The 43,731-nt window shown below is 63.8% G+C and carries 44 protein-coding genes; 35 read left to right on the plus strand and 9 right to left on the minus strand.

Features of this window, described 5'->3' with window-relative positions; translation table 11 throughout:
* From AAC023_RS02870 to leuB, 6 genes are all read left to right on the plus strand, one after another.
* Positions 1–204: ACT domain-containing protein (locus AAC023_RS02870; RefSeq protein WP_339737931.1), on the plus strand; the 204-nt coding region annotated here is incomplete at its 5' end.
* Entirely contained in the window at positions 186–1,772 is a 1,587-nt protein-coding gene (locus tag AAC023_RS02875; RefSeq protein WP_339737933.1) for a 2-isopropylmalate synthase, read from the plus strand. The genes AAC023_RS02870 and AAC023_RS02875, both read left to right, overlap by 19 nt.
* Before the next feature lie 14 nt (positions 1,773–1,786).
* Entirely contained in the window at positions 1,787–2,743 is a 957-nt protein-coding gene (locus tag AAC023_RS02880; protein WP_339737935.1) for a branched-chain amino acid transaminase, read from the plus strand.
* The gene (leuC, locus tag AAC023_RS02885; RefSeq protein ID WP_339737937.1) at positions 2,733–4,160 is read left to right on the plus strand and encodes a 3-isopropylmalate dehydratase large subunit; all 1,428 of its coding nucleotides are present in this window, start codon (positions 2,733–2,735) and stop codon (positions 4,158–4,160) included. The genes AAC023_RS02880 and leuC overlap by 11 nt, the downstream gene beginning before the upstream one ends.
* Complete coding sequence (gene leuD, locus AAC023_RS02890; RefSeq protein ID WP_339737939.1) at positions 4,153–4,740, plus strand: 3-isopropylmalate dehydratase small subunit; 588 nt, start codon at positions 4,153–4,155, stop codon at positions 4,738–4,740. The genes leuC and leuD overlap by 8 nt, the downstream gene beginning before the upstream one ends.
* The gene (gene leuB / locus AAC023_RS02895) at positions 4,737–5,807 is read left to right on the plus strand and encodes a 3-isopropylmalate dehydrogenase (RefSeq protein WP_339737941.1); all 1,071 of its coding nucleotides are present in this window, start codon (positions 4,737–4,739) and stop codon (positions 5,805–5,807) included. The genes leuD and leuB overlap by 4 nt, the downstream gene beginning before the upstream one ends.
* Here the strand turns inward: leuB and AAC023_RS02900 are convergent.
* A complete protein-coding gene (locus AAC023_RS02900) occupies positions 5,804–7,831 on the minus strand; it encodes a tetratricopeptide repeat protein (RefSeq protein ID WP_339737943.1) in 2,028 nt (675 codons plus the stop codon). The two genes, leuB and AAC023_RS02900, sit on opposite strands and share 4 nt — an antisense overlap.
* A 164-nt stretch (positions 7,832–7,995) precedes the next feature.
* Between AAC023_RS02900 and AAC023_RS02905 the strand changes: the two genes are divergently transcribed.
* Genes AAC023_RS02905 through AAC023_RS02925 form a run of 5 tightly spaced genes read left to right on the plus strand, consistent with a single transcriptional unit; the run spans position 7,996 to position 13,410 of the window.
* Positions 7,996–9,207: a class I SAM-dependent methyltransferase gene (locus tag AAC023_RS02905; RefSeq protein ID WP_339737945.1), complete on the plus strand. Its 1,212-nt coding sequence runs from the start codon at positions 7,996–7,998 to the stop codon at positions 9,205–9,207.
* Positions 9,208–9,248: 41 nt separating this feature from the next.
* A complete protein-coding gene (locus tag AAC023_RS02910; protein WP_339737947.1) occupies positions 9,249–10,319 on the plus strand; it encodes a glycosyltransferase family A protein in 1,071 nt (356 codons plus the stop codon).
* Positions 10,320–10,374: 55 nt separating this feature from the next.
* Positions 10,375–11,109 (plus strand): sugar phosphate nucleotidyltransferase, encoded by a 735-nt coding sequence (locus AAC023_RS02915; protein WP_339737949.1) that lies wholly within the window; start codon positions 10,375–10,377, stop codon positions 11,107–11,109.
* Positions 11,103–12,179 (plus strand): SDR family oxidoreductase, encoded by a 1,077-nt coding sequence (locus AAC023_RS02920; RefSeq protein WP_339737951.1) that lies wholly within the window; start codon positions 11,103–11,105, stop codon positions 12,177–12,179. Before AAC023_RS02915 ends, AAC023_RS02920 begins: the two co-directional genes overlap by 7 nt.
* Positions 12,172–13,410, plus strand: coding sequence for a class I SAM-dependent methyltransferase (locus tag AAC023_RS02925; protein WP_339737953.1), 1,239 nt, complete (start codon positions 12,172–12,174; stop codon positions 13,408–13,410). Before AAC023_RS02920 ends, AAC023_RS02925 begins: the two co-directional genes overlap by 8 nt.
* A gap of 229 nt (positions 13,411–13,639) precedes the next feature.
* On the opposite strand, the gene AAC023_RS02930 is transcribed toward AAC023_RS02925, so the two are convergent.
* Complete coding sequence (locus tag AAC023_RS02930) at positions 13,640–14,446, minus strand: undecaprenyl-diphosphate phosphatase (protein ID WP_339737955.1); 807 nt, start codon at positions 14,444–14,446, stop codon at positions 13,640–13,642.
* A gap of 99 nt (positions 14,447–14,545) precedes the next feature.
* On the opposite strand from AAC023_RS02930, the gene AAC023_RS02935 reads away from it, so the two are divergent.
* From AAC023_RS02935 to queG, 6 genes are all read left to right on the plus strand, one after another.
* Entirely contained in the window at positions 14,546–15,487 is a 942-nt protein-coding gene (locus AAC023_RS02935; protein ID WP_339737957.1) for a nucleoside hydrolase, read from the plus strand.
* 46 nt (positions 15,488–15,533) lie between these two features.
* Complete coding sequence (locus AAC023_RS02940) at positions 15,534–16,511, plus strand: cation diffusion facilitator family transporter (RefSeq protein WP_339737959.1); 978 nt, start codon at positions 15,534–15,536, stop codon at positions 16,509–16,511.
* Between the two features lie 31 nt (positions 16,512–16,542).
* Positions 16,543–17,220, plus strand: a complete 678-nt coding sequence (locus tag AAC023_RS02945) for a glutathione S-transferase family protein (protein ID WP_339737961.1) — start codon at positions 16,543–16,545, stop codon at positions 17,218–17,220.
* Positions 17,221–17,294: 74 nt separating this feature from the next.
* Positions 17,295–17,549, plus strand: a complete 255-nt coding sequence (locus AAC023_RS02950; protein ID WP_339737964.1) for an antitoxin — start codon at positions 17,295–17,297, stop codon at positions 17,547–17,549.
* Complete coding sequence (locus tag AAC023_RS02955) at positions 17,546–17,866, plus strand: type II toxin-antitoxin system RelE/ParE family toxin (protein WP_339737966.1); 321 nt, start codon at positions 17,546–17,548, stop codon at positions 17,864–17,866. Before AAC023_RS02950 ends, AAC023_RS02955 begins: the two co-directional genes overlap by 4 nt.
* 70 nt (positions 17,867–17,936) lie before the next feature.
* Positions 17,937–19,061, plus strand: a complete 1,125-nt coding sequence (gene queG, locus AAC023_RS02960; RefSeq protein ID WP_339737968.1) for a tRNA epoxyqueuosine(34) reductase QueG — start codon at positions 17,937–17,939, stop codon at positions 19,059–19,061.
* 6 nt (positions 19,062–19,067) lie between these two features.
* On the opposite strand, the gene AAC023_RS02965 is transcribed toward queG, so the two are convergent.
* Both AAC023_RS02965 and AAC023_RS02970 read right to left on the minus strand, forming a co-directional pair.
* A complete protein-coding gene (locus tag AAC023_RS02965; RefSeq protein ID WP_339737970.1) occupies positions 19,068–19,736 on the minus strand; it encodes a hypothetical protein in 669 nt (222 codons plus the stop codon).
* Positions 19,737–19,775: 39 nt separating this feature from the next.
* Complete coding sequence (locus AAC023_RS02970) at positions 19,776–20,291, minus strand: GNAT family N-acetyltransferase (protein ID WP_339737972.1); 516 nt, start codon at positions 20,289–20,291, stop codon at positions 19,776–19,778.
* Positions 20,292–20,507: 216 nt separating this feature from the next.
* Here AAC023_RS02970 and AAC023_RS02975 point away from each other — a divergent pair, with 216 nt between their 5' ends.
* From AAC023_RS02975 to AAC023_RS03040, 14 genes are all read left to right on the plus strand, one after another.
* Positions 20,508–21,653, plus strand: coding sequence for a glycosyltransferase family 4 protein (locus AAC023_RS02975; protein WP_339737974.1), 1,146 nt, complete (start codon positions 20,508–20,510; stop codon positions 21,651–21,653).
* A complete protein-coding gene (locus AAC023_RS02980) occupies positions 21,650–22,633 on the plus strand; it encodes a glycosyltransferase family 9 protein (RefSeq protein ID WP_339737976.1) in 984 nt (327 codons plus the stop codon). Before AAC023_RS02975 ends, AAC023_RS02980 begins: the two co-directional genes overlap by 4 nt.
* 123 nt (positions 22,634–22,756) lie before the next feature.
* Positions 22,757–23,326 (plus strand): translation initiation factor IF-3, encoded by a 570-nt coding sequence (gene infC, locus AAC023_RS02985; RefSeq protein ID WP_339737978.1) that lies wholly within the window; start codon positions 22,757–22,759, stop codon positions 23,324–23,326.
* Positions 23,327–23,529: 203 nt separating this feature from the next.
* Positions 23,530–23,964, plus strand: a complete 435-nt coding sequence (locus AAC023_RS02990; RefSeq protein ID WP_339737980.1) for a peptidase S1 — start codon at positions 23,530–23,532, stop codon at positions 23,962–23,964.
* A 22-nt stretch (positions 23,965–23,986) separates the two neighbouring features.
* A complete protein-coding gene (locus tag AAC023_RS02995) occupies positions 23,987–25,741 on the plus strand; it encodes a hypothetical protein (protein WP_339737982.1) in 1,755 nt (584 codons plus the stop codon).
* Between the two features lie 161 nt (positions 25,742–25,902).
* Positions 25,903–26,361 (plus strand): MerC domain-containing protein, encoded by a 459-nt coding sequence (locus AAC023_RS03000; protein ID WP_339737984.1) that lies wholly within the window; start codon positions 25,903–25,905, stop codon positions 26,359–26,361.
* Positions 26,362–26,506: 145 nt separating this feature from the next.
* Entirely contained in the window at positions 26,507–26,707 is a 201-nt protein-coding gene (gene rpmI, locus AAC023_RS03005) for a 50S ribosomal protein L35 (protein WP_091769909.1), read from the plus strand.
* A gap of 27 nt (positions 26,708–26,734) precedes the next feature.
* A complete protein-coding gene (rplT, locus tag AAC023_RS03010; protein ID WP_091769911.1) occupies positions 26,735–27,091 on the plus strand; it encodes a 50S ribosomal protein L20 in 357 nt (118 codons plus the stop codon).
* Positions 27,092–27,429: 338 nt separating this feature from the next.
* Positions 27,430–28,512, plus strand: a complete 1,083-nt coding sequence (gene pheS / locus AAC023_RS03015; protein ID WP_339737989.1) for a phenylalanine--tRNA ligase subunit alpha — start codon at positions 27,430–27,432, stop codon at positions 28,510–28,512.
* Between the two features lie 2 nt (positions 28,513–28,514).
* A complete protein-coding gene (locus AAC023_RS03020; protein WP_339737991.1) occupies positions 28,515–29,111 on the plus strand; it encodes a hypothetical protein in 597 nt (198 codons plus the stop codon).
* The gene (gene pheT / locus AAC023_RS03025) at positions 29,111–31,510 is read left to right on the plus strand and encodes a phenylalanine--tRNA ligase subunit beta (RefSeq protein WP_339737993.1); all 2,400 of its coding nucleotides are present in this window, start codon (positions 29,111–29,113) and stop codon (positions 31,508–31,510) included. The genes AAC023_RS03020 and pheT overlap by 1 nt, the downstream gene beginning before the upstream one ends.
* Positions 31,510–32,124, plus strand: a complete 615-nt coding sequence (locus AAC023_RS03030; protein ID WP_339737995.1) for a nucleotidyltransferase family protein — start codon at positions 31,510–31,512, stop codon at positions 32,122–32,124. Before pheT ends, AAC023_RS03030 begins: the two co-directional genes overlap by 1 nt.
* Before the next feature lie 184 nt (positions 32,125–32,308).
* Positions 32,309–33,778, plus strand: a complete 1,470-nt coding sequence (locus tag AAC023_RS03035; protein ID WP_339737997.1) for a peptidoglycan-binding protein — start codon at positions 32,309–32,311, stop codon at positions 33,776–33,778.
* A 5-nt stretch (positions 33,779–33,783) separates the two neighbouring features.
* Complete coding sequence (locus tag AAC023_RS03040) at positions 33,784–34,377, plus strand: hypothetical protein (protein WP_339737999.1); 594 nt, start codon at positions 33,784–33,786, stop codon at positions 34,375–34,377.
* Here AAC023_RS03040 and AAC023_RS03045 read toward each other — a convergent pair.
* Positions 34,374–34,961: a cation transporter gene (locus AAC023_RS03045; protein WP_339738001.1), complete on the minus strand. Its 588-nt coding sequence runs from the start codon at positions 34,959–34,961 to the stop codon at positions 34,374–34,376. The two genes, AAC023_RS03040 and AAC023_RS03045, sit on opposite strands and share 4 nt — an antisense overlap.
* A 108-nt stretch (positions 34,962–35,069) precedes the next feature.
* On the opposite strand from AAC023_RS03045, the gene AAC023_RS03050 reads away from it, so the two are divergent.
* Positions 35,070–35,501 (plus strand): helix-turn-helix domain-containing protein, encoded by a 432-nt coding sequence (locus AAC023_RS03050; protein ID WP_339738002.1) that lies wholly within the window; start codon positions 35,070–35,072, stop codon positions 35,499–35,501.
* Between the two features lie 9 nt (positions 35,502–35,510).
* Here AAC023_RS03050 and AAC023_RS03055 read toward each other — a convergent pair whose 3' ends face one another.
* Complete coding sequence (locus AAC023_RS03055) at positions 35,511–36,842, minus strand: hypothetical protein (protein ID WP_339738003.1); 1,332 nt, start codon at positions 36,840–36,842, stop codon at positions 35,511–35,513.
* A 202-nt stretch (positions 36,843–37,044) separates the two neighbouring features.
* Between AAC023_RS03055 and AAC023_RS03060 the strand changes: the two genes are divergently transcribed.
* Entirely contained in the window at positions 37,045–37,515 is a 471-nt protein-coding gene (locus AAC023_RS03060) for a nuclear transport factor 2 family protein (RefSeq protein WP_339738005.1), read from the plus strand.
* Positions 37,516–37,517: 2 nt separating this feature from the next.
* Here the strand turns inward: AAC023_RS03060 and AAC023_RS03065 are convergent, their stop codons facing one another.
* Together AAC023_RS03065 and AAC023_RS03070 are read right to left on the minus strand one after the other, a co-directional pair.
* Positions 37,518–38,036, minus strand: a complete 519-nt coding sequence (locus AAC023_RS03065) for an N-acetyltransferase (RefSeq protein WP_339738007.1) — start codon at positions 38,034–38,036, stop codon at positions 37,518–37,520.
* Positions 38,036–38,626 (minus strand): DUF1134 domain-containing protein, encoded by a 591-nt coding sequence (locus AAC023_RS03070; protein ID WP_339738009.1) that lies wholly within the window; start codon positions 38,624–38,626, stop codon positions 38,036–38,038. The genes AAC023_RS03065 and AAC023_RS03070 overlap by 1 nt, the downstream gene beginning before the upstream one ends.
* 157 nt (positions 38,627–38,783) lie before the next feature.
* Here AAC023_RS03070 and AAC023_RS03075 point away from each other — a divergent pair, with 157 nt between their 5' ends.
* Positions 38,784–40,145, plus strand: coding sequence for an FAD-dependent oxidoreductase (locus tag AAC023_RS03075; RefSeq protein WP_339738011.1), 1,362 nt, complete (start codon positions 38,784–38,786; stop codon positions 40,143–40,145).
* 10 nt (positions 40,146–40,155) lie between these two features.
* Here the strand turns inward: AAC023_RS03075 and AAC023_RS03080 are convergent, their stop codons facing one another.
* Positions 40,156–41,289, minus strand: a complete 1,134-nt coding sequence (locus AAC023_RS03080) for a nitrilase-related carbon-nitrogen hydrolase (RefSeq protein ID WP_339738013.1) — start codon at positions 41,287–41,289, stop codon at positions 40,156–40,158.
* Between the two features lie 169 nt (positions 41,290–41,458).
* Here AAC023_RS03080 and AAC023_RS03085 point away from each other — a divergent pair, with 169 nt between their 5' ends.
* Entirely contained in the window at positions 41,459–43,624 is a 2,166-nt protein-coding gene (locus AAC023_RS03085; protein WP_339738015.1) for a M3 family metallopeptidase, read from the plus strand.
* The last annotated feature ends 107 nt before the right edge of the window (positions 43,625–43,731 follow it).

Here is a 43,731-nt window from a genome sequence, read left to right on the forward strand (position 1 = left end):
CCGAGCAATGGCAGCGCCCGGGTCACGGTCGATGTCGCCGCCCGCGGCGGTGCGCGCCAGATCGACGTGCTGACGCGCCAGATCGAACGCCTGTTCGACGTTCATGCGGTAATCGCCGCCCCCGTGGGGGCGCTGGACTTCACCGCGGGCATGGCCCCCGCCAATGCAAATGAATGGAGGGCTGAATGTCCAAGCCAACCGTAATGCGCGCCCCGCAAACCGATGAACGCGTCTACATCTTCGACACCACACTGCGCGATGGCGAGCAGGCCCCCGGCTTCTCGATGTCGCCGTCGGACAAGCTGGCGATTGCGCGCATGCTGGAGCGTGTCCGCGTCGACACGATCGAGGCCGGCTTTGCCGCCGCTTCACCTGGCGATAGCGAAGCGATCCGGCAGATCGCCTCGGAGATCACCGGCCCGACCATCTGCTCACTGGCGCGGGCCAGCGAGGCTGATGTCGACGCGGCTGCGCGGGCGCTGGAGCCGGCACGGCGCAAACGCCTGCATGTCTTCCTCGCCACCAGCCCGATCCACCGCGAAGCCAAGCTGAAAATGTCCCGTCTGGAAGTCTTGCGGGCGATCGAGAAGGCGCTGTTGCATGCGCGCGGACGCTTCGACGAAATCGAGTTTTCAGCCGAGGATGCGCTGCGCACCGAGCCTGAATTTCTGATCGAGGCCATGAGCTGCGCCGCCAGCTTCGGCGCGGATGTTCTCAATGTGCCCGACACGGTCGGTGTCAGCGAACCGGGCGAAATTCGGGCCCTGTTTGCCAGTCTGACTGAAAAGGTGGAGCGGCCGGAACACGTGATCTTCTCGGCCCATTGCCATGATGATCTCGGCCTGGCCGTCGCCAACAGCCTGGCCGCCGTCCAGGGCGGCGCCCGCCAGATCGAGTGCTCGATCAATGGCATCGGCGAGCGCGCCGGCAATTGCTCGCTCGAGGAAGTCGTGATGGCCCTGCGGGTGCGCGCCGACATCTATGGTGTCGACACCCATCTGGACACGACCGGTCTGTGGCCGGCGAGCCAGAAGCTGACCCGGGTTACCGGGGCGGCGCTGTCACCGAACAAGGCGATTGTCGGCAAGAATGCCTTCTCGCATGAGGCCGGCATTCACCAGCACGGCATGCTGTCGGACCGGCGCACCTATGAAATCATGACACCGGAAAGCGTCGGCTCGCCGGGCAGCGCACTGGTACTCGGCAAGCATTCGGGCAAGCACGCCCTGGCCCAACGCCTGTCCCAGCTGGGCTATCAGCCCGATCCGGACACGCTCCACACCACCTTCATCGCCTTCAAGGCCTATGCCGATGAGCATGGCGAAGCGACCGATGCCGATCTGGTGGCGCTGATGGAGCACCGCTCTCAAAGCGGTTGCCAATGGACGGTGTTGCGTACCGAATTGCGCACGACAACCGGGCCGAGACCGCAACAATTCGCCCGCGTCGAGCTGGAACACCCCGAACGCGGCCGCGTCTCCGACATCGCCTCAGGCGACGGGCCGATGGCCTCGGCCTTCGCCGCAGTGCAGCGCATTACCGGCACCACGGCCACAGTGATCGGTCTGGAGACCCGGCTCGTCAATTCGCCGGCCGGCCGCGATTTCGTCGCCGAGATCCGGCTCGATCTCAACGGCACACACGTCTCTGGCCGCGCCCGCGGCCCGGATGTCGTCACCGCCGCGATCGACGCCTTCTTGTTTACCCTCGACCGGGGTCAAGCCTTTGACACGACCGGCGAAGCCCACCCCCAACCGGCAATCGCCGTCTGACCAGGAGAAATATCATGGCAATTCAGGAAACCGATTTCATCTGGCGCAATGGCGAGCTGGTCGACTGGCACGATGCCCAGACGCATGTGCTCAGCCACGCGCTGCATTACGGGACCTCGGTGTTCGAGGGCATCCGCTGCTACGACACGCCGAACGGCCCGCAAATCTTCCGGTTGAAGGAACATGTCCGGCGTCTGTTCGACTCGGCGCGCGTCTATCACATGCCACTGCCCTATACCGAGGCCGAGCTCGAGGAGGCCTGCAAACAAGTGATCCGCTGCAACCGCCTCAAGGACGCCTATATCCGCCCCGTGGCCTTTTTCGGCTATGGGGGGATCGGCGTCCTGCCGGGCAAGGACACCAAGATCGAAGTCTGTATCGCCGCCTTCCCCTGGGGTGCCTATCTCGGCGAGGAGGCCCTGACCCAGGGCGTTAATTGCTGCATCTCGAGCTGGAACCGTCCGGCCCCGAACACCATCCCGACGGGGGCCAAGGCCGGCGGCAATTATCTCTCCTCGGTGCTGATCAGCCATGAGGCGCATTCGCGCGGCTTTGACGAGGGCATTGGCCTGGACGTCAATGGCCTGGTCTCCGAAGGTGCGGGCGAGAATATCTTCGTCGTCTCCGATGGCATTATCCGCACGCCACCGACCTCGGCCTCCATCCTGTCCGGCCTGACCCGCGATGCGGTGATCAAGCTGGCCGAGGCCGAAGGCTATGATGTGCGCGAACAGACCCTGTCGCGCGAAAGCCTCTACGTCGCCGACGAGATCTTCTTCACAGGCACGGCTGCGGAAATCACCCCGGTGCGCTCGGTCGATGGTCATGTCGTGCGCTGCGAGGGTCGCGGCCCGATTGCCGAGCTGATGCAGAAACGCTTCTTCGGCCTGTTCTCGGGCGAGACCCCGGATCGTCATGGCTGGCTGCACCCGGCCCATGGCAATGGCATGGAGGTCCAGCATGTCGCCTGACGACGGCACGCCGCGTTCCCTGTTCGAAAAAGTCTGGGACAGCCACCAGGTCTCGGCGGAAACCGCCGGGACGCCTGGCGTGCTCTATATCGACCTGCATCTGATCCATGAAGTGACCTCGCCGCAGGCCTTCTCGGCCCTGGCCGCGCGCGGTCTGAAAGTGCGCCGTCCGGACCGCACCCTGGCGACGATCGATCATTCGACGCCGACGCTGGACTTCAGCGCCGGCGAGACGCCGCCCTATGCCACCGAGGCGGCGCAGCTCCAGGTCGAGATGCTCGAAGCGAATGCCGCCGCCCATGCCATCCCGCTGCATGGCTGGGGCAGCGATTATCGCGGTGTCGTGCATGTGATGGGCCCGGAACTGGGCGCGACCCAGCCGGGGATGACGGTTGTCTGTGGCGACAGCCATACCGCCACCCATGGCGCCTTCGGGGCGCTCGCCTTCGGCATTGGCACCACGGAAGTGGGCCATGTGCTCGCCAGCCAGTGCCTGTTGCAGCGCAAGCCGAAATCCCTGCGTGTCACCGTCAATGGCCGCACCGGACCAGGTGTGTCGGCCAAGGATATCGTGCTGGCGATCATTGCCCGGCTCGGCATTGATGGCGGCACGGGCAGCGTGATCGAATATGCCGGCGAGGCGATCGAGGCGCTCGACATGGAAGGCCGGATGACGGTCTGCAATATGTCGATCGAGGCCGGCGCCCGCGCCGGCATGATCGCGCCCGACGCCACCACCTTTGCCTGGCTGAAAGGCCGCAAGCTCGTCCCCCAGGGTGCCGCCTGGGACGAAGCCGTTGAGCGCTGGTCGCAGTTGGCCAGCGATCCCGGCGCAAGTTTTGATCGCGAGATCGAAATGGACGCTGCCGAGATCACCCCCATGGTCACCTGGGGCACGGCGCCGGATACCGGGATTGCCATTGGCGACCATGTGCCCGAGGCTCGCTCCGCGTCGCACCAGAAATCGCTCGATTACATGCAGTTCGAAGCCGGCCAGCCGATCGCCGGCACCCGGGTCAACCAGGTCTTCATCGGCTCGTGCACCAATTCGCGCATCACCGATCTGCGCGAGGCGGCGGAAATCATGCGCGGCCGCCAGGTGGCACCGGGTGTGCGGGCGCTGATCGTGCCCGGCTCGGTGCAGGTGCGCCAGCAGGCGGAAGCGGAAGGGCTCGACCGGATCTTCATCGGTTCCGGCGCCCAGTGGCGCCAGCCGGGCTGTTCGATGTGTATCGCCATGAATGGTGATCGCGGCGAGGCCGGCGAGCTGGTGGTCTCGACCTCCAACCGCAATTTCGAGGGCCGCCAGGGTCCCGGCGCGCGCACCGTGCTGGCCAGCCCGGCGACGGCCGCTGCGGCCGCCGTGACCGGGCGCATCACCGACCCGCGCAGCCTGATGGAGAGCGCCCATGTCTGACAATCCGGCCGGACTGGCGCACCTGCACAGCCGCACCTTCCTGTTGCCACAGGAGGATATCGATACCGACCAGATCATCCCGGCGCGTTTCCTGACCACGACAACGCGCGAGGGCCTTGGCAAGCTGGCCTTTCATGACTGGCGCTATGACAAGGACGGCCAGGAACGCAGCGATTGCGCCCTCAACACGCTCGACACGGGCGAATTCGCCATCCTCGTGGCCGGACGCAATTTCGGCTGCGGCTCCTCGCGCGAGCATGCGCCCTGGGCGCTGCACGAGTTCGGCGTCCGTGCCGTGATCTCCAGCGAGATCGCCGATATCTTCCGCTCCAATGCGGCGAAGAACAATATCCTGCCCATCGTCGCGCCGCCGCAATCCCATGCCTGGCTACTGGCGCATGAGGGCGTGGAAGTGAAGATCGATCTGGAGCGGCAATATGTCGATCTGGGCAATGGTCCGGGCTTTCATTTCGAGATCGAATCCTTCGCCAAGCATTGCCTGATCGAGGGCACCGACCCGCTCGGCTTCCTGCTCTCGCACGGCGATGACATCACAGCTTACGAGGCCCGCAGCGCATGAAAACCTATTCAATCGTCCTCTTGCCCGGCGACGGGATCGGCCCGGAAGTCACCGCCGTCGCCCGCGCGGCGATGGAATGCGTCGCCGCGATGTCCGGCTTCCGCCTGACATTCTCCGAACACGCCTTTGGCGGCGCCTCGATCGACCGGTTCGGCGAGCCGCTGACCGCTGACACGCTGAAAGCCTGCCAGGCCAGCGATGCGATTTTCCTTGGTGCCGTCGGCGGGCCGAAATGGGACCAGGCGCCGTCGCGGCCGGAGGCCGGCCTGCTCGGTCTGCGCAAGGCGCTGCAGGTCTATGCCAATCTTCGCCCTGTCAGCGTGCATCCGGCCCTGGCCGGCAAATCGCCCCTGCGCGCCGAACTGGTCGCCGGCGTCGACATGCTGATCGTGCGCGAGCTGACCGGCGGCATTTATTTCGGCGCCCGCCAGAAGCGCCAGGACTATGCCAGCGATGAGTGCGCCTACAGCCGCGCCGAGATTGAGCGCGTCGCCCATATCGCCTTCCGGCAGGCGCGTCTGCGCCGCGGCAGACTGATGTCGGTCGACAAGGCCAATGTGCTGGAAACCAGCCGTCTGTGGCGTTCCGTCGTCAGCGAGATGGGGGCCAAAACCTATCCCGATATCGAGCTCGACCACATGTATGTCGATGCCGCCGCCATGCACTTGCTGCGCGACCCGGCCTCATTCGATGTCGTGCTGACGGAGAATATGTTCGGCGACATTCTCAGCGACGAGGCCTCCATGCTGCCCGGCTCGATCGGCCTGCTCGGCTCGGCCTCGCTCGGCGACCAGCGTCCCGGCCTGTTCGAACCCATCCACGGCTCAGCTCCCGATATCGCCGGCCAGGACAAGGCCAACCCCTTCGGCGCGATCGAAAGCGTGGCGCAATTATTCGAGGCCGGTCTCGGCGAGACCGAGGCGGCGGCGCGGCTGCGCACCGCTGTCGGCGCCATGCACGAAGCCGGCGAATGGACCGGCGATCTCGGCGGTTCGCTTACCTGCTCGCAAGCCGGCATTCGGCTGATCACACATCTTGAGCGCCAGCCGGCGATGGCGGCGGGCTAGCGGCGGGCGGCCAGATCCAGCAGCGCAGTTTGCAGGTTCTGGCCAAAGGCGACGGCATCACATAGCGGAGACACCGCTACCTCATGGCGCAGCGAACGGCGAATCTCGTCCAGGGCGGGCAAGTTGCGAGCCAACGCTACGGCCTTGGCAATATAATCATCTCGCGAATTTGCGATCCATTCCGTGCGCCCGATATTGGTGAGATGGCTGGTTGAGTGCCGCCCGGCGAAGGTCGGTCCGGGCAGCGTCACCACCGGATTTCCCATCCACAGCGCCTCGCACGTGGTGAGCCCGCCGGAATATGGCCAGGTATCGAGCGCGATATCGGACCGGTTATAGGTGTCGAGCAGCTCGCGGTGCGGGACGGCTGGCTCCATGAGAATGCGGTGCCGCTCTATCCCGTGGCTCTCGAACCAGCCATGGACCAGCCGCCGCGCCGCCAGCGAGGTGAAACCGCTGCCCTTCAGGATCAGCCGGCTATCCGGCAGCTGATTGAATATGCTGGCCCAGACGCCGACGATTTCCGCGTTGATCTTGGCCGGATTGTTGAAGCTGCAAAACGTCACATGCTGATTGGCGAGACCGGGCGCTTCGCCGACCTCGGGCGCATAGTCAGGTGGGTCATAGACGACATAACCATCAGGCAAGCGGTAGATGTTTTCTGAATAGAGATATTCATCGGCCTCCGGGAGCTGGGCCGCATCGGCCAGGAGCCAGTCGATACACGTCATGCCGGTCGTATTGTAGAGACCACCCACCCATTTGATCTGCACCGGCGCGGGCTTGCGAGCCATGACACCGGGGCGCCCCTGGTTCGAGCCCGCCATATCGATCAGGATATCGAGTCCGTCCGCGCGCATCCTTTCGGCGACGGCGTCATCGGAAGCCGAACGGATATCACGCCAGGCCGAACACGCGCCTTGCAAGCGCCCGGTGAAATCATCACGCCGCCCGCCATTGGCATAGGCGAACAGCTCGATGACCTCCCGGTCCATCGCTTCCAGGCCAGACAGGGACAAATAGAGTGCAGGATGTCGATGGAAACTGCCCGACAGAAGCCCGACCCTGAGCGGCTTGCCGGGTTTGCGCGCCGGAGACGGAACGGGCGCGGTCACGCCCTGCATTGCGGCCCGGGCGTAGTGATCGATTTCGGTCCGGATCCGGTCCGGCGGGATTCCCGCGATATAATGCATCGACATGGCGGCATTGCCGAGAGGAATCGGATTGGAAGGTTCGCGCTCCACCGCGTTTCTGAATGCTTCCAATGCAGCGCTTGGCCGGCAGGTTTCCTGCAGGATCAAGCCGAGGCTATTGTAGGTTCGCCAGCAGCCTTTGCCCAGTTGCAGGGCCTGTTCCATACATTGTTCGGCCTCTTGATAGCAACCGCAGTCGCGATGGGCGACCGCGAGCAGTGACCATGTGCCGCCATCGCCAGGAGCCAACTCCCTCGCCTTCTGCAAAAGCTGCAAGGCCGGCGTCGGCTGTCCGGCTATGAGGCAGGCTGTGGCCGCGGTCAGGAGCGCGATATGGGGCGCATCTGACACCCCGGACAGTCTGAGAACTTCGGCATAGAGCTTCACGTTCCGGGCACCGCTCGGCCAGGCCTGCACCAGGCGCTCACCATACTTCGCCGCTGCGGCGAAATCGCGCGACCGAAGACAGGATAGGCACAGGACGGAATAATCCGTCTCCTTTTCGCGACCCAACCCGATCGCCCGCTCCAGCGCCTGCCTCGCACGGCCATAATCGCGCACGGCGAAGTGCAGGAAGCCCAGGTGGGCATGACGATTGGGGTTCTGAGGGTCCAGGGCGGCGGCGCGCTTGCAGTTTTCACGCGCCTCTTGCCACCGCCCCGCCTCGGCCTGGCTGGCGGCCAGCGCGGTGAGAAGCTCGGGATATCCGGCGCCGCTCCCGGTGCGCGAGGACACGTAGGCTTCGGCCCGGTCGAAACTGTTTTCGCGCGCAAAGGACAGGATGGTTGCGACATCAGGATTATCGGTCGCAAGGGAGAAGGCAAATTTCATGGGTGACGCACTCACTCAGGGGCAGGTTAAATCCAGGGTCAGCCGACCCCCACAGCAGGAAGACGATTCGGTCTTGCCGTTTCGGGTCGCCCCCCGATTGCAGTGGATTGCCTGCCGAATTTAAGTATAAACCGTCCATTCCGTCCAGAAGCTGGAACAATGGCATGACAGAACAATCAGCGAAACGCCCTTTCTCGCCCAATGACTTGTCGGCCTGCCCAGCCTGTTCCGGCGTGTCATTTCCGCTCGACTACCGGGTCGACAAAATCCCGACCAATAGCGTGCGTATCCTGCGCTCGAAAACGGCAGCGGCAGACGTGGCCACCGCGGATATGGAGCTGCTGGCCTGCACCGCATGCGGCTTTGTCTGGAATGCGAAATTCGATCCCGCTCAAGTCGACTACTCGAGTGATTACGAAGCGACCCAGGCTTTCTCCGGGACCTATAGCCGTTTCCTCCAGGCCCAGGCGCGCGAATTTGCGCAAGCCCATGGCTTGCAGCGCAAGACAATCATTGAAATCGGATGCGGCCATGGCGAATTTCTCGCAGCCCTGTGCGAGGCCGGCGAAAATACGGGAATCGGGTTTGACCCGGCCTTTTCTGCGGATCGGGCTCCCGCGATCAGCCGCGGCAGCTATGAAGTCCGGACCCGGATGTTCAACGAACGCACCCGCTTGCCGGACGCTGATTTCATTTGTTGCCGCAATACGCTTGAACACATCCAGGATGTTGGCGATTTCCTCAGGGCTCTGCGCGCAGCGATCGGAAGTCAGGGGGACCCGATCGTATTTTTCCAAGTTCCATCCTGGGAGAGGATCGCGAAAGAAGGCGCGTTTTGGGACGTCTATTACGAGCACTGCTCCTATTTCACGGCAAAATCCCTGCGCGCTCTATTCGAGATGAATGGCTTCGAAGTCTCCACTTGTGAGCTGAGCTATGGCGACCAGTATCTCACCCTTCTGGCGCGCCCGGCACTGAACGGGCCAAGCCCTTCGCCGAGGGCGGGTTGTGACCGGCTCGCGCACCAGCAGAGCGGCAACCGCTTGAATGCCCAAGTCGAAACATGGTCGAAACAGTTGAGCGCCGCGGCGTCAGATAGTAAACGGACAGTGCTCTGGGGAGGTGGATCAAAGGCCGTTGCACTGCTGACCACTTGCGGTGACCGCATTGCGGTAGACGGCGTAGTCGACATCAACCCGCACAAGAACGGCACCTTCCTTCCGCTCTCGGCTCACCGCGTCATGGCACCCGAGGAACTTCCAGCCCTGCGTCCGGATCGCATCATTATTTTGAATCCAATCTATTCTCGTGAGATACGGGCCCAATTGGCCGAGTTAGACATACACACCGAGGTCCTGGAGTTGGGGGCCGCGTAGATAGGGTCCAAACCCGGCCCAACATGTTTCAGGTAAAAGTAATGACCGCAAAAATTGAAGTCTGCATACCGGTGCGCAATGAGGCGAAACACATTGGCGCTACGATCAACGCTCTGAACAACCAAACGTTTCGAAACTTCTCAATAAACGTGTTCGACAACAACTCCGATGACAACACGCTCGACATCTGCAAGGCCCAGCAAAAAGATATTGAAATAAGAACTCATCGTCGCAGTTTTAATGTCGGGCAAACTTCTAACATCAATGAGTCATTTATCAACGCAGAGGCGGAATTCGTTGCCCTTCTGAGCGGAAATGACCTTGTTTCCGAAAATTATCTCGAAGTATTGCTCGGCGAGCTGGAGCGAGATGCGCAACTGGGCACGGCCTATGGTCACGCCGCGTATGTCGATGACAATGGTACCCCTTTCGCCAGTCAGCCGACGAATTGGGATTTCTACGCATTGCTGGACGATGACCCGCTGGTGCGAGCGTCTGACGCCATTGCAAAATACTGCCAGGCCTCCAGCTTCTTCGCTCTGTACCGCAAAACCGTGCTTGACCGGATGCAGCCGCAACCCTTCTGCTATGGCGGCGACCATATTTTCGCCTGTGAAGCCGCGATCTACGGAAAGGTCGCGTTCAACGACCAGGCGCGCGTCGGCCGCAGCCTGCCACCCGGCGCCAGCTCGCCCGGGAGGCGCGTGGAGCATCTGGTCAATCTGTTCTCGCTCGACCAGCAGCGCGGGCTGCCGAATAATTCGAGGATGAATGCATTCGAGAGGATTACGCCGATCGTCGACATGTTTCACGGCTATCTGAACATGTTCCGTCTGGCCGACCTTCCCCATGATGACCGCGCCAGACTGGTCAGCACCGGATCCCGTGCCTTCCTGGCGCGCTATGGCAACGCGCTCGAAGGCGATATCCGGCGCTTTGCACCAATCGCCAAACGTGTCGTGGAAGCCGCAGCATCGAAGGATATTGTGACGCGGATGATGGTCAATCAGGCGCTTCGCAAAATTGATCAATGCCTCTTCCTGAAATCCGATTCAGAGATGATCAGCATTCGTCGGGAATTGTCCGACGCCTATTGCGGAACGACAGCTTGATCCCCCGCGGACCGGCTCCCCATCGACAGCCGCCACCGGCCAACAGGTGCACGCCGTGAAGGTCGTGATCCTGGCGGGTGGCCAGGGCTCGCGGCTGGGTGAAGCCGGGAAGGACAAGCCGAAGGCTCTGGTCGAACTCGCGGGCATACCCGTCATTGAGCGCGTCATGGCGATCTATGCCGGATATGGACATAGCGACTTCCTGGTCGCCACGGGTTTCAAGGCAGACCAGGTGGCGGCGCATTTCGAGCGCCGCCTTGCCGTACAGGCGAACCAGCCGGCCTGGCGCTCGGGATGGTCCGTCGACTGCGTCGAGACCGGCGCAGAAACGGGAACGGGTGGCCGCATCAAACGCCTCGAACACCATCTCGCGAATGACACCTTCATGCTCACCTGGACTGATGGCCTCGCCGATCTCGACATTGAACGGCTGCTTCGCTTCCATCGCCAGCACGGCAGGCTGGCAAGTGTCACCGCCGTTCGCCCGCCACCAAGGTTTGGCCATCTGACGCTCGAGGCTGATCGCGTCGAGGCCTTTGAGGAAAAACCTTCCGCGCGGGAAGGCTGGATCAATGGTGCCTTCTTCGTTCTCGAGCCTGGCGTGCTGGACTATATCAACGGCGATGAGGCGCAATTTGAGCGGGGCCCGCTGCAGGCACTGGCCCGGGACGGAGAGCTCATGGCGTACCGGCATGAAGGCTTCTGGAACTGCATGGATACACCGGCCGACATCGAGAAACTGGAAGTGATGGCGCGAGACGGACACCTGCCTGGAGGCGCCCCATGGTGAGCGGTCACAGAATTCTGGTCACAGGTGACCGGGGTTATTTCGGCAGTATCCTGGTCCCGATGCTGGTTGAGGCAGGGCATTTTGTCCAAGGCATGGACCAAGGGTATTATGCTGGTTGCGCGTTCGGAGAATTCCAGCCCGCGGCGGCGTCGTTGCGAAAGGATATACGCGCGATCACCGCTGACGACCTGCGCGGTTTCGACACGGTCATCCACCTCGCCGCGCTCTCGAATGACCCCCTGGGCGACATCAATCCCGAGCTGACCCTTGCAATCAATCATCGCGCCTCGGTTCGACTGGCGCGCCTCGCCAAGGCCGCCGGTGTCACACGTTTTGTGATGTCCTCCAGTTGCAGCACTTATGGCAGGTCGGACGGAGCCATCATTTCCGAAACCTCGCCGCTCAACCCTGTCACGCCCTATGGCCGGTCAAAAGTGATGGCGGAACACGGAATTTCCGAGCTGGTCGACACGGATTTCTGTCCGGTATTTCTGCGCCATGCGACCGTGTACGGCCTCGCCCCCATGCTCAGATTTGACCTGGTCGTGAATAATCTGGTCGCCTATGCCGTGGCTACGGGCCGGGTGCATTTGAAGAGCGACGGCCAGGCCTGGCGGCCGCTGGTGCATATCGAGGATGTCTGCCGGGCTTGTATCGCTGCCGCCACGGCCGAAGCCGGTCTCGTCAGGAATGAAGTTTTCAATATCGGCCAGACTGTCGACAATTATCAGATATTCCAGATCGCCGACATGATTGCCGATACAGTTCCAGGGTCGCGCGTTGAAATGGCTGATGGTGCCTCGCCCGATGAACGCTCGTACAATGTCAATTTCTCCAAGGCTGAAAACGGCTTGCCCGGATTTGAACCCCAATGGTCGGTGCAGCGCGGGGTTGATCAGCTATTCCGGGCCTATACCGGGGTGGGGCTGCGCACCGGCGATTTCGAGGGGGTGCGTTATAGCCGTCTCGCCCGGATCATCGATCTGATGGACGCGGGCAAACTCGATTCAGAGCTGAACTGGCGCGACCGTGCACGGCCGCATGGCGACCAGGCCGAGGCCGATGTTTGAACCGGTGTCCCGCTGCAGGTCCTGCCAGAGCGAGGCGGTATTCCCGGCGATATCGCTGGGCGTGACCCCCTTGGCGGACCGATTGCTGCATCGGAAGGAGCCGGGTGATAGCGAGCCGACAGCCCCGCTCGCACTGATCACTTGCGCCGATTGCAGCCTCGTTCAGCTCTCCGGGACCGTGCCCCCCGACCTGCTCTTCGGCAATGATTACCCGTATTATTCCTCGGTGTCGCCGCAGCTGATGCGCCATTTCGAAATGAGCGCCCGCTCACTGATTGAAACGCAACAGCTCGGCCCGGCCTCACAGGTCATCGAGGCCGCGAGCAATGACGGATATCTGCTGCGCCATTTCGCGTCTGCGGGCATACCGGTGCTGGGGATCGATCCGGCGAGCGGCCAGGCCGGACGCGCCAATGCCATCGGCGTTCCGACGCGCTGCGCCTTCTTCAATCTGGCCCTGGCCGAACATCTCCGCGACGTCGAGGGCATCACCGCCGATCTCTTCCTCGCCAATAATGTCCTGGCGCATGTCCCCGAAATCAACGATTTCGCGGCGGGCATTGCCACCATCCTGAAGCGCGATGGTGTCGCGGTGATTGAAACGCCATACCTGCTGGATCTGATCGGAAAGACCGAGTTCGATACGATTTATCATCAGCATGTTTTCTATTATTCGGTCACAGCACTGAAATCGCTGTTTGAACGGCACGGGCTTTTCCTCAACCGGATCCAGCCCCTCGATATCCATGGCGGCTCGATACGGATATTCGTCTCCCGCTCACCCGTCACCACGGACGGGTCCATCGCTGCGCATCTCGGGCGCGAGCAGGCCGTGAGGATCAAGGAGCCTGACCTCTATACCGGCCTCGAGACGCAGGCCCGGCGCGTCAGATCAGAGCTGGTGGCTTGGCTGGATGAGGCAAAGGCGACGGGGTTACGGGTGGTGGGCTATGGCGCTGCGGCCAAGGCCACGACCCTGCTGGCCTATTGCGGCATTGGCCGGGACCAGCTCGATTACATTGTTGACCGCAGTCCGGACAAACACGGAAAATATATGGGCGGCAACCATCTGGAGATATTTCCGCCCGGGCAATTGCTTGTGGACCAGCCTGATTACCTGCTGATCCTGGCCTGGAATTTTGCCGAAGAAATCATCGAGCAACAGGCCGAGTATCGCCGCCGCGGCGGCCAATTCATAATCCCTCTGCCGAACTTGCAGATCTTGAGCTGATCGGACATTTCGAACACTGACGGCGATGGCAGCGGGTTAGGCCCTCCGGAAAATTTTACGGGACTCGGGAAAACCGGCTGCTATTACGACTATTATTACCGCGGGTGCGCTGGAACGGGGAAAGTCCATCGCCCGGCGGGTGGCCGGATACGGGGTGGGTGATTCACGGGTTCAAAGAGCCTGAGGATTGTCGCACGGGGCAGGCGGGGCGGGGATAAGCCGCCTCGCGCTACATCGCCAGCCAGGCCAGCAACCCCACCCCCAGCGCGATGCGGTAGATCACAAACGGCAGAAACCCGACCCGGTCGACCAGGCGCATCAGGACCGCAATCGCGCCCAGCGCCGAGACGAAGGACAGGCCGGCGACGATCAGGCCGTCATGCAAATCAGCCGCGCCGGTGCCGGATTCGCCCATCAACTCGATCACCGAGATCACGGCGAAGGCGGCAATGACCGGGATCGACATCAGCATGGAAAACCTCGCGCTCTCGCTGCGGCCGAGACCGAGCGCGCGGCCGGCGGTCATGGTGACGCCGGAACGTGAGGCGCCGGGGATGAGGGCGGCGGCCTGGGCGAGGCCAATCAGCGCGGCGTCCCTGAATGTCATGGTCTCGATGGATTTGACGCTGGGGCCATAGCGATCGGCGAGCCAGAGCGGGACGGCAAAGAGAAGGGTTGAGATCGCGATCACCAAGGGCGAGCGCAGGGCGTCGACCAGGTTGAGGGCGAACAGCGCGCCGCCGAAAATCAGTACCGGTGGCAGCGAGACGGCAACCAGCAGGGCGAGGCGCCCGCCTGGTGTGATGCGGCCGGTCAGCAGGGCGAATTTGCCGATGGCGACATCGCGGATATCACGCCAGAAATAGACCAGCACCGCCAGCAGGGTGCCGCCATGGGCCATGACATCGATCAGGGGGCCCTGATCGGCCTCGCCCAGCAAGGCGGGGGTGAGGATCAGGTGCGCCGAAGAGCTGATCGGCAGGAATTCGGTGATACCCTGAATCAGGGCGAGGACGACAAGATGGATCAGGGTCATGATGGCCGTTTTGCTTGATTTGACGGCATCTTCGATCACTTGCCGGGGCTTGGCCAGTGGATTGTCACCGGCCGGCCAGAGCGGGCCGGGAGCAGGGGCATGAAGGTCTGGATCGACACGGATGGCGGCGTCGATGATGCGCTGGCAATTGCCTGCGCATTCGCATCGCCGCGCTTTGAGCTGGCCGGGATCACGACCGTGTTCGGCAATGTCGCGCCGCGCAAGGCGGCCCGCAATGCGGCGCTGGTGCAATCCTTTTTCGCGCCGCCGCACATCACCATCAGTGTGGGCGCGGTGGCGCCCCTGATCGGCAGCTGGCGCGATGCGCGGGTAATCCATGGCGAGGACGGGCTGGGCGGGGCGACAGCCGGGCATGTGCTTGGCTATGAGGCAGGGCATGTGCAGGAAGACGGGCCGGAGGTCTGTGCCCGGCGGATTGCCGCATTCGCGCGCGAGGCCGGGGCGGATGATGCGATCATCTGTATCGGACCGCTGACCAATCTCGCCATTTCGCTGCGCCTTTATCCCGATGCCTTTGACGGTCTCGACCGGATTATCTGCATGGGCGGAGCCCTGGGTATTCCGCCCTCCCGGCGCGGCACAGTGGAATTCAATTTCGGTTCCGACCTGGAGGCGGTGCGCGGCGTGCTGGCTTCAGCGCCGCGCCTGACCGTCATCCCTCTCGACACCTGCCGCCATGTGGTCTTGCGCCGGGCGCGCCTCGCTGCGATTGCTGAAGCGGCCGGCACGCCGCTGACGCGCTTCCTGCAACGGGCGCATAACCACTATATGGACAGTTATCGCGCCAGTGACGGTATTGATGGCTGCTACCCGCATGACGCGCTCGCCATTGCGGCGCTGGCCGAGCCCGGCGTGTTCAATCTCCAGACGCTGGCACTGGAATTGTCCGATGATGCGAGCTTCCCGGGCCTGCTGCGAGAAAGCCCCCACGGCCGGCCGGTGCAAATCGCGACCGCGGTGGACCAGCGCGCGGCGCTCGACTGGATCGAGGCGTGCATTTGCGCCCCCGCCCCGCATTGACGCGCCTTGTCAGTGCGCCATAAAGCTGGCTGAGAGGTTTTACGTCATGCCCCACGATCTTTCCCACGATTCCGGCGGCCCGGGCCGCCTCGCACCGGCCGAGGCGCGCCGCGTCACCGGCCTGGCGACCTCCGCCTCGGTTGCGGTCGCCGTGGTGCTGGTCGTGACCAAGGCCATCGTCTGGTATCTGTCCGGCTCGGTCGCCCTGCTCGCCTCGCTGGCCGACAGCGCGCTGGATCTGACCGCCTCGCTGACCGTCTTGTTCGCCGTGCGCTATGCCGCCGAACCGGCCGATGCCGAACACCGTTATGGCCACGGCAAGGCGGAGGCCTTTGCCGGCGTGATGCAGGCGATTTTCGTGGCGGCCTCGGCAGCGCTGCTGTTCCGCGAAGGTATTCAGCACGTACTTGAACCGGTCGAGATCCAGGCCAGCGGCTGGGCCCTGGCTGTGATGGTCCTGTCGATCGTGCTGACCATCGGCCTGGTCATCATCCAGACACGGGCGGTCGAGCAGACGGGCTCGATCGCGGTCGAGGGCGACCGGGCTCATTATTATTCCGATCTCGGTGCCAATCTCGCCGTCATGGCCGGCATTGCCGGCTCTGTCTTTCTCGGCTGGCTCTGGCTCGATGCCGCTGTCGCGCTCGGCGTGGCCGTCTGGCTCGGCATCACCGCCTGGGGCGTTGCCAGGGGTGCGCTCGATCAATTGATGGACCGCGAATTGCCCGATGAGGAGCGCGAACGCATCCGCCAGCTCGCGCTTGGCGAGGATCCGCGCATTATCGACCTGCATCAATTGCGCACCCGGGCTTCGGGCCCCCTGGTGCACATCCAGTTCCATCTCGGCCTGCCCGCCGATCTCAGCCTGCGCGAGGCGCACGAGATCGAGGTCGAGTGCGAGCGGCGTTTGATGGCGGTCTATCCGGCCGCTGACATCATGATCCATGCCGACCCGCACGGGGCCGCCGAGCCGCACGGCACCGCTTTCTTCCGCGCCGGGCTTGCGCCCAATCATGAACATTAGTCGTTAAGCGAAACCGGATTAGTCTGACGCCATGCGCGTTCTCCATTTCTGGCCCCTCGATCCCTTCTCGCGCCAGGTCCGTGTGGCCCTCGACGAGAAATCCCTGAAGCACCAGCTTCAGCTCGAGACGCCGTGGGAGCAGGCCGACCATCTGCAATCGCTCAATCCGGCCGGCACGACGCCTGTTCTGGTGGACGAATCCGGCGGTGGCCGCCGCGTCATCATCGAAACCCGCGCCATCCTGGAATATCTTGAGGAGACCTCGCCCAGCCCCTGCCTCCTGCCCGGCGGACCGGCCGACCGCGCCGAGGCCCGGCGGTTGATGGACTGGTTCGACCGCAAGTTCGACGGCGAGGTGAATGCCTATCTCCTGCACGAAAAACTGGAAAAACGCGTCCAGGGCCTCGGCTCGCCCGACCCGGCCGCGATCCGCCAGGGCCGCGAGCATTTGCGCTGGCATCTCGATCATATGGCCTGGCTGCTGGAAAGCCGCGATGGCCTCGCCGGCCCGCGCTACACGCTGGCCGATATCGCCGCCGCGGCGCATCTGTCCTGTGTCGATTATCTCGGCGATGTCCCCTGGGACGAGTTCGAGCCGGTCAAGCAATGGTATCTGCGGGTGAAATGCCGCCCCGCCTTCCGCGGCCTGCTCACCGATAAATTGCCCGGCACCCAGCCTTCGGCGCATTATGCGGATCTGGATTTCTGAGGGAGAATTGGCGGGTAACGGTGCTCCTGTATATGTGCTAATGTGGGTTTGTGGGGATTGACGGAGTTTGTCACATGAGCCGCCTGACCATCGACATGACCGACCAGCAGCACCAGAGCCTGAAGGCGCTGGCTGCCCTGCAGGGCAAGACGATCAAGCAGTATGCACTCGAACGGCTATTCCCCGGCGATACGGATGCCGAGCGGGCATGGCAGGAGCTGAAGACCCTGCTGGAATCGCGCATCGAAGAGGCTCAGGCGGGAAAGGTGTCCGCCCGGAGCATCGGCGAAATTCTCGATGAAGAACTGGCGGCAGGCCGCCGCGCTTGACCCGGCACAATTATGTTCTGACGGATGCGGCGGAAGCCGATATACGCGGAATCATCCACTACACACGCCAGCAATGGGGCGACGCGCAGCTGCGCCGATATATGGCCGGGCTGGAGAGCGGCATTGCCCGCCTGGCGACCGGCCAGGGAAGTTTCAGGGACATGAGCGCGCTCTACCCGGCGCTGCGCATGGCGCGCTGCGAGCATCATTACGTCTTCTGCCTGCCGCGCGAGACTGCTCCTGCGCTGATCGTCGCGATCTTCCACGAACGCATGGACCTGATGGCACGCCTGGCCGACAGGCTGGCGCCGCGATAGCCCTGTATTCAGTCCCACCCCATGCCCTGCCAGCTATCACCCCCGGCCTCTTCCCGCTAATATCCACCCCATGCACACCGCCGCGCTGAAAGCCGAAGCCCTCGCCTCCGGCTTCACCACCGTCCGCATCTGCCGTGCCGATGAGGCCTGGGAGGCGGGTGAGCGGCTGGCGGAGTTTGTTGCCGGCGGCATGCATGGCGAGATGGGCTGGATGGCGGAGACGCTCGCGCGGCGCCAGCATCCGACCGCGATGTGGCCCGATGCGAAATCGGCCGTGGTGGTGGCGCTCAATTACGGCCCCGATCACGATCCGCTCACCGCGCTGGAACGCAAGTCCGAAGGCGTAATCTCGGTCTATGCGCAGAACACCGATTATCACGACCTGATGAAGAAGCGGCTGAAGCATTTCGCCCGCGCCTTTGTCGACAAGACCGGCGCCGAGGTGAAGGTGTTTGTCGATACCGCGCCGTTGATGGAAAAGCCGCTGGCGGCAAAATCCGGGCTGGGCTGGCAGGGCAAGCATACCAATCTGGTCAGCCGGACACATGGTTCCTGGCTGTTCCTCGGCGTCATGCTGACGGCGGCCGAGCTCGAGCCCGACGCGCCGGAAACCGATCATTGCGGCACGTGCACAGCCTGTCTCGAAATCTGCCCGACAAAGGCCTTTCCCGGCCCCTACCGGCTCGATGCGCGGCGCTGTATTTCCTATCTCACCATCGAGCACAAGGGCCCGATCCCGATCGAATTTCGCGCCGCAATGGGCAATCGCATCTATGGCTGTGATGACTGCCTGGCGGTGTGCCCGTGGAACAAGTTCGCCGCGGTGACCGCGGAAATGGCCTTCCACCCGCGCCCGGAGCTCAAGGGACCGCTGCTCAGCGAGCTCGCGGCGCTCGATGACGAGAGTTTCCGCCAAGTCTTCACCGCCTCGCCTGTCAAGCGAATCGGGCGGGGCAGATTCGTGCGAAATGTGATGATCGCGATCGGCAATTCGCAGGACCTGACCCTGCTGCCCGCGGTCCGCGCCAGTATTCAGGACGAAGACGCCATGGTGCGCGGCGCGGCCATCTGGGCCCTGTCGCAACTGGCACCGCAGGAGGCGCACGCGCTGGCCATGGCCGGTCCGGGCGATGAGGACGATGCCGATGTGCTGGACGAATGGCGCAGCGTGCTGGCGGCGCACGCGGACGGCTAGGCGCGACTAGCCTTCGCTCAGCGCCGCGAGCCGGCGGGCTTCATTGATCCGGCCCCGCAGGACCAGAATTTCGATATTGTCCGGTGCGATCTCCCGCGCCGTTTCCATATCCTGCCAGGCGCCATCGAGCGTCCCGGTTTCAAGCCGCGCCGCGGCGCGCAAGCGCCAGGCCTCGGCCAGATCCGGTGCCTGGGCGATGGCCGCCGCAGCAGCGGTTTGCGCCAGCGCCCAATCCTCCAGCGCCAGACCGGTCCTGGCCTCCCCGAGCAGGGCGTCGAGATCGTCGGGCACCAGATCAAGCGCGGACTGGAAAGCACGCTGCGCGTCTTCGCTGCGCTCGACCGTCAGCCAGGCCTTGCCGGCCTCGACCAGCATGGCGGTGCGGATTGACCGGTCGCGGCCGCCCGCTTCGGTATTGGCCAGTTCTTCCAGCGTCGAGGCGCCGGCCATCACATCGCCGAGTGCGACCAGGGCGCGCGCCTCGCAATGGGCCGCCGGCCAGCCACCACCCTCCATCCGCCAGCTCAGGGCGTCTTCGAACGCCTGGTCCTGCTCGGTTTCGACCCGGTCGAGGCAGTCGAGATAACGCGCCGTCTCGATCTCGATCGCCGGGGTCTGGGCGTGAGCCGGGCTGATGGCGAGAGTGAGAAGGCAGGCGGAGAGGAAAACACGCATCGGGGCATCCGGTTTTGCGGCAGGGCGATGGCGGGCAGATTAATCACCACACGCGGCCCGGTCCATCGCCGGTTCAGCGCCCGTGAGCGGTTCGGCTTGGCGGAGAGGGTCGGCACGGTAGGGGTCGGGGCGGGAGACTTCCATGGCGCGCTCGGGTGATTTCAGCGGCGTATAGCCAAACCTGGCATAGAGTGGCTGGGCATCGGCGGTCATCAGCATCAAACGGCGGCAGGCCTGGATCTCGGGCAGACTGTGCAGGCACTCCACCAGCCATTTGCCCAGGCCATGGCCGCGATGGGCCGGGTCAATGATGACGTCAGCGAGATAGGCGAAGGTCGCCCGGTCGGTGATGAAACGCGCCATGCCGGCAAATTCGCCATCGGGCGCGAGCAGGCAGAAGGTCCAGGCATTGGCCGCGGCTTTCGCGACCGTTTCCGGCGGAATACCCGGCGACCAGTAGGATGTGCTCAGCAGACGGTGGGCCGAGGCGAGGTCAAAGGCGCTGCGCTGGTCGGTGATCCGGTACCCACTCCGCTCGAAACTGTTTTCCCGCATCACCCTTGCTCCTGCACACGAGACCGGTCCGGAGCCGTAGCATGACGACGGCGGGGGTCTATTCAAGATTTCCGTCATTGTGTGACCGGGGCTGAGTACGACCGGGCCGGGCAGCAAGCGGGCCAGGCTCGCTGCGGATTCGTTTGTCACAGGCGCGCGCTTGTGAAAAAACCCGGACCTGTCCACGATTTGCAAATCCGATAGCGCCGCCACGCCATGAATCTTCTCCAGGTCATTCCCCAGCTCGAGGCTGGCGGCGCCGAACGCACCACCCTGGAAGTGGCGCAGGCGGTTGTCGCGGCTGGCGGGCGCGCCCTGGTGGCCAGCCAGGGTGGCCGGCTCGAAGGCGAATTGGCGGCCCTTGGCGGTGAATTGATCCGCCTTCCCATGGGCAGCAAGAACCCCTGGACCGTCTGGCGCAATGCCGAACGCCTCGCCCGCATCGTGCGGGCCGAGAAAATCGATTTGATCCATGCCCGCTCACGCGCGCCCGCCTGGAGCGCCAAATGGGCCGCCGACCGCACAGGCGCGCATTTCATCACCACCTATCATGGCACCTATAACGGCAAGACCGGGCTGAAACGCTGGTATAATGCGATCATGGCCCGCGGTGAGCTGGTGATCGCGAATTCGCAATTTATCGCGGCCCATATCCGCACCCAGCACCCCTTTGCCGCCGATCGCGTCCGCGTGATCCCGCGCGGGGTCGATCTCGACCGCTTCGATCCGCAGGTGATTGCACCGGACCGCGTCGCCGGACTCGCCGCATCCTGGGATATCGCCTGGCCGTCAGACCGGTTGATCGCGCTTTTCCCGGCCCGGCTGACCGGCTGGAAGGGACAGCGCGAAACCCTCGCCGCGCTCGGCCAGCTCAAGGCCGACGGCCTCGCCCTGCCGCTGACCCTGCTGGCCGGCGATGCCCAGGGCCGCGATGGCTATCTCGCCGAACTTGAGACCCTGATCCGTCAGCATGACCTGTCTGGCGATGTGCGGATTGTCGGCCATTGCAGCGACATGCCCGCCGCCTTCGCGCTGGCGGATATCGCGCTGGCCCCCTCGGTCGAGCCTGAAGCCTTCGGCCGCACCGCCGCCGAGGCCGGTGCCATGCATGTCCCGGTGATCGCCGCCGATCATGGCGGTGCCCGCGAAGTCGTCCTGCCGGGCCAGACCGGCTGGCGGGTCGAACCCGGCAATCCGGCAGCACTGGCCGAGGCCATCCGGGAAGCCGTGTCGATGACGAAGGCGCAACGCAGCGAAATCGGCGCGCAGGCCGCCCGTCATGTCCGGACACAGTTCTCGACACGCGCCCTGCAAGCTGCGACTTTGCGCGTTTATGAAGAGGCTCTAAGCTCGCAGCCATGATCGAACCGCAACGCGATACCATTTATGTCCTGCATTGGGGGGATTTGACGTCGACCGTGCGGATGCTCGCTTCGGCGAAAACACTCCGCCAGGCGCACAAGCGTGACCGGATCGTGCTGCTGACAACACCGGAATACGAGTCCTTCCTCAAACACAGCCCGTTCTTCAATGCGATCGAGATCGATGCCCGGCCCGAAGGACGGCCGCAAACGGTTGCGCGTGACAAGCGCCTGAAGTCCGCGCATCCGGCCCGGGTCTACGATCTGGTCGGCGATGCCATTTCGCGAAAACTCAAGGGCCTGTTCCGCTTTTCAAAATGTGACTGGGTGGAAATCCTCCCGACGCGCAGATCGAGCGAACACCCGGTCGACGAGCTGGCCGGCGTGCTCAATGCGGCGATCGGCAGCGGCCCGACCTATTTCCCCCTCGGCGGCGCGCCATCGCCGGACGCGAGCTGGGTCGATTTCCTGGCACGCAAATCGCGCATGCTCGATCCGGAATATTTTGGCCTGAACGGCCCCTTTGCCCTGCTCGCGCCGGCCGGCGAAGAGGTCAAGCCGCCCTTGCGCTGGCCGCGCGAGAAATGGGCCAACCTGGCGCATGAATTGCTGCAGGCCGGCATTACACCGGCCCTGGTCGGTGGCCCGGACACCCGCGAAATCGGCCGTTATGTCTCGCAGGTTGCCCCGGGCGCGCGCGACATTACCGGCAAGGCGAAACTGCCCCAGCTTGCCGGCCTTGCCCGCCGCACGCGCTTTGTCTTCGGTGAGGATACGCCGCTGCTTCACCTTCTGGTCGCGGCCGGCGCGCCGGCTCTGGCGCTCTATGCCGGCGTTACGGACCCGGCATTGAATGCGCCGCGCGGCGATGCACCGGTGATTTTGATGCACGCGCCCGTTCTGGCGCAGGTCGCACCATCCGAGGCGATCGCCGCGATGCGCTTCGCAGGCGGGTTTTCTGACCGCACAGCTGCGGCGTGAACCGCGTGCGACGCTTGCTTAATGTGATCATTTCACCATAGTGCGCGGCTCTCCGGCAGGGTGGCGGCTCATTTGAGCCAGTTTGGGCTTGATCCAGCTGCGCCGCCGGAGGATTACTAAGTATTGCTCGCAGGCCATAAGGGAGAAGCGGCCATAGCCCGTAGACCACAATCTGCGCAACCGCCAAAAAAAGACGGACCGCGTATGAATCTAGACATCCGCGTACCGCGGGTGCTTCTGATCGACGAACATGGAGAGAAGCAGGGGATCGTGCCGACCGAGGCCGCTCTTGAGGCGGCCGCACAGGCCGGACTCGACCTTGTGGAAGTCTCACCGAACGCTGATCCGCCCGTTTGCAAAATCATCGATTATGGCAAGCTGAAATACCAGGAACAGAAGAAAAAGGCCGAAGCTCGCAAGAAGCAGAAAACCGTCGAGATCAAAGAGATCAAGATGCGGCCCAATATCGATGTGCACGACTATCAGGTGAAAACCAAAGCGATGCACCGCTTCTTCGAATCCGGCGACAAGGTGAAGATTACCCTGCGATTCCGGGGCCGTGAAATGGCTCACCAGGATCGCGGCATGGACATCATGCGCCGCGTCAAGGAAGACTTCGCCGAAGTCGCCAAAGTCGAATTCGAGCCCAAGCTCGAAGGCCGGCTGATGGTGATGGTGATGGCGCCGCGCTAGGCGCGATTGCCCGCAAATCCCGAATTGCGACTGAACCCGGCCCCTTTGGAGGCGGCGGCGTTCAGTCGCGGTTCAGTTCACCTGTTTTCAGATGATATCCTCTGCAAAGCATGCTCAATTGTGGGCAACTGGCCGGATCCGGAAATGGCGGGCCAGGGGTATCGGGGATTTGAATGATCAGACTGTCCGCAGTTTTAATCGCAATGATCGCATCGGGCGGCGTCGCCGCCGCGGACAACCCGTCCCCCATGCCGAGCGCCGGCAATGCCTCGCTGTCTGCGGGTTTCACACCCGACCCCTACCGTGTCCGCCTGCCGACCGGTGGCCCGATCGATGCCAGCGAGGCGCGCGGTCAAGACTGCGATGGTTTCATCGCCGCCATGCCCGACTTCAATCTTTTCTACAATTCCGCTTCCTTGCCATTGATCATCTCGGTTGATGCCGAGGTCGACACCACACTGGTGATCCAGACACCGGACGGCAATTGGCACTGCGATGATGACAGTGGCGACGGCCTCAATCCGTCGATCCGCTTTGCCGCGCCACAATCGGGAAATTACGACATCTGGATCGGCACCTATGCCGACGCCTCCCGGGAGGAGGCGACGCTTTCGATATCCGAACTTTTCAGCGAGTAAGATCGCACATCAGGGGAGACATATGATGAGCTATAAATGGGCGGCCGGTGCCGCAGCAGTGATCATGTTGGGCGGGGTTGCACAGGCACAGGATGTCGAGGCGGCACCGGCCTATGGATCGGTCAACCTGTCGGCGGGCTTTGCCGAGGATCCGACATCGGTCGGGATCCAGGCCGGCGGCGCCATTTATGCCGGCGATCTCGCCAATGCCTGCTCCGGCTATATCTCCTACCAACCTTCCCTCAACGTGCAATACAATGCCGGTGACTACCCGCTCTACATCTCGGCGGCTTCCGACGCCGACACGACGCTGATCATCAATGCACCGGACGGCAGCTGGCACTGCAATGATGATGCACCAGGCCAGGGCCTCAATCCCGGCGTCGAATTCGCCGCGCCGCAATCGGGCGTCTATAATATCTGGGTCGGCACCCTGTCGGCAGGGAGTGGCTATGAGCCGACCATGCTGCACATTTCCGAAGTCGGATTCTCCAGCGACAATGCCTATTCGCGAGCGCCGAATGCGGCGCTTCAGCCCAGTGCCGGCATCCTCAACCTGCGCGCCGGTTTCGGCGATGATCCGCGCCGCGTCGCCGTGCGTGCCGGCGGCGATCTCGACGGCAATCGCGGCACCGGCGGTTATTGCTGGGGCGAGATCAGCGAGGCACCCAGCGTCTGGCTGAATTATTCCGCCAATGATCAACACGATCTCTATCTGTCGATGGAGTCGGAGTACGATACGACGCTGATCGTCCAGGGCCCCGACGGCAATTGGCATTGTGATGATGACGGCGCCGAAGACCTCAATCCAGGCATCCAGCTGACCAATCCGGTCGCCGGGCGCTATGCGATCTGGGCTGGCCGTTTTTCCGGTGGCACCCTCGCCGATGCAACACTCTTCGTCTCTGAAACCGGTTTCCGCGGCGAGATTGACGTGCCCGCCGTGCTCGATTTCAACCTGCCGGCCAATTACGGCTCGGTTTCACTGCAGGCGGGCTTCATTCCCGATCCCTACAATCTCGCCCTCCAGGCTGGCGGGGATGTTGAGATTTACGAGGCGATCGGCAGCAATTGTCGCGGTTTTTCGACCACGGCCCCGGATTTCAACCTGAATTATGAGGCCGGCTCGCTGGATCTCTACATCTCGGCAAGCTCGGACGGCGACACGACCCTGGTCGTCAACGCGCCGGACGGGAGCTGGTTCTGCGATGATGATGGCGCCGGCAACCTCAATCCCGGTGTGCATTTCGACCAGCCAGCCTCGGGCGTCTACAATATCTGGGTCGGCACCTATGGTGAGGTCGAGCCGGAAGATGCCACACTGCACATCTCCGAGCTGGCCTTTGGCGATGAATACCGGGGTGGCGGTGCGCTCGACTACTCCCTGGAGGCCAATTTCGGTTCGGTCGCGCTGACCGGCGGTTTCTCGCCCGACCCCCATGTCGTCGACGTCATCGCCGGCGGGAGCTTTGCCGCGCAATCAGCGGCCGATTCGATGTGCCGTGGCTATGTCTCCGCCGCGCCGGATTACGAGCTGACCTTTACCCCCGGTTCGCTCGACCTCTACATCTCCGTGCTCTCGGAGGCCGACACGACGCTGGTCATCAATGATCCCAGCGGCGATTGGATCTGCAATGATGACAATAACGGCCTCAATCCCGGCATTCATTTCGATCAGCCGGCTGCGGGAACCTACGACATCTGGGTTGGTACCTATCGCGAAGGCGAAAGCGCCCCGGCCCAGCTGGAAATCTCCGAACTCGGCTTTGCCGAATAGCCCCGGGGGCTGACGCCCCTGCTGCATGACGACTGAAAGCGGGCGGCTCCGACAAAGGGCCGCCCGTTTGCTGTCCGGCACGAACTGCGCATGGCAGAGGCCGGGGCTTTCATCGGCACGGATGTTATACTATATCATTTCCGACCAAAGCGGATGAAATCATGATGGCCCTGCTGCCCAAGCTCAATTTTGGAAATGGCTCCCTGGATCTGACCGGGATCAGCCTGTCAGCGGTTTGCGTCGCTCATTGCCTGGTTTTCCCGGTCGCGGCCGCCGCCGCGCCCATGCTGGCCCCCAATCTCGGCGAAGCGCTTGGCGCCAGCCATGCCTGGCATCTGGGCCTGTTGGCGATTGCGGCGCCGGTTTCGCTGCTGGCCCTGGGCTGGAGCGTGCGGTCCAGCCGGGCGCGCTGGCCGATTCTCGCCCTGGGCCTTCTGGGGCTGTCGCTGATGGCGGTCGGTGCCCTGCATCTGTCCAGCCAGCTGGTCGAAACCATCATTACCCTGTCCGGCGTCACCATCCTGGCCGCAGCGCATCTGATCAATTGGCGCAGCCAGGCGCGCGCCGGCCATGATCACATCAAGGATTGCGGCCTGTGCGAGCATGAGCACGCAGCCTGATTCAGACTCCCTCGCGCTGTTGCAATCCCCCGCCAGACGCGTATAAACCCCGCTCTCTTATCACCAGTCTACCGGGCCAAATCGACATGCCCGCTGACTGTTCACACCCTCGGACCGGTTCGCCGATCCAGCAAAGGAGATGGAAATGTCGAAGATGAAGACCAAGAGCGGCGCCAAAAAGCGCTTCAAGCTCACTGCCACGGGCAAGATCAAAGCCGGTCAGACCGGCAAGCGTCACGGCATGATCAAGCGTACCCCCAAGCAGATCCGCGACAAGCGGGGACAGGTTGTCCTGTCCGCTCAGGATACGAAGATCATCAAGAAATATCTCCCGTACGGCCTTTAAGCCCCCGGCATTGAGTAGGAGCATACCATGTCACGAGTGACATCCGGCCCGGCTACGGCCATCCGCCACAAAAAAGTTATCAAGAAAGCGAAAGGCTATTACGGCCGTCGCAAGAACACTTTCCGCGCTGCCGTCCAGGCTGTCGAAAAGGCCGGCCAGTACGCCTATCGCGACCGCCGTGCCAAGAAGCGCACCTTCCGCGCCCTCTGGATCCAGCGCATCAATGCCGGCGCACGCCTGCACGGCATGACCTATTCGACCATGATGCACGGCCTGATCAAGGCCGGTATCGAGGTTGACCGCAAGGTCCTCTCCGACATCGCCATCCACGAGCCGGACGCCTTCAAGGCCCTGGTGGATCAGGCGCAGTCCGCGCTGGCCTAGGCTGGACGACTGACGTTACGGGAAAGCCCGCTGGCGATGCCGGCGGGCTTTTTTCGTTTGGGGGTGCGGGGAGAGCGCGGCGCAGGTGGGATTCAATCAATTCCGCCAAATTTAGCGTCATCCCAGCGCAGGCTGGGACCCAGATTCAACCGCAGACGGACATTATGTTGGCGCTCCGCCGTCGCAGGCTGGCGCTCGACGAGCTGGGTCCCAGCCTGCGCTGGGATGACGCTATATTGTGCGGTGGGAGGGCTCTACATCCCCCTCCACCGACAAGCCCTGTCGACACCTGAAATGCCAGACGCTAAACCCGTGCACGACTGGCCAGGGACGAAGACATGACCGATACCGCTGCTCTCGACGCACTCGAAGCCGATGTGCTCGCACAGATCGCCGCCGCGACCGATGAGGCCGGCCTTGATGCCGTGCGCGTCGGGGCGCTGGGCAAGAAGGGGTCTGTCTCGCTGATGATGCGCGGCCTGGGTGGGATGAGCCCGGAGGAGCGCCAGGTGATGGGCCCGGCGCTGAATGGTCTCAAGGACCGACTCGGCGCGGCGATCGATGCGCGCAAGGCGATGCTGGAAGCGGCCGCGCTTGATGCGGCGCTCAGCAGTGAGACGATCGATGTCACCCTGCCGGTGCGGCCGGAGCCGCAAGGCTCGATCCACCCGATCACCCAGGTGATGGAAGAGCTTGCCGTGATTTTCGCCGATATGGGTTTTGCCGTCGCCGAAGGCTCGGACGTGGAGGATGACTTCCACAATTTCACCGCGCTGAATTTCCCCGAGGGCCATCCGGCGCGCGATACCCAGGACACCTTCTTCATGCAGCCGGATGCCGAGGGCCAGCGCAAGGTCTTGCGCACCCATACCTCGCCGGTCCAGATCCGCACCATGATGAGCCAGACGCCGCCGCTGCGCATTATCGCGCCGGGCCGGGTCTATCGCTGTGACTGGGACCAGACCCATACGCCGATGTTCCACCAGGTCGAAGGCCTGGTGATCGACAAGGAGACCCATATGGGTCACCTCAAGGGCGTGCTGGAGGATTTCCTCGCCGCCTTCTTCGAGACCGACCAGGTGGAAACCCGTTTCCGCCCGCATCACTTCCCCTTCACCGAGCCCTCGGCGGAGATGGATGTGCGCTATGAACGTGTCGGCCAGGCGGTGAAGGTGGGCTCCGGCGAGCAATGGATGGAGATCCTCGGCTGCGGCATGGTGCACCCGAATGTGATCCGCAATTGCGGCCTCGACCCGGACGAATACCAGGGCTTCGCCTTCGGCATGGGCGTCGATCGCCTCGCCATGCTCAAATACGGCGCGCCGGACCTGCGCGACTTCTTCAATTCCGACCAGCGCTGGCTCGGCCATTACGGCTTCTCGCCGCTGCTGCAGGCGAATATGGCCACGGGCCTGAGCTAGTCATGTGGCGCTGGTTCACCCATAACCACCAGACCCTGACCGGGATCGGCGCGATGCTCGTGGGCATCGCGGCGCTCTATGTCGCCTGGGACCAGGGCCGGGTGATGCGCGATCAGCAGCATGGCTCGGTCTTTCCGGTGCTGCAGGTGGATGGTTTCGTCTCGACGACGCCAGAGGAGGCGAGTCTGGGCATCCGGATCGCCAATAATGGCGTCGGTCCAGCGCTGGTCGAATCGGTGACGCTTTACCGCAATGGCGTGGCCGTCGACTCGATGGAAGCCTATGGCGAGCAGCTCCCGGATGGCTATGACCTGTCCTGGGCCGTCCTGACCGGCCGCGCCCTGGCGCCGGACCAGCTCGTCACCCCGATCCGGATCCGCTGGGATCGCGCCGATATCACGCCCGAGGACCTGCAGGCCGCGGCCCGGGCCTGGGACGAATGGGAATTGCAGGTCTGCTACTGCTCGGTCTTCGGCCGCTGCTGGCAGACCTCGCCGGTCGGCGGGGCGCGGGCCGAGCGCGTGGCCATGTGCCAGCGCGGTGAATCCGATGTTTTCGAGAATTTGGGAGCGGCGCGTGCAGCGGCCGGATATCAATAATGAAATTCCCCCTCTCCTGGCTGAAATACCACCTCGAGACCACGGCCTCGCTCGACGAGATCGCCGAGGCCATGACCATGGCCGGTCTCGAGATCGAAGAGATCGACAATCCGGCCGAGAAATTCGGCGCCTTCACGGTCGCTTATGTCAAGGAGGCCGTCGCCCACCCCGATGCCGACAAGCTGCGTGTCTGCACCGTCGAGACCATTGACGGGATCAAGCAGATCGTCTGCGGCGCGCCCAATGCCCGCACCGGCATGCGTGCGGTCTATGCGCCGCTGGGCGCCTATATCCCGGGTCTGGATTTCTCGCTCGACAAGAAGCCGCGCAAGATCCGCGGCGTCGAAAGCTCGGGCATGATGTGTTCGGCCAAGGAGCTGGAACTCGGCGAGGATCATGACGGGATTATCGACCTTGAGGGCGATTGGGCGGTCGGCACGCCGGCGGTCGTGGCGCTCGGCCAGGACGATATCGTCATTGATTTCGAAGTTACGCCCAACCGTCCCGACTGGCTCGGCGTGCGCGGCATCGCCCGCGATCTCGCGGCCACCGGTATCGGCACCCTCAAGGATGTGCCGATCGAGCCGGTTCCAGGCACATTTCCCTGCCCGATCAAGGTCGAGCTCGACTGGCCGGACGCCTGTCCGGTCTTCGCCGGGCGGCTGATCCGCGGCGTGAAGAATGTCGCCTCGCCGGACTGGATCCAGACCCTGCTCAAATCCATCGGCCTGCGTCCGATCAACGCGCTCGCCGACATCACCAATCTGATCTCCTATGATCGCTGCCGCCCGCTGCACGTCTATGACGCGGCGAAACTGAGCGGCAATCTGCATGCGCGCCGCGGTGCCGGCGATAGCGACACGTTCGAAGCGCTGGACAAGAAGAGCTATGCGCCGACCGAGACCATGTGCGTCATCGCTGACGAGGCGCATTGCCTCGGCCTCGGCGGCATCATGGGCGGCACCTATTCGGGCTGCACTGAGGCCACCACCGATGTCTTCATCGAGAGCGCCTGGTTTGATCCGCTGATCACCCGCGCCACTGCCAAGGCGACCGGCATCGACAGCGACGCCAAATACCGCTTCGAGCGCGGCGTCGACCCGCAATCGGTGCGTGACGGCATCGAATACGCGACGCGGCTGATCCTCGACATCTGTGGCGGCGAAGCCTCCGAGACGGTCGTCTTCGGCGAAACGCCCGCCGCGCCGGCCGATATCGATTTCCCGATCACCGAGGTCAAACGCCTGACCGGGCTCGACCTGCCGCGCGCCGAAATCCTGCGCATCCTCACCACGCTCGGCTTCAAGCCGAGCGGAGCCGGCGATGTGCTGACCGTCGGTGTGCCGAGCTGGCGGATGGATTGTGCCTTGAAGGCCGATCTGGTCGAGGAAATCGCCCGCATCCACGGCTTCGACAAGCTGGTCGCGACTTCGCTGGAACGTCCCTCGGTACGCCGTCAGGCGCCGGCCACGGTGATGCAATTGCGCGCCCGCCACGCCCGCCGCGCCCTGGCCGTGCGGGGCTATCAAGAGGCGGTGACTTGGTCCTTCTGCGAGACCTCGCAGGCGGCGCTGTTTGGTGGTCAGGGCGCCGGCCTGGCGCTGGAAAACCCGATCTCCTCGGAGCTCGACGTGATGCGCCCGACGGCGCTGATCCATCTTCTGACGGCGCTGCAGGCCAATGCCGATCGCGGCCTTGCCGATGCACGCCTGTTTGAAGTTGGCCCGGTCTATCTCACCGATGCGCCCGACGGCCAGCTTCTGGTCGCCACCGGCGTACGCCGCATTACCAGCGGCCGTCACTGGACCGGCTCGCGCCAGCCCGATGTGTTCGATGTGAAAGCCGATGCGATGGCCGCTCTCGAGGCCGCCGGTGCGCCTGCCGCTTCGCTGCAGGTGGCGCCGGAAGCGCGCGACTGGTGGCATCCGGGCCGTTCCGGCGTGCTGCGCCTGGGGCCGAAGAATGTGATGGCCGAGTTTGGCGAGATCCATCCGCGCGTGCTCAAGGCGCTGGGCATTGATGGCCGCGTACTGGCGTTCGAGATCGTGCTCGACGCCATCCCGCAGCCGCGCAAGGCCAACAGCCTCAAGGCCCGCACCCAGCTCGACCGCGCCGATCTGACGCCGGTGAAACGCGATTTCGCTTTCCTCGTCGACAAGAGCGTCGCCGCCGATGCCCTGATCCGCGCCGCCAAGGGCGCCGACAAGGCGTTGATCAGCGATGTCACCGTATTCGACGTCTATGAGGGCAAGGGTGTGCCCGAGGGCCAGACCTCGCTGGCGATCGAGGTCGTGCTGCAGCCGCGCGACAAGACGCTGACCGATGAGGATATCGACGCCGTCGCCGCCAAGGTGATCGCCAAGGTCTCCGGTGCCACCGGCGGCACGCTGCGCGGCTGATGCTCAACCCCCGCCGCCTCGCCAACGCTGGAGCCGACGCACAGCAGGCCTTTCTGGTCGAGGCGGTGGGGGCCAATCCGCTGGCGATGACGGTGCTGCAACGTGCCGCGGCGATGGAGCTGCCCGATCATGGCCTGATGGCCGGCGCCGTCTACCAGGCGGTGTGGAATGCCCTGACCGGGCGCGATCCGGCCTTTGGCGTCAATGATTATGACCTCGGCTATTACGACGCCTCCGATCTCAGCGAGGCGGCCGAGGATGTCGTCATCAAGGCCGGCGAGACCGTGTTCGCCGATCTCGATGCCATCGTCGAGATCCGCAACCAGGCCCGCGTCCATCTCTGGTTTGGCGCCAAGCATGGCGTCACCCGCGCGCCGCTGACGAGCACGGCCGACGCCGTCGCCCACTTCGCCTCCCACACCCATGCCGTCGCGGTCCGTCTCGACCGCAAGGGTGAAATGGAGGTGCTCGCCCCCTACGGGCTCGACGAGCTCTTCTCCCTGCACGTCCGCCCGGTCGAGGACCTCGCCGACAAGACGGGCTGGAATGCAAAATGCCTGCGCCAGCACGCGCTCTGGCCAGAGATCCGTTTCGAGACGACCCGACTCGCCTGAAGGGAGAGTCAGAGAGCGCCCATTCAACCTGTTGGAGAAAAAGCCATTTTCCCCGCTCGGTTGCCAAATTTTCCTGCAATCTCGCCTGAGGCGTATGGTGATATGCGGCACCTACAGCTAGTATGGTTAATGGTCGTTAACTGAAACTCGACGTGGTTCGGAACGGCGCGGGGGATGTGCGTAGATGATGGATCGGGTAACAGCCTTGCTGACACAGGCCGCGGCGACGATTCTGGTCGTCATCGGTCTGGTCGCGATCCTCGGCTTTACCCATTCGCGCGCCTATCGCGCGGGCTATTGTGCGGTCCAGGCCTGCCCGGATACGAATGAGCGCCGCTGGTGGTGGCCCTTCGGCGCCGACACCGTGCCGGATCCCACAGGCCCGGCCAGCCTTGCCCCGGACGGCAGTCGCGATAATTTCTATTCCTATCAGGACGGCACCTATCCGGACCAGGCCTACCAGGGCAGCCTTTTCCAGGACAGGCCAGCGGGCGGCTATAGCGGCGATGGGCTCAATACAGACCGGGTCATCTATGGCGATCCGGCCGGGACAAGCCCGACGCGGCCGCTCTCTTTCACAAACCAGCCCGTCTCCAGCGACTATCCGCGCTCCTACGCCAACCCGCGCTACACCTCGCGCTCGCGCTATTTCGGCACGCCCGGGGAACGCATTTGCCCGGCGCCCTATAGTGCCGAGGAGGCACGGCGGATGGCCCCCGACCTGGCGCGGTGCTGGCTGAATGTCGGCGATGCCTATCAGGCGATGGAGCAGATGGAACAGGCCCGCGATGCCTGGAACCGATCCTTGCATGCCGGCTCGCCGAGTGGCGTGCAGGCGACGCTGGCGGCCCAGCAGAGACTTCAGACTGCTGTGCTGCAATATTCCTGTCCCACCGATCCCGACAGTCTCGCACGCATCGCCTATGGCGCCGGCCAACCCGACAGTACGGGCGATATCATTCAGCTGATCGCCCGCCAGCGGGCGCTGGCCGCGCTTGGCTTCTATTCCGGCCCGGTCGACGGCTCCTACGGCCCGGTGACCCGGCGCTCGGTGCGCGATTTCCAGCGTGAAATGGGCTATGACCAGACCGGCGCGCTGACCTCGCAGGAAACCGTCACCCTGATCTGTCATGCAGCCATCAATGCCCGCGACGCCGATTCCCAGAATCTGATGGGCATTATGTTCGCCACCGGTCTGGGCGTGGTCCAGAGCATAGACAGCGCCATGGAATGGCTCGACACCGCCGCCGAGCGCGGCAATGGCGGTGCCAATTTCAATCTCGCCCTGATCTATGGCACCGGCACGGTCCAGGGCAGTTATCGCCTGTGCGGCCTGGTCGAGAGCCCGGAGCGCGCCGACAGCTATCTGCGCCGCGCCGCCGATCTCGGGCATGCAAGGGCAATACAGCTGCGCCGTGAATTCACCAGCAGCAGTGGCACCCCCTCCGAACGCTGGACCCGCATTTCCCGGGCCCTGCTCCGGGAAGCGGAAAGCTCGGGTGATCGCTTCTATGTCGCCTGGCAACAACGCGTCGACGAGGCGCGGCGCAGCAATGGGCATGAGCTCGATCAGCCCGGCTGCTACCAGGCCGCAATGGATGACGGTCAGGCCGGGCCCGCCAGCCCGCTTGCCAGTGACTCACAAAGGAATTGATATCCATGAGAAAAATCACACTTTTCCTGGCTGCCGCGAGCGTCCTGTCGGCCTGTGCCACGACCCAGTCGCCAGGCAGCATGCCGCCACATTCCCACCCGTCCCCGCCGCCGCCGCGCGCCGTCGACACCGTCGAGCCCGCAACCAATATGTGCCAGGTTGCCGGCCTGGCCGAACAACGCCTGGGCATGCTGGAGGAGATCCACCGCTATCGGGAGACCATCCAGGTTGATCCGGGCCGCTCGGCCAGTGTGGCGGATACACAGACCCAGGAGTTGATCGCCGCGTTCGAAACCGATCTCGACGCGTCCTATCGGTTCGCGACCGCCTCTTGCCGGACCTATAATCGCTGCCTGGAGGAGAACCGCTTCGACGAAGCGCGCTGCCAGGACACGGCCCGGCTCTGGCATGAAGGCCAGGACCGGTTCCATGATCTGTCACTCCAGCTGGCAGCGGTTCGCGAGCGTATCGCCTCGGGCTGCACCAGCTGTGCCGCTCCCGGGACCGCTCCGCAGGAACGGCCCTACCAGCACAGTCATGAGTCGCGCCAATCAGACGATCTGCTTGGTTCGGTCTTCTCGACCGGAGGCCATCGCTAGAGCGGCGCGGCCTGCTGTCCGGCCAGTTCGCGGCGCGCCTGGGTCAGGATCTGGAAGGCCGAGCTGAGGAAGAGGCCGGCCATACCGACCGCGACAATGATATCGGGCCAGTGGCTGTGAGTGAGCCAGACAATACCGGCCGAGACGAAGACGGCGATATTGCCGATCGCGTCATTGCGTGAGCACAGCCAGACCGAGCGCACATTGGCATCGCCATCGCGCCAGCGCATCAGGATCAACACGCTGATCACATTCGCCACCAGTGCCAGCAGCGCGATCCCGCCCATCAATTCTGCCACCGGCTGGGCGACAAAGATCGCCCGGTAGAGTGCCAGCGCGAGAATCGAGGCGCCCATCACAAACAGGCTGCCCGCCTTCACCAGGGCGGCATTGGCGCGCCAGCCCGGCGGCTTGCCGATCACCCAGAGGGAGAGCCCGTAGGTCGCGGCATCAGCGAAGAAATCAAGCGCATCGGCCTTCAGCGCCTGTGACTGGGCAGCGGCCCCGGCCAGCATCTCGACCACGAACATGGCGGCATTGATGATGATGACCGCGATCAGGGCGCGCCGGAATCCGGGGCTCATGCCGTCGAATTCCCTGGCTTCGCAACAACTTCCCGACATCAAATCCACTCCTTGCCAATCGCTTCAGGAACACCCTAATCTCTCTAGTCACTAGAGGTTCAAGCACAAATGTCAGACTTGTCGATCGGGAAGCTGTCGCGGGCGAGCGGGGTCAAGGTCCCGACCATCCGCTATTATGAGACCATCGGCCTGCTCGCCGCACCGCCGCGCTCAGACGGTGGCCAGCGGCGCTATGACAAGGCCGATATCGAGCGCCTGCGCTTCATCCGCCATGGCCGGGCGCTCGGCTTCGGGCTCGATGATCTGCGCGCGCTGCAGGAACTCTCCGACCGGCCCAGCCAGTCGTGCGAGCGCGCCGATGCCATTGCCAGCCGGCAATTGGCCGAGGTCGAGCGCCGCATTGCCGGGCTGGAGGCGGTGCGGATGGAGCTGGCACGCATGCTCGATCACTGCGCCCATGGCGAGGTCGATCAATGCCGCGTCATCGAGACGCTGTCGGATCACGCCCTGTGCGAGGGCGATCACGTCAAGATCAGCTAGGCCTGAGGGTCAGAAACTACCGCCAATGCGGTTTTTCCAATAGCCGACATCCTCGGCATATTTGCCGACGATCTCGCCGAGCACATTTTCCAGCAACAGGCTGTCGAACCCGATCCATTCATCTTGGTTGATCTCGTCAATGCTCGCCATCGAACGGCGCAGGAAGACGGCGTAGATGCTGACCAGCACCACGAACAGGATCAGGAAGATAATTCCGAGATCCGCCAGACGGGCGCCGGCATCGAAGCCGGTCCACTCGATCAGGGCCAGGTTGAGCCCGGCCAGCACGACGGTAAAGATCAGCGGCACAAAGACCAGATAATAGCCGGAATTTCGCAGCATCTGGAACATGATATTGCGAACGAAACTCTCGATAAAAAAGATCCGCTGGGCGATCCAGAGCACATTCGTATGCCACATCCGCGCCGAGTGCGAGAATTTCGCAGCATCCTTTTCCTGACCGACAGTGACTGATTTGGCCTGGCCTTCAGCGGTGCGGAAATGGTCGTTGAGGCGGGCGAGATAGCGGGTGACGAAATTGGATAATTCACGGAAGTTATTGCGCTGATAGGGCACATATTCCATGAAATAGATAATCCACATCGCAAACGCACCGCCAATCGTCGACAGGCCCGCAAACATGGCCTGGCTGAGATCGGCCGCACTCATGGTGAAGGGGCCCAGCGACATCGGCCCGGCCAGTGCGATCAGGCTTCCGTCATTATAGAGCAGGTTGATGATCAGCACGATGGCGATAATGGTCGAGAAGACGACGGTCAGCTTGCGGACATTGGAGTTGATCGTCTTGCGCATTTCGTTGAGGAGATAGAGACAACCGGCATCGGCCGGGAAATATTCGGCGATAACCGCGCCTTCCTCATCCTCATATAGATTTTGCGGATTGGCGGATATCTTGACCCGGCCATTGAGAAATGTCGCGCCCTGCCGGTAATAGTCCTCGGCCACCTCGAGCGTCAGTTCGCCGGGCGTGCGGATATAGCCAACCTTGACGCCGGTCCAGTGGAACAGAAAGCCATGGCGCTTGAGATGCGCATCCTCATGCGCGAAATCGGCACCGAGGGCTTTTTCGGTTTCGGTCTGCGAACGCGCCGCGCGTGAGAGCGCGGCCCAGGCGCTCGGCCCCATATGTGCCGGCCGCACCGAGCCGGGACCCGCGCGCGTGATCGCCTTCAGGCCAAATAGTTTGCCGATAGGCCGGAAGACCGGCCCGACGATGCGCCCGATAATCTGGAAGGGGATCTGCCTGGCCAGCATCAGGACGAAGAGAGCGCCGATTCCGACCAGCAGGATCAGGCCGCCCATGGTACTGCCTTCGGTCATGTCGATCTCCCCCTTGGCTGCCACCAGCCGCATGTTTGCACACACAGTATCGCGCAATAATCCGCAGCGGTAGTGCGGGATCGCCGCAATGGCTTTCCCGCTTGCCGGGGCGGGCGCGGCGCGGGCTAGATGCGCCCAGCTTTACAAGGAATGGGAGTCTTCAATGATGCGCCTGCAAGCTGGAATATGTCTGATTGCACTCATGGCCACACCCGCATGGAGCCAGGAGGCCCCGGCGGCCGATCTCGACGCCCGTTTCGCGGAGCTCGACCGGCAGGTGTTCGAGCTGGGTTATAACGGCTGTGACCTCGAACTCATGGCCGAGCTGACGAGCGAGGACCTGGAATTCTACCACGATATCGGCGGCATCACCCTGGGTCGCACCGCCTTCATCGACAGCATAGACCGCAATATCTGCGGCCCGGATTATCATGTGACCCGGACCCTGGTCGACGGCTCGCTGGTCCTGCACCCGCTCTATGATAATGGCGTGCTCTATGGCGCGGTGCAGAGCGGCGAACACATGTTCAGCATCGTGCGCCCGGGCGCAGAACCCGAGCTGACCGGACGCGCCGGCTTCACGACGCTGTGGCGGCTGGAAGGCGATGCCTGGCGGATGTCACGCGTGCTCAGCTTTGATCACCGGGCGATCCACGCCGCTGACGGCGAGTAGGCTCAAACGCCATCAAAGGCAGGGTGATAAGCGATCCGGGTGCCGCGCGGCAGATGCGCGGCATCATTGAGGGCCTGCACCTGGAAGGCATTTCCGGTCTTGTCTTCCGGGTCATCGGCCCAATGCAGGTCGAGGGCGGGCGCTGGCTCAAAGCCGAAACGGCTATAGAAGTCCGGATCGCCGAGCACGATGCAATAGCTCGGCCCCAACGTACGGATAAAGTCGAGTCCGGCCTCGATCAGGGCCGCGCCAATGCCGCGATTTTGATAGTCTGGCAATACAGCGACGGGCCCGAGGCCGAGACCGGGAATTTCGCGCCCATCATCCAGCTTCGCCATCGCGGGGGAAAACATCGCGACGCCCGCAATCCGGCCATCTAGTTCGGCGACGAGCTCGAGCGTGTCGGCATCAGCCGCGCGCAGGGCGACCACCAGCCGTGCCTCACCCGGTTCGGGAAAGGCGCTTCGAAGCAGAGTGTCGACACCGGCATGATCGGCTGGCTCGCAGGGGCGTATCTTCACTAGAAAGGTAACCAGGCGCGGCGGCGGGTATAGGCCAGATAACCGACATTGGCGCCAGCGCGCAGGCCGACCCCGGAGCGGATCGGTGCCAGGGTGATATCGTCGGCGCGCTGATAATTCACGCCCATTCCAGCGACCAGATAGGCCGTGCCCTCAACACCCGGGAAGCGCTGGAACAGCAGGGCCGGGTCGTCGAGATTATAGACCAGCACGAAGACGCGGCTGGCATTGCCGCCTGCATCCCAGCCCACCGACGGACCGCGCCAGTAGACCTTCTCGCGCACACCGCTCTTCATCGTCAGATAGCCCTCGCCATAGCGCAGGCCGAAACCGACCGCGCCGGACACTTCCTCACCGGCGATATAGCCAACCGGGCGTCCCAGATCGGAGAAAATGCGTTCCATCATGCTGGCCGCCGCTTCGGCGGTGACCCCGAAAAAATCACTGACCGCCTCGGTCAGCTCATCCTGGGAATAGGTGTCGACCGGCTCGGAATACTCACTTGGCTGTCCGTATTCCGGGTCCTGCGCATGAGCGGGCACCAGGAAGCAGACGGACAGGGCGGCGATGGTGGCGGCAAGGATGCGCATGTGAGACCTCCGGTCGCTGAAAACAGGGCCCAGCTTATCAGCGGGGATTGCGGCGACAGCACGGCGAAAGGGTTAGCGTCAGGTAAACAGGCAAAAAATCCCGGCCTCGCTCGGCGCGGTTCCGGTATGCTAGCGTGCCGCTCCCGGGGAGCGAGCCATGACATCAGCACACGAGAGCGACGTTATCATCATCGGGGCCGGTCTGTCCGGCCTGCGTGCAGCGGACCTGCTCAGGGACCGTCATGACGTCATCCTGCTCGAGGCGCGTGACCGCGTTGGCGGACGGGCGCTGGCCCACAGCTTCGCCAATGGCGACACCGCCGATCTCGGCGGACAATGGGTCGGACCCGGCCAGGACCGGCTCTACGCCCTGATCGAACGCCTCGGCATGACGACATACCCGCTCTGGGACAGCGGCGACCGGCTGATCCTCAACCGCGAAAAGCTCGGCCGCTATACCGGCACCATCCCGAAACTGCCGCCGCATGTCCTGGTCAATGTGCATCTGATGATGACCCGCTTCGACGCCATGGCGGCCCAGCTCGACCCGGCGAGCCCGTGGGCCCACCCCAAGGCGGCTGAATGGGATCACCAGACGGTCGGGCAATGGATGCGCAAACAGGCCTTCACCCGCCAGGCCTTCGATATCTTTGCCGTCGGGATCGGCGCTGTCTTCACCGCCGAGCCGCACGAGATCTCGCTCTTGCACGCGCTCTTCTATGCCCGCGCCGGCACCTCGCTCGACAATCTCCTCGCCACCACCGGCGGCGCGCAGCAGGACCGGGTGCATGGCGATATGGCCGGGGTGGCGCAGCGCCTGGCGGCGGGGCTTGGGGACCGGGTGAGGCTGAACCATCCGGTCGAGCGGATCGCCTGGGGTGATGACGGTGTTACGGTGACGGCCTCGGGCCAGCAGTTCACCGCCCGCCGCGCCATCCTCGCCCTGCCGCCAACCCAGGCCGTGCGGCTGCGTTATGACCCGGTCCTGCCCTCGCGCCGTGCCGCCCTCTGGCAACGCATGCCGCCAGGCGCCTGTATCAAATGCATCGCCCAGTATGAGACGCCCTTCTGGCGCGAGGACGGGCTGGCGGGCCAGGCGGTCGGGCCTGATCTTGAGGTCCGCGTCACCTTCGACAATAGCGAACAGGGCAAGACGGCAGGCCTGTTGCTCGGCTTTATCGAGGGCGATCATGCCCGCCACTGGTCCGGCCGCGATCCCGGCGAGCGCCAGGCGGCGGTGCTGGCCGCCTTTGCCCGCTTCTTTGGCGAGCGGGCGCTGCATCCGATCGATTATGTCGACCAGGACTGGGTCGCCGAGGAATATACCCGCGGCTGCTATGCCGCGCTGATGGGCCCCGGCGTGTGGACCTCGCTCGGCATGGAATTGCGCCGCCCCTTCGGCCCGGTCCATGTCGCCGGCACCGAGACCGCGACGCAGTATTACGGCTATTTCGAAGGCGCGCTGCAGGCCGCCGAACGCGCGGCCGAAGAGGTGGAGGCGGCGCTCGCGGCGGGCTGAGCCCTGCGCCTCACTCGCCGGCCGGGCCCAGCGGCAGCAGGGTCAGCGCCGCACCATCGAGGCCGTCGCTGACAAATACCGTGCGGCCTTCGACCGCGATATTGGTCCCGTCGGAGCCGAGATCCCACAACCGGCCCCGCAGATAGGCCGTCATGCCAAACTCCGCCCCGCCCGAGACCAGACGCCCGGCCAGGGCATGGCGCTGCCAGGCCTCACCCTCGGTGAGACGGCCGGCATCGGCCCGGTCGGCATCATCGGGCCAGCCGGTGGTATAGCCGCCCCAGGGCTCGTCCCAGACGCCAGAGGGCTGCAGGAAGGCCGGCACGGCGATGATGTCGGCATCAAGCGCGCGCACGCTGGCATAGAGGTCGGGATGCCAACTATCGGCGCAGATCAGCACCGCCAGACGCCCCGACGGTGTGTCGAACACCGGCAGGTTTTCCGCGGGCCAGGCGGCGGTGAAGGGCGTCTCGCTCGGGATCGGGTGGGATTTGCGCACCAGTTGCGGGTCGATCATGCCGTCGGGGTGGAACAGCGCAGCGGTATTGTAGAGCGGGCCATCACCGGCGATCAGCACGCCGTTTTCGACGCGCGGTTCGCTCAGCACGATGGAGCCGGCGGCAATGGTGACGCGATACTCGGCCGCCAGGGCAGAGAACACCGCCTGGTAGTCCCGCGCCATCGCCGCAGCGCGCATGCGGAAGATCGCCGCCGCCATGCGGTCCTCCTCGTCCGAGCCAAGCCAGGCTGCGGCAAAGCGTAGCGGATTGGCCGCCACCAGCGCCGTCATTGCGGCAGCGGTGGCGTCGGCGGTGAAGGCGGAATGCGGCGCGCCAGCGGCGACCAGCCAGGTACCGACATGCTCGGGAAACACGATGATCGAGCCCGGTTCGGCGTCAATTTCATCCCGGATTTCATCAAGATAGGCCGAGAGCCGTTGATACAGCGCGGCGGCGCTATGGTAATGGCCCGGCTCGAGCCAGGGCTGCACCCCGACCAGGTAGGGCCCCGGCCCCGCCGCGGCCCGTTCGACGACGCGCAGCTGCAGGTCCGGATCGGGTGTCAGGCTTGCAGGCTGGCGCCACACGCCCCACATCAACAACAGAGTGATCGTTGCAATCAGTATGATGGCGATGATCCGCACTGATCTGTCTCCGGTCCGGTGAAGGCCGACGGGAGCATCGTCTGCACCGCCCGCGTGATCAAGCGGCGGCGGCGGACAAGATGGTGAATTCTTAATTTTCCAGCCATGCGCGGAAGCGATAGGTTCGCCGCAACGAATTGACCCGAAAGGACCTGCCATGCGTCATCTGATGATGATTACCGTCAGCACCGCCGCGCTGTTTGCCGCGGCCTGCACCCCTGCTGACCAGACCACCACAGCCAGCCCGGCCGATACATCCACCACCACCGAGACCACGGAGACCGTCATGTCCTCAAACCCGCTGCTCGCGGAATGGACCGGCCCGTTCGGCGGTGTGCCGAATTTCGATACCGCCAGCCTTGACGACCTCAAGCCGGCCCTCGAAGAGGGCATGGCGCTCAATCTCGCCGAGATCGATGCCATCGCCAATAATCCCGAGCCTGCCAGCTTCGAGAACACCATCGTCGCAATGGAACGGGCCGGCGAGCCGCTCGGCAATGTCTTCCGCTATTGGGGCATCTGGTCGTCCAACATGTCGACGCCGGAATTCCGCGCCATCCAGGCCGAGATGGCCCCGCGCCTGTCGGCCTTCTCCTCGCAGATCACCCAGAATGCCGCGCTCTTCGCCCGCGTCCGCGCCGTCTATGAGGGCGATGAAATGGCGTCCCTGCGCCCCGACCAGCAGCGCCTGGTGCAGCTGACCTATGATGGCTTCGCCCGCAATGGCGCGACGCTGGAAGGCGCAGCCGCCGAGCGCTATGCCGCGATCGACCAGCGTCTGTCCGAGCTCTACACCGCCTTCTCGTCCAATCTTCTGCATGACGAGGAAAACTACGTCCATTACATCAGCGCCGACCAGCTTTCCGGCCTGCCGGACGGCTTCGTCCAGGCCTCGGCTGCGGCCGCCACCGCGCGCGGTCATGAGGGCGAATACGCCATCACCAATACCCGCTCCTCGATGGACCCCTTCCTGACTTTCTCCGACGAGCGCGATCTGCGCGAAATCGTCTGGCGGGATTACTATAATCGCGGCGATAATGGCGACGAGTACGACAATAACGCCCTGATCATGGAAATCCTCGCCCTGCGCGACGAACGCGTCGAACTGCTGGGCTATGAGAATTACGCCCAGTGGCGTCTGGAAAACCGCATGGCCGGCACGCCGGAACGCGCGATGGAATTGATGGAAGGCGTCTGGACCGCCGCCGTCGCGCGCATCCATGAGGAAGTCGCCGACATGCAGGCCCTGGCCGACAGCGAAGGCGCCGACATCACCATCGCGCCCTGGGATTATCGCTATTATGCCGAGAAAGTGCGCGCCGCGCGCTATGATCTCGATAGCGAGGAAGTCAGCCAGTATCTCCAGCTCGACAATCTGCGCGAGGGGATGTTCTACGTCGCCGGCGAATTGTTCGGCTTCAACTTCTCCGAATTGCCCGAAGGCACCGTCTCGGTCTGGCACCCGACCGTGCGCGTCTGGGAAGTCACCGATCGCGACACCGGCGCCAATATCGGCCTGTGGTATCTCGACCCCTATGCCCGCACCGGCAAGTCCTCGGGCGCCTGGGCCAACAGCTTCCGCGGCCACACCACTTATGACGGGCAGACCAATGTCCTGGCGACGAATAATTCCAACTTCGTCGAGCCGGCACCGGGCCAGCCTGTCCTGGTCTCCTGGGATGATGCGACCACCTTCTTCCACGAATTCGGCCATGCCCTGCACGGCCTGTCCTCGAATGTCGCCTACCCGACCCTCAATGGCGGCGTCCGCGACTTCACCGAATTCCAGTCGCAATTGCTCGAGCGCTGGCTGCTGACCGACCCGGTGGTCAACAACTACCTGGTCAATGTCGATGGCGAGCCCATGCCCCAGGAATTGATCGCCCGCATCCGTGCGGCGAATAATTTCAACCAGGGCTTCTCGACCGGCGAATATCTTGCCTCCGCGCTGATGGACATGGCCTATCACATGACCCCGCCCGAAGAGATCGGCGATCCCGACACTTTCGAGCGCGAGACCCTGGAACGCCTCGGCATGCCGGACGAAATCGTCATGCGTCACCGCAGCCCGCAATTCGGGCATGTGTTCGAGGGCGAAGGCTATGCCACCGGTTATTACGGCTATATGTGGGCCGACGTCCTGACCGCCGATGCCGCCGAAGCCTTTGAAGAGGCTGGCAGCTATTACGATCCGGAAACTTCGCGCCGCCTGGTCGAAACCCTGTTCGCCCCGCGCAACTCGGTCGACCCGGGCGAAGCCTACCGCGCCTTCCGCGGCCGCGACGCCGACCCGCAAGCCCTGATGCGCGACCGCGGCTTCCCGGTCACCGAATAGCGCTTACCGGCGTCACTTAATGCAACGGCCGGCGGGGTAACCCGCCGGCCGTTCGCGTTTGGGGGAGCCGTGATGACAATCACCCTCCTCTTCCTTGATGGAAGAGG

The organism is uncultured Maricaulis sp. (genome assembly GCF_963976135.1).
Lineage (GTDB): Bacteria > Pseudomonadota > Alphaproteobacteria > Caulobacterales > Maricaulaceae > Maricaulis.

What these genes read in the sequence shown, in the direction of transcription:
- queG (WP_339737968.1), top strand. Translation starts at nt 17,937, where the DNA reads ATGCACACCGCCGCGCTGAAAGCCGAAGCCCTCGCCTCCGGCTTCACC.
- AAC023_RS03070 (WP_339738009.1), bottom strand. Translation starts at nt 38,626, where the DNA reads ATGCGCATCCTTGCCGCCACCATCGCCGCCCTGTCCGTCTGCTTCCTG.
- AAC023_RS03045 (WP_339738001.1), bottom strand. Translation starts at nt 34,961, where the DNA reads ATGAGCCCCGGATTCCGGCGCGCCCTGATCGCGGTCATCATCATCAAT.
- AAC023_RS03055 (WP_339738003.1), bottom strand. Translation starts at nt 36,842, where the DNA reads ATGACCGAAGGCAGTACCATGGGCGGCCTGATCCTGCTGGTCGGAATC.
- AAC023_RS02950 (WP_339737964.1), top strand. Translation starts at nt 17,295, where the DNA reads ATGAGCCGCCTGACCATCGACATGACCGACCAGCAGCACCAGAGCCTG.
- leuB (WP_339737941.1), top strand. Translation starts at nt 4,737, where the DNA reads ATGAAAACCTATTCAATCGTCCTCTTGCCCGGCGACGGGATCGGCCCG.
- AAC023_RS02935 (WP_339737957.1), top strand. Translation starts at nt 14,546, where the DNA reads ATGAAGGTCTGGATCGACACGGATGGCGGCGTCGATGATGCGCTGGCA.
- AAC023_RS03075 (WP_339738011.1), top strand. Translation starts at nt 38,784, where the DNA reads ATGACATCAGCACACGAGAGCGACGTTATCATCATCGGGGCCGGTCTG.
- AAC023_RS02980 (WP_339737976.1), top strand. Translation starts at nt 21,650, where the DNA reads ATGATCGAACCGCAACGCGATACCATTTATGTCCTGCATTGGGGGGAT.
- pheS (WP_339737989.1), top strand. Translation starts at nt 27,430, where the DNA reads ATGACCGATACCGCTGCTCTCGACGCACTCGAAGCCGATGTGCTCGCA.
- AAC023_RS03020 (WP_339737991.1), top strand. Translation starts at nt 28,515, where the DNA reads ATGTGGCGCTGGTTCACCCATAACCACCAGACCCTGACCGGGATCGGC.
- AAC023_RS02940 (WP_339737959.1), top strand. Translation starts at nt 15,534, where the DNA reads ATGCCCCACGATCTTTCCCACGATTCCGGCGGCCCGGGCCGCCTCGCA.
- AAC023_RS02900 (WP_339737943.1), bottom strand. Translation starts at nt 7,831, where the DNA reads ATGAAATTTGCCTTCTCCCTTGCGACCGATAATCCTGATGTCGCAACC.
- AAC023_RS02990 (WP_339737980.1), top strand. Translation starts at nt 23,530, where the DNA reads ATGATCGCATCGGGCGGCGTCGCCGCCGCGGACAACCCGTCCCCCATG.
- AAC023_RS02975 (WP_339737974.1), top strand. Translation starts at nt 20,508, where the DNA reads ATGAATCTTCTCCAGGTCATTCCCCAGCTCGAGGCTGGCGGCGCCGAA.
- rplT (WP_091769911.1), top strand. Translation starts at nt 26,735, where the DNA reads ATGTCACGAGTGACATCCGGCCCGGCTACGGCCATCCGCCACAAAAAA.
- AAC023_RS03035 (WP_339737997.1), top strand. Translation starts at nt 32,309, where the DNA reads ATGATGGATCGGGTAACAGCCTTGCTGACACAGGCCGCGGCGACGATT.
- AAC023_RS02920 (WP_339737951.1), top strand. Translation starts at nt 11,103, where the DNA reads ATGGTGAGCGGTCACAGAATTCTGGTCACAGGTGACCGGGGTTATTTC.
- AAC023_RS02930 (WP_339737955.1), bottom strand. Translation starts at nt 14,446, where the DNA reads ATGACCCTGATCCATCTTGTCGTCCTCGCCCTGATTCAGGGTATCACC.
- AAC023_RS03085 (WP_339738015.1), top strand. Translation starts at nt 41,459, where the DNA reads ATGATGATTACCGTCAGCACCGCCGCGCTGTTTGCCGCGGCCTGCACC.
- AAC023_RS03000 (WP_339737984.1), top strand. Translation starts at nt 25,903, where the DNA reads ATGATGGCCCTGCTGCCCAAGCTCAATTTTGGAAATGGCTCCCTGGAT.
- AAC023_RS03040 (WP_339737999.1), top strand. Translation starts at nt 33,784, where the DNA reads ATGAGAAAAATCACACTTTTCCTGGCTGCCGCGAGCGTCCTGTCGGCC.
- AAC023_RS02905 (WP_339737945.1), top strand. Translation starts at nt 7,996, where the DNA reads ATGACAGAACAATCAGCGAAACGCCCTTTCTCGCCCAATGACTTGTCG.
- AAC023_RS02965 (WP_339737970.1), bottom strand. Translation starts at nt 19,736, where the DNA reads ATGCGTGTTTTCCTCTCCGCCTGCCTTCTCACTCTCGCCATCAGCCCG.
- leuD (WP_339737939.1), top strand. Translation starts at nt 4,153, where the DNA reads ATGTCTGACAATCCGGCCGGACTGGCGCACCTGCACAGCCGCACCTTC.
- AAC023_RS03050 (WP_339738002.1), top strand. Translation starts at nt 35,070, where the DNA reads ATGTCAGACTTGTCGATCGGGAAGCTGTCGCGGGCGAGCGGGGTCAAG.
- AAC023_RS02925 (WP_339737953.1), top strand. Translation starts at nt 12,172, where the DNA reads ATGTTTGAACCGGTGTCCCGCTGCAGGTCCTGCCAGAGCGAGGCGGTA.
- AAC023_RS02910 (WP_339737947.1), top strand. Translation starts at nt 9,249, where the DNA reads ATGACCGCAAAAATTGAAGTCTGCATACCGGTGCGCAATGAGGCGAAA.
- AAC023_RS03030 (WP_339737995.1), top strand. Translation starts at nt 31,510, where the DNA reads ATGCTCAACCCCCGCCGCCTCGCCAACGCTGGAGCCGACGCACAGCAG.
- AAC023_RS02880 (WP_339737935.1), top strand. Translation starts at nt 1,787, where the DNA reads ATGGCAATTCAGGAAACCGATTTCATCTGGCGCAATGGCGAGCTGGTC.
- AAC023_RS02945 (WP_339737961.1), top strand. Translation starts at nt 16,543, where the DNA reads ATGCGCGTTCTCCATTTCTGGCCCCTCGATCCCTTCTCGCGCCAGGTC.
- rpmI (WP_091769909.1), top strand. Translation starts at nt 26,507, where the DNA reads ATGTCGAAGATGAAGACCAAGAGCGGCGCCAAAAAGCGCTTCAAGCTC.
- AAC023_RS02875 (WP_339737933.1), top strand. Translation starts at nt 186, where the DNA reads ATGTCCAAGCCAACCGTAATGCGCGCCCCGCAAACCGATGAACGCGTC.
- leuC (WP_339737937.1), top strand. Translation starts at nt 2,733, where the DNA reads ATGTCGCCTGACGACGGCACGCCGCGTTCCCTGTTCGAAAAAGTCTGG.
- AAC023_RS03060 (WP_339738005.1), top strand. Translation starts at nt 37,045, where the DNA reads ATGGCCACACCCGCATGGAGCCAGGAGGCCCCGGCGGCCGATCTCGAC.
- AAC023_RS02970 (WP_339737972.1), bottom strand. Translation starts at nt 20,291, where the DNA reads ATGCGGGAAAACAGTTTCGAGCGGAGTGGGTACCGGATCACCGACCAG.
- pheT (WP_339737993.1), top strand. Translation starts at nt 29,111, where the DNA reads ATGAAATTCCCCCTCTCCTGGCTGAAATACCACCTCGAGACCACGGCC.
- AAC023_RS02995 (WP_339737982.1), top strand. Translation starts at nt 23,987, where the DNA reads ATGATGAGCTATAAATGGGCGGCCGGTGCCGCAGCAGTGATCATGTTG.